Source organism: Blautia sp. Sow4_E7 (genome assembly GCF_052116245.1).
GTDB lineage: Bacteria > Bacillota > Clostridia > Lachnospirales > Lachnospiraceae > Blautia_A.
In genome coordinates this window covers 1-41,107 of sequence record NZ_JBQKLL010000031.1, presented here as the reverse complement: position 1 = coordinate 41,107, position 41,107 = coordinate 1, and the positions used below count along the sequence as shown (strand labels likewise).

General features: G+C 46.3%; 44 protein-coding genes. 15 read left to right on the top strand and 29 right to left on the bottom strand.

What is annotated here, in order from left to right; translation table 11 throughout:
• Positions 1-172 precede the first annotated feature (172 nt).
• The 12 genes from ACTQ50_RS14675 to ACTQ50_RS14620 all read right to left on the bottom strand — a co-directional run bounded on the left by ACTQ50_RS14675 (position 173) and on the right by ACTQ50_RS14620 (position 7,951).
• Positions 173-505 carry a Mor transcription activator family protein gene (locus tag ACTQ50_RS14675; protein WP_173770749.1) on the bottom strand — a complete coding sequence of 111 codons (333 nt, stop codon included), beginning with the start codon at positions 503-505 and terminating at the stop codon, positions 173-175.
• 3 nt (positions 506-508) lie between these two features.
• Entirely contained in the window at positions 509-2,017 is a 1,509-nt protein-coding gene (locus ACTQ50_RS14670; protein WP_441484812.1) for a glucosaminidase domain-containing protein, read from the bottom strand.
• Between the two features lie 92 nt (positions 2,018-2,109).
• Positions 2,110-2,772: a hypothetical protein gene (locus tag ACTQ50_RS14665; RefSeq protein ID WP_441484811.1), complete on the bottom strand. Its 663-nt coding sequence runs from the start codon at positions 2,770-2,772 to the stop codon at positions 2,110-2,112.
• Positions 2,762-3,013: an AbrB/MazE/SpoVT family DNA-binding domain-containing protein gene (locus ACTQ50_RS14660; protein ID WP_441484810.1), complete on the bottom strand. Its 252-nt coding sequence runs from the start codon at positions 3,011-3,013 to the stop codon at positions 2,762-2,764. Before ACTQ50_RS14660 ends, ACTQ50_RS14665 begins: the two co-directional genes overlap by 11 nt.
• A 21-nt stretch (positions 3,014-3,034) precedes the next feature.
• Positions 3,035-3,415, bottom strand: a complete 381-nt coding sequence (locus tag ACTQ50_RS14655; RefSeq protein ID WP_342982220.1) for an addiction module toxin RelE — start codon at positions 3,413-3,415, stop codon at positions 3,035-3,037.
• A gap of 29 nt (positions 3,416-3,444) precedes the next feature.
• On the bottom strand, positions 3,445-3,690 hold the full coding sequence (locus ACTQ50_RS14650; RefSeq protein ID WP_441484809.1) for a hypothetical protein: 246 nt from the start codon (positions 3,688-3,690) through the stop codon (positions 3,445-3,447).
• A complete protein-coding gene (locus ACTQ50_RS14645; RefSeq protein WP_441484808.1) occupies positions 3,683-4,123 on the bottom strand; it encodes a regulatory protein GemA in 441 nt (146 codons plus the stop codon). Before ACTQ50_RS14645 ends, ACTQ50_RS14650 begins: the two co-directional genes overlap by 8 nt.
• Position 4,124: 1 nt before the next feature.
• Positions 4,125-4,349, bottom strand: a complete 225-nt coding sequence (locus ACTQ50_RS14640) for a hypothetical protein (RefSeq protein ID WP_173770755.1) — start codon at positions 4,347-4,349, stop codon at positions 4,125-4,127.
• Between the two features lie 12 nt (positions 4,350-4,361).
• Entirely contained in the window at positions 4,362-5,402 is a 1,041-nt protein-coding gene (locus ACTQ50_RS14635; protein WP_441484807.1) for an AAA family ATPase, read from the bottom strand.
• A 46-nt stretch (positions 5,403-5,448) separates the two neighbouring features.
• A complete protein-coding gene (locus ACTQ50_RS14630; RefSeq protein WP_342982551.1) occupies positions 5,449-5,589 on the bottom strand; it encodes a hypothetical protein in 141 nt (46 codons plus the stop codon).
• The gene (locus tag ACTQ50_RS14625; protein ID WP_441484806.1) at positions 5,590-7,722 is read right to left on the bottom strand and encodes a Mu transposase C-terminal domain-containing protein; all 2,133 of its coding nucleotides are present in this window, start codon (positions 7,720-7,722) and stop codon (positions 5,590-5,592) included.
• Between the two features lie 10 nt (positions 7,723-7,732).
• On the bottom strand, positions 7,733-7,951 hold the full coding sequence (locus ACTQ50_RS14620; RefSeq protein WP_342982553.1) for a helix-turn-helix domain-containing protein: 219 nt from the start codon (positions 7,949-7,951) through the stop codon (positions 7,733-7,735).
• Between the two features lie 102 nt (positions 7,952-8,053).
• On the opposite strand from ACTQ50_RS14620, the gene ACTQ50_RS14615 reads away from it, so the two are divergent.
• Positions 8,054-8,665, top strand: coding sequence for a hypothetical protein (locus tag ACTQ50_RS14615; protein WP_441484805.1), 612 nt, complete (start codon positions 8,054-8,056; stop codon positions 8,663-8,665).
• Here the strand turns inward: ACTQ50_RS14615 and ACTQ50_RS14610 are convergent.
• The 3 genes from ACTQ50_RS14610 to ACTQ50_RS14600 are packed head-to-tail and all read right to left on the bottom strand — an operon-like array spanning position 8,649 to position 9,724.
• The gene (locus ACTQ50_RS14610; RefSeq protein ID WP_441484804.1) at positions 8,649-9,167 is read right to left on the bottom strand and encodes a hypothetical protein; all 519 of its coding nucleotides are present in this window, start codon (positions 9,165-9,167) and stop codon (positions 8,649-8,651) included. The genes ACTQ50_RS14615 and ACTQ50_RS14610 overlap by 17 nt on opposite strands.
• A complete protein-coding gene (locus ACTQ50_RS14605) occupies positions 9,148-9,540 on the bottom strand; it encodes a hypothetical protein (RefSeq protein ID WP_441484803.1) in 393 nt (130 codons plus the stop codon). Before ACTQ50_RS14605 ends, ACTQ50_RS14610 begins: the two co-directional genes overlap by 20 nt.
• A 1-nt stretch (position 9,541) precedes the next feature.
• Positions 9,542-9,724 carry a DUF6906 family protein gene (locus ACTQ50_RS14600; RefSeq protein WP_441484802.1) on the bottom strand — a complete coding sequence of 61 codons (183 nt, stop codon included), beginning with the start codon at positions 9,722-9,724 and terminating at the stop codon, positions 9,542-9,544.
• 260 nt (positions 9,725-9,984) lie between these two features.
• Here ACTQ50_RS14600 and ACTQ50_RS14595 point away from each other — a divergent pair, with 260 nt between their 5' ends.
• Positions 9,985-10,377 carry a helix-turn-helix domain-containing protein gene (locus tag ACTQ50_RS14595; protein ID WP_441484801.1) on the top strand — a complete coding sequence of 131 codons (393 nt, stop codon included), beginning with the start codon at positions 9,985-9,987 and terminating at the stop codon, positions 10,375-10,377.
• Between the two features lie 683 nt (positions 10,378-11,060).
• On the opposite strand, the gene ACTQ50_RS14590 is transcribed toward ACTQ50_RS14595, so the two are convergent.
• Together ACTQ50_RS14590 and ACTQ50_RS14585 are read right to left on the bottom strand one after the other, a co-directional pair.
• Positions 11,061-13,214 (bottom strand): response regulator, encoded by a 2,154-nt coding sequence (locus ACTQ50_RS14590; protein ID WP_441484800.1) that lies wholly within the window; start codon positions 13,212-13,214, stop codon positions 11,061-11,063.
• A 70-nt stretch (positions 13,215-13,284) separates the two neighbouring features.
• Complete coding sequence (locus ACTQ50_RS14585; RefSeq protein ID WP_441484799.1) at positions 13,285-13,428, bottom strand: hypothetical protein; 144 nt, start codon at positions 13,426-13,428, stop codon at positions 13,285-13,287.
• A 250-nt stretch (positions 13,429-13,678) separates the two neighbouring features.
• On the opposite strand from ACTQ50_RS14585, the gene ACTQ50_RS14580 reads away from it, so the two are divergent.
• Positions 13,679-14,107: an FKBP-type peptidyl-prolyl cis-trans isomerase gene (locus ACTQ50_RS14580; RefSeq protein WP_441484798.1), complete on the top strand. Its 429-nt coding sequence runs from the start codon at positions 13,679-13,681 to the stop codon at positions 14,105-14,107.
• Positions 14,108-14,171: 64 nt separating this feature from the next.
• On the opposite strand, the gene ACTQ50_RS14575 is transcribed toward ACTQ50_RS14580, so the two are convergent.
• Positions 14,172-16,235 carry an ATP-binding response regulator gene (locus tag ACTQ50_RS14575; protein WP_441484797.1) on the bottom strand — a complete coding sequence of 688 codons (2,064 nt, stop codon included), beginning with the start codon at positions 16,233-16,235 and terminating at the stop codon, positions 14,172-14,174.
• Between the two features lie 93 nt (positions 16,236-16,328).
• Positions 16,329-17,099, bottom strand: a complete 771-nt coding sequence (locus ACTQ50_RS14570) for an alpha-L-fucosidase (protein WP_441484796.1) — start codon at positions 17,097-17,099, stop codon at positions 16,329-16,331.
• A gap of 76 nt (positions 17,100-17,175) precedes the next feature.
• Here ACTQ50_RS14570 and ACTQ50_RS14565 point away from each other — a divergent pair, with 76 nt between their 5' ends.
• Complete coding sequence (locus tag ACTQ50_RS14565; protein ID WP_441484795.1) at positions 17,176-17,796, top strand: sensor histidine kinase; 621 nt, start codon at positions 17,176-17,178, stop codon at positions 17,794-17,796.
• Positions 17,797-18,064: 268 nt separating this feature from the next.
• A complete protein-coding gene (locus tag ACTQ50_RS14560) occupies positions 18,065-18,640 on the top strand; it encodes a helix-turn-helix domain-containing protein (RefSeq protein ID WP_441484794.1) in 576 nt (191 codons plus the stop codon).
• 154 nt (positions 18,641-18,794) lie between these two features.
• Here ACTQ50_RS14560 and gnpA read toward each other — a convergent pair whose 3' ends face one another.
• Positions 18,795-20,957 carry a 1,3-beta-galactosyl-N-acetylhexosamine phosphorylase gene (gene gnpA, locus ACTQ50_RS14555; RefSeq protein ID WP_441484793.1) on the bottom strand — a complete coding sequence of 721 codons (2,163 nt, stop codon included), beginning with the start codon at positions 20,955-20,957 and terminating at the stop codon, positions 18,795-18,797.
• 223 nt (positions 20,958-21,180) lie between these two features.
• On the opposite strand from gnpA, the gene ACTQ50_RS14550 reads away from it, so the two are divergent.
• Positions 21,181-22,005, top strand: coding sequence for an AraC family transcriptional regulator (locus ACTQ50_RS14550; protein WP_441484792.1), 825 nt, complete (start codon positions 21,181-21,183; stop codon positions 22,003-22,005).
• A gap of 36 nt (positions 22,006-22,041) precedes the next feature.
• Here the strand turns inward: ACTQ50_RS14550 and ACTQ50_RS14545 are convergent, their stop codons facing one another.
• The 5 genes from ACTQ50_RS14545 to ACTQ50_RS14525 form a co-directional block, all read right to left on the bottom strand.
• Complete coding sequence (locus ACTQ50_RS14545) at positions 22,042-22,212, bottom strand: hypothetical protein (RefSeq protein ID WP_441484791.1); 171 nt, start codon at positions 22,210-22,212, stop codon at positions 22,042-22,044.
• 63 nt (positions 22,213-22,275) lie between these two features.
• Positions 22,276-22,614 (bottom strand): hypothetical protein, encoded by a 339-nt coding sequence (locus tag ACTQ50_RS14540; RefSeq protein WP_441484790.1) that lies wholly within the window; start codon positions 22,612-22,614, stop codon positions 22,276-22,278.
• A 154-nt stretch (positions 22,615-22,768) separates the two neighbouring features.
• Positions 22,769-23,791 (bottom strand): hypothetical protein, encoded by a 1,023-nt coding sequence (locus ACTQ50_RS14535; RefSeq protein ID WP_441484789.1) that lies wholly within the window; start codon positions 23,789-23,791, stop codon positions 22,769-22,771.
• Between the two features lie 39 nt (positions 23,792-23,830).
• On the bottom strand, positions 23,831-24,850 hold the full coding sequence (locus ACTQ50_RS14530; protein ID WP_441484788.1) for a hypothetical protein: 1,020 nt from the start codon (positions 24,848-24,850) through the stop codon (positions 23,831-23,833).
• Positions 24,851-24,934: 84 nt separating this feature from the next.
• Complete coding sequence (locus ACTQ50_RS14525; protein WP_441484787.1) at positions 24,935-25,309, bottom strand: response regulator; 375 nt, start codon at positions 25,307-25,309, stop codon at positions 24,935-24,937.
• Between the two features lie 249 nt (positions 25,310-25,558).
• On the opposite strand from ACTQ50_RS14525, the gene ACTQ50_RS14520 reads away from it, so the two are divergent.
• Positions 25,559-26,281 carry a LytR/AlgR family response regulator transcription factor gene (locus tag ACTQ50_RS14520; protein WP_441484786.1) on the top strand — a complete coding sequence of 241 codons (723 nt, stop codon included), beginning with the start codon at positions 25,559-25,561 and terminating at the stop codon, positions 26,279-26,281.
• Entirely contained in the window at positions 26,278-27,630 is a 1,353-nt protein-coding gene (locus tag ACTQ50_RS14515) for a GHKL domain-containing protein (RefSeq protein ID WP_441484785.1), read from the top strand. Before ACTQ50_RS14520 ends, ACTQ50_RS14515 begins: the two co-directional genes overlap by 4 nt.
• 205 nt (positions 27,631-27,835) lie before the next feature.
• On the opposite strand, the gene ACTQ50_RS14510 is transcribed toward ACTQ50_RS14515, so the two are convergent.
• From ACTQ50_RS14510 to ACTQ50_RS14500, 3 genes are all read right to left on the bottom strand, one after another.
• Positions 27,836-29,164, bottom strand: a complete 1,329-nt coding sequence (locus ACTQ50_RS14510) for a uracil-xanthine permease family protein (protein ID WP_441484784.1) — start codon at positions 29,162-29,164, stop codon at positions 27,836-27,838.
• Positions 29,165-29,335: 171 nt separating this feature from the next.
• Positions 29,336-30,265, bottom strand: a complete 930-nt coding sequence (locus ACTQ50_RS14505; protein WP_441484783.1) for an AEC family transporter — start codon at positions 30,263-30,265, stop codon at positions 29,336-29,338.
• Positions 30,266-30,392: 127 nt separating this feature from the next.
• Positions 30,393-30,650, bottom strand: coding sequence for a hypothetical protein (locus ACTQ50_RS14500; RefSeq protein WP_226818224.1), 258 nt, complete (start codon positions 30,648-30,650; stop codon positions 30,393-30,395).
• A gap of 485 nt (positions 30,651-31,135) precedes the next feature.
• Between ACTQ50_RS14500 and ACTQ50_RS14495 the strand changes: the two genes are divergently transcribed.
• The 5 genes from ACTQ50_RS14495 (at position 31,136) to nrdG (ending at position 37,660) form a co-directional block, all read left to right on the top strand.
• Positions 31,136-32,365: an ABC transporter substrate-binding protein gene (locus ACTQ50_RS14495; RefSeq protein ID WP_295305289.1), complete on the top strand. Its 1,230-nt coding sequence runs from the start codon at positions 31,136-31,138 to the stop codon at positions 32,363-32,365.
• Between the two features lie 177 nt (positions 32,366-32,542).
• Positions 32,543-33,421 (top strand): carbohydrate ABC transporter permease, encoded by an 879-nt coding sequence (locus ACTQ50_RS14490; RefSeq protein ID WP_441484782.1) that lies wholly within the window; start codon positions 32,543-32,545, stop codon positions 33,419-33,421.
• A gap of 1 nt (position 33,422) precedes the next feature.
• A complete protein-coding gene (locus ACTQ50_RS14485; protein ID WP_441484781.1) occupies positions 33,423-34,286 on the top strand; it encodes a carbohydrate ABC transporter permease in 864 nt (287 codons plus the stop codon).
• 452 nt (positions 34,287-34,738) lie between these two features.
• Positions 34,739-36,928 carry an anaerobic ribonucleoside-triphosphate reductase gene (gene nrdD / locus ACTQ50_RS14480; protein WP_441484780.1) on the top strand — a complete coding sequence of 730 codons (2,190 nt, stop codon included), beginning with the start codon at positions 34,739-34,741 and terminating at the stop codon, positions 36,926-36,928.
• Positions 36,929-37,150: 222 nt separating this feature from the next.
• Positions 37,151-37,660 carry an anaerobic ribonucleoside-triphosphate reductase activating protein gene (gene nrdG / locus ACTQ50_RS14475; protein ID WP_441484779.1) on the top strand — a complete coding sequence of 170 codons (510 nt, stop codon included), beginning with the start codon at positions 37,151-37,153 and terminating at the stop codon, positions 37,658-37,660.
• Between the two features lie 187 nt (positions 37,661-37,847).
• On the opposite strand, the gene ACTQ50_RS14470 is transcribed toward nrdG, so the two are convergent.
• A complete protein-coding gene (locus ACTQ50_RS14470) occupies positions 37,848-38,900 on the bottom strand; it encodes a 5'-3' exonuclease (protein ID WP_441484778.1) in 1,053 nt (350 codons plus the stop codon).
• A 340-nt stretch (positions 38,901-39,240) separates the two neighbouring features.
• On the opposite strand from ACTQ50_RS14470, the gene ACTQ50_RS14465 reads away from it, so the two are divergent.
• Together ACTQ50_RS14465 and ACTQ50_RS14460 are read left to right on the top strand one after the other, a co-directional pair.
• Positions 39,241-39,642: a hypothetical protein gene (locus tag ACTQ50_RS14465; RefSeq protein WP_441484777.1), complete on the top strand. Its 402-nt coding sequence runs from the start codon at positions 39,241-39,243 to the stop codon at positions 39,640-39,642.
• Between the two features lie 13 nt (positions 39,643-39,655).
• The gene (locus ACTQ50_RS14460) at positions 39,656-40,915 is read left to right on the top strand and encodes a M56 family metallopeptidase (protein ID WP_441484776.1); all 1,260 of its coding nucleotides are present in this window, start codon (positions 39,656-39,658) and stop codon (positions 40,913-40,915) included.
• Positions 40,916-41,107: the final 192 nt, after the last annotated feature.

Genomic DNA, 41,107 nt, shown 5'->3' with positions numbered 1-41,107 from the left:
ATTTTTCGTCATCATAAAAAACACCGCCCTTCTGATATTTATTATATCAGAAAAGCGGTTCCAACAATAGCAAAACCCTGCAAAAGCAGGGCTTTGTCTACAATCTGAGAGCATAGCTGTAAGCTATGCTCTTATCCTATACTCTTATGAAATAACCTTTTAGGGTAAATATTTAAGTGCTTTTTTGCTCATTTTCCATGTCAAAAATGCTCATCTGTCCGATCATTGGCTCGTCCTTCAGGATGTTGCGGATCTGTACGGTGGTGAGGTTGTACTTCTCCGCAAGCTCCTTCAGATTGTAACCATTGTATTCCTTTTTGACCCGCCGGTTCCTGGCCGGTGCCACGATGTTCTCCGGCTTCGGGAAGTACAGCTCGTCACCGCAGGCGTAGATTGACAGTTCCACGAAGGCATCCACCCCGATGATGTCCACGATCGGGCGGTAGCGGTCGGCAATGTCTTCTTCTTTCGTCTCGTTGACAAGCTCCCTCATCAGTCGGTCCATCTGTCACACCTTCTTTACATAATCCAGGCAGATCCATCCGATTCCGGACTTCAGACGTCCCCATCCATTCTTTACTTCCACGATGGTATACTTCTTCTTTTCCCCGTCTTTTTCAGCAATGTGCCCGCTGGTGTCGTACTTCTTCGCCGGTCCCTTGCGGATCCATAACCAGTCACAGGTCGTATTGATCAGGAACGGAACTTTCCATTCATCTTCCGCCGCGGATGGATTCGGTGTGGATCCGGAGCCTGAGGCATTGTACCTGGTCAGATTCCATTTTTCGATGATGTTCACCAGTTTGGAGACGTACTTGGCGTCCGTCGCGTACCCGCCATCCTTGATGATCTGGACTGCTTTCCTGTAGTCCTTCTCGCCTGCCAGCCCTGCGTATCTCTGTTTCTTGCCGTTGGCTGCGTTCAGAAGGTACGCGGAGTGATCGGCAATGGATTCCTCGATACAGCCGTAGCGGCGGAAGTCTGACTTCTTCATGTACTGGTTGCCGTTTGCATCCTGTTCCGGCGACTCTTTGGTGTACTTGCTGGAGCCGTCCCAGGTGGTTCCCGGCCAGGTGTTGCCGGAGAGATTGGTCTTCATGCCGTGAAGGTTATTTCCTGCCTGCGCCAGGTCTGTCTGTCCGTAGCCGCTTTCCAGGATACCCTGTGCCAGGGATACACAGGCCAGGATACCGCTGGCTTTCTCATCTGCGGTGTACAGCGGTCCAACCTTCTCAATCCATTCTTTCTCACTCAGTCCCTTCAGCGCGGATGCCTGCAAGCCTTTCGCGTTGTTGGTGTAGATGCACTTCATGTCCGGATCAAAGACGCTGTATCCCGGTTTGGTCTTGCACACTGCCAGGGCTCCCGTCTTGGTTCCTGCGAAGAGCTGGTTCTTCTCATCGTCCTTGGTGAGGCGTACACGGTAATACTGTTCCGTCTTCGGCTGTGTGGCTATGCTCTTTACTCCCAAACCGTTCAGAATTCCCTGTGCAATTGCCCTTGCAAAGCTTTCCTTATTTGCGGTGTAGAACTTCATATCGTCCCCGTCGTCGATAAATGCAGTCTCCAGAAGGAAATACCTGGCTTCCTGCGCCTGTGCCCGGTTCAGATTCAAAAGACCGGTACTGGTATCCAAAAGCCACTCTTTAAATCCAAGATCCACAATCTGGGCAATGATCTCCCTTGCGATCGGACGTCCTGCATTGTTCGGATGGATGTATCCGCCCACGCCCGTGAACCCGCCATCTCCGTTCGGGTCTGCCTTGGCCTTCGCGTTGAAGTGAATCTCAACAGTCATGTCATAATCAGAGTAGACCGGAACATTCCCCTTCTTGCTCTGTGCATAACAGTTTTTGTTCGTGTCGTACAGGGTTACGTTCATGCGGCTGCCGATTGCGGTCTTTACCAGCTTCACCAGCTCCCTGGTGTAATCTGCTTCCTGTCCCCAGATGCTGCACGCTCCCGGGTCTCCCTCGCCGTGTCCGGCGATTAGAAATAACTTTTTCTTTGCTGCCATTTCAATCATCCTTTCTTTCCGCCCATCCATACCAGTGTCACAAGCGTGACGCATACGATCAGGATGTTTATTGTACTTGGTTCTATCATGTCCTAGTCCTCCGCCTTATAGTCCAGCCCGATGGCCAGGGAGCTGTCTACCGTGATGCACTTCTTCAGCTCTGTGATGGTGATGTCCAGCATATCGTCCGGCAGGTACTTCCGGATCAGCTCGCCTCTCTTAATCCGGTGGATGTAGTAGAGTTCTTCTTCCCAGGAATCCTCGGCCTTGAACACGGCGTTCAGGGTCTTCCGGTCTTTCTCGAACTCCCCGGTCAGCTTCTTCAGCAGAAGCTTCCGCTGCTTATCATCCGGGACAATGTGCAGCTGGTCCATCATATCCTCCAGGGACATCTCGAAGGTGTAGTCCCCGGTCGCAACCGACTTCAGCATGGTCTCAAACCCGGTGGTCAGCTTGTACTTGGTTTCCGTGGTCTCTGACACGTTCTTCTTGTATACGCCTTCCGGAAGCCACTTCTGCAAGCGGTCCGGGTTGGTGAGATCCAGCTTCTGCTTGTCTGTGATGGAAGCACTGCCTCCGTCACCGTAGAAACGGATGTACTGCTGGTTGCGGTCGTCCATGATACTCACGCCCCTGGCCTGAAGTTCCGCTTTGTACATATCAATGCTCCTGGCGGTCTGGAGGCGGAGCTTGTCCAGCTGTACCAGGGCATCCACCAGCTGTCCGCTGGTCTGTGTTTTCAGATCAATCTTCATTGCCTTCTCCTTTCTGCTCCTGTGCCTTTTCAAGGCAGGAGACGCAGATCCCCTTTCCTTTCAGCTTCAGGACATCCTCATCCGTTCCGCAGAACGCGCACCGGATCTCCCTGGGACGCAGGATCAACGCCCCATCTTTCTCCTCCAGTTCAATCACATCCTTGGGCTGGAGTCCCATGCTCCGGCGCATCTGTACCGGGATGTTGACTGCCCCGTTGGTAGACATTTTCTTCTGTACCATGTTTGTGCTCCTTTCTGCTGGCTACTCTTCCAGCGTTTCCTTCAGATACTCATACAGCTCGCCGGTGGTGTACCGGTCCCGCCCTTCTTCCTTGAGCTTCGCTGTGAACTCCTGCATCTTCATAGCTACTTGCAGCACCTTAGCCGCCCCGATTGCTTCCGGATGGACATTACCCTTATGGTCAACCCGTCCCATCACCCAGGAGACTGCCCTGGTAAGATAGATCCAGGAGTTTCCCTCTTCCGGCTCATTCCACTTGTTTTTGGTATTCTCTATGTAGTCCTTGCGGTTCAGGCGTTTCTTGACCGGCGGGATCACGCCTTTCTCTCTCAGTTCCTTCCGGATCTGTTTCATCTCTTCCTTTTCCCGCTTGGTCATTGGCTTGTATTTCTTCTTTGCCATTGCCTCTCCTTCCTTTTGTCCTCAGAAACCTATTCATCCCACAGTTCCCTCTCTGCCTGGTCGTCCATCAGCTTCTGCATAGCTGCCAGATGGATGTCCAGCATGGCGTCCTTCACGTCGTCCAGGCTTCTGCCCTGTTTCAGAGCCATCTCGCCCGCCAGGATCTGCATGGTCCCGCAGGTGGTAGCAAGGTCTTCCAGGACGATCACTTCGCCCTCGGCATCTATGCAGATCTTGCCGTTCTTCGCCCGAATCGTAACCCGAAAATCATTCACCGCCCGCCGCCTCCTGTCTCTCGATCATCTTCTTCAGTGCCTCGATCAGGTTGCTGCACTGTTCATAATTCAGCCACTCAACCCTCTCCACCTTGAACATCCGGCGGATAAACCCGGAGAGCCGCTTCGGGTTGTCGTCCCAGCCCAGTTCCTTGGTCAGCATGTAGATCTTGCGTCTCTGGTTGTCCGTGGCGTTTCCGGTCATGCCGACCGGTCTCTTCCTCTTCCCGGATGCTGACTCCTTCATCTGTCCCAGGACGTAAGCCACACGCCTCCGCTCCGGTTCGGTCAGCTCCTTCAGGGAATCCTTGCCGGTCTGTGCCTGTACGACCAGGTGGAGCTCTTCACTTCCCAGTTGAAGCTCCGGGGACTTCGCGATCCCCCACAGGGTCCGGATGGTCACTTTATGCTTCGGGATCCTCTTTCCTGCCATGTTATCTCCTTCCTGCGAACCGTCTTCTGCTTTCCTGTTCGGAAATGAAATCCGGAACGCTGATCTCGCCTGTGGTGGCGGCTCCTTCGTCAATGTGGCTGGTGGCAAGCTGCACATGGCAGCCGCCGTCCTCCATCCTCGCCATTGTCTTGTAGAATGCTCTCACGATCGCTGACGCCTGCACGCCTGCGTTCTTTCCTCTGATGCTGATTGTAATATTCTCCATGATTTTTCCTCCCTATAACATCATCATGCCAGATGCTTCCTGTACCATCTTCAGTGTGACTGTGTACTCCCCATGTGCTTTCATGACACGGAGCACGTTGTTGATGGTACGATCCAGGAGACGGAAGCACCCTGTCCTTGCAGAGAAGGCTCTGACTGCCAGCTCTTCCGCTGCGTCTTCCTCAATATCCCAGTCTTCCAGGTAGTCCTTCAGCTCTGCCTTGCTCAGTCCATGGAGTTTGTAGCAGAAGTCGATCCGGTTCGCAAAACGCTCCAGGACAGTCTTGATATCACTTTCCAGCTTTGGTTCCCCTGCGATCACGATGCCGACATTTGACTGGTCGAAGATACCGCGGAGAATTTCCATCTTTGCGGCTGTGTACTTGTTGATCAGCTTGTCCGCCTCGTCTACGATAATCAGGTAGCCCTCGTTTGCGTTCAAAAAGTCGCGGATCCGGTTCACGCGGCTCCAGATGGATCCGCTGGTAGATCTCGGCAGTCCCAGTCCCAGCTCCAGGGCCGTCACCAGATCCTTGGTGCTCATAGTGTCGTCGCATTCCATGTAAGCAACCCTCGGCATCTTGGAATATTCCTTCAAAGCGTATGTCTTGCCGTATCCACTGCGTCCGATGATGATTCCCAGTCCCCGGTCATCCTGACAGGACTGGCACACGGACAAAACACCAAGATAGTCACTGGATTCCAGGATCCGCTTCTTTTCCGGAAAGTGTTTCTCCGGAGTTTCTTCCGGTTCTTCCTCGTCGGATCCGTCCTGTGCTCTCATCTTCTCCAGCTTCTTCTTCGCTTTCGGATCGTTCTCCAGCGTTTCCTGGTACTTCTCTTCTGTCTCATCCAGGAACCGGTTCAGGATCTCTTCCACAGTGTCCGGGTTGCTTCTGTACTTACCGGACAGGTACTGGCTGATCATGGAACGGCTACAGTGATACTGTACCGCCAGCATCTGCTTGTTGATGCACAGCACTCTGAGGCGTTCGTTGACCTTTATAGCCAGAGGTGAGAGTGTCATAGCTTCGTTTTTAATAAGTTCGTTCATGGTGTTACCTTCCTTTCATTCATCCGTTTTGACATTTATCGTGAGATTATTCATTTCCTTTCATTGCATCCACCAGAAGCTCCAGGAGCATCATGGGGATGGCTATTGCGATCACCACCAGGAGGAGGATGCCCCAGGTGATTAGTCTGGCCAGCAGGCAGATACCTGTAAAAAGCTTTTCTTTCATCTATGCCTCCCTTGTCTTCCTCAGACGCTCCAGGGCTTTCTGTGCCTGGCTGTTCATGTATTCGCAGTTCGGACGCTCCTGGCGTTCCTGCATCTCCTGTCTCAGCTGGGATCCTGTCTGTCTCCAGGTTCTGTCCTGAGGCATCTGAGTGACCTTGCTGGACTTCTTGCCGCCCTCCATCTTCAGGCTGACAGCTCCGATCACCTTGTCAGCGTTCTGCTGCTGTTCGTTCAGCTCCTCAAATGGGATTCTGGCTTCCTCTGCGATCTTGCGGTCGCGTCTGAGCTGTGCGTTCTGCTGTTTCCTGTGCTGCTTCAGTGTCTCGTCTGATACCTTGCCGAACTGGAGCAGGTCGTAGCTCTCAGCAGAGCAGATCGGGCGTCCCTTCTTATCATAGACGTAGATCACGGATACATCATCCGGATCATACTTCACGTCCACCTTCTCACCGATGTGAGCCATCAGTTCCTGGTCGTTATAATAGAAACCATTTCTCTCAATGCCGGTGTTCCTTACCCTTGCGTCCTCCGACTTCATCATGAGGATGGTTGCCTGGGACTTCGGAGGCGGTGCCATCTCGTAGCGGTCGCCCTTCTCAAACAGGTCCCCCGGCCTTGTGTACTCCTCGCCAGCTTTCCGCAGTTCGGAGTGTACGCGGGTGGCATACTTTTCCAGTTTCCACTTCGTCCAGTGCTCATAAAGTTCTTCTATTGTCATCAGCTTGCCCTGCTTCGCCATCTCTTTGATGTCCTTATTCACCTTATTCGCCGTAAAGGAGCCTGTGAGGGTTCCGGTATAGCTTGTAACCCATTTGGTAAACTTCTGGCAAACCGTTCCGAAGAATCGCTCGATCTGTCCCTTCGTCCAAGGTTCATAAGGCATTGAGATGCGGATATCCTCGATACCAAGGGAGCGGTAGAAGCCCCTTGTCATGTCGTCAAAGGCCACTGCAAAGTGCTTGTCTTTCTCTGCCTGGTCGTGCCTGTACTTGCGGTCCACGCCCAGCATCTCCTTGGAGGTGTAGTCTTTTCCATTGTCAATGTACAGATACCGCGGGACGCTTCCTGCGTCGTGGTAGATCAGCTTCAAAAGGCTTGCCTTCAGTGTCTGGCTGTCTGCATCCTTGCACATCACATCCCCTAGGATCATGCGGCTTCTGGTGTCGATCCAGCATACCAGCTTCGGTCTGATCGGAACGATGTTCCCGTTTGGTGCCTTGTATGTAACCCAACAATCTAAGGTATGCTCGTCGCCCTGGATCATCTCCATCACCTGTAAGCTGGTCGTATCCCTGCGACGCTTGCACATGACTTTGTTCTTGTACTCCCTGGTACCGTTCGCCACCAGGAAGTGGGCGTTCTTCATTCCCTCGTCTTCCATCAGGAAGCTGATGTACCTTGCCACTGTCTGGTAGGACGGCATCTTCTTCCATCCCTTCAGTTCGCAGATGGCTTCCAGCTGCTCGTACAGCATCTGTTTTGTTCCTCGATTCCCGGCAAAGTCCTTGTCAAACCAGATGTTCTTGATAGTCTGCTGGACTTCTGCTGGCATGGAAGGGAACTTCCCGACATCCTTCGGCTTCCGGCAGAGGCAGAGGACGCGGAAATACTCGTAGGAGCATCCTTCTTCCTTCTCTTTCTTTCCCTGCCAGAAGAGTGCTTCGTTGTACGACTTGATCATCCGGTACAGGGTTCTGTACCCTTTCCCCAGGTGCTTCTGTGCGTACTCTTCGGCAAACTCTGTGATGTCTCCATATCTTCCAACAGTCTCCCGCAGGTACTGGCGTACCACGTTTCCAAGCTCTGCCGCCTGGTAGAACCGTTCCTTGTACTGCTCCATGTACCAGTCAATGTCTGTGTCCACGTACCAGGGCTGTTCTGTCTTCTGTTCTTCCTGGATGTCGCTTCCGTCAGCTGCAAGGGCTTTCAGTCTTTCCTGTTCCCGGTATGCGTTGCGGGCCTGCTTGGAAAGGGAATTGACTTTCACAAGCGTGATGTCCTTTCCGCCGCTTTCCCGTGTCTCGTTCCTGGTTTCCAGCTTTCCGCGTCTCGTCCTGGACTTTAATGTATTGTAGCTTACACCCTCCAGCCTTGCCGCTTCGTCCAGGGTGATATATGCTTCTGTTGCTCCCATGTTCACCCTCCTATGCTGACGCCCGGTATCTATCCGGGTTCAGATCCAGAACTGCGCAGATAGCAGTTAGATACTTTTCTCCACTCTTTCCTCCCCGCATGATGCGGCTGAGGTAGCTCTTCGATGTTCCAACTCTCTCTGCCAGATCCATCTGGCTCATGTCCTTGTCAGCTAGTTTCTTTTTTATATCTTTCCCCAGCGGCGTCAGTTTGTTCTTCTGTCCCGCCATATGATCACCCTCTTTTATCCAAAATATTTCATTTCTTTACTTCTTGTGTTAAAATCAAAATATGTTACTCATTGCCAACATTCATGAATAGGAGGTTTCCAAATGTACAAATTCAATGAAAACTACTCCCTAAACTGTGGTGTCCCTTTAAAACAGCCACTTCCCTGCCTTGAATACGACATTTCCCTTTATTGCAAATTCCTTCTTGAAATGATTTCAGTCCCATTTCCTGAATATTTAAGAGATTACAAGGAATGTCTACGTTATCACGCTGACCGGATAAATCAGGTCACTCCTTCCGAATTTTCTAATGAACTGCGGGTTTACATCATAGACTACCGTTTAAACATTTTGTTCGCTGCATTAGATTCTGATGGAAAGATTGCAACCGCATTTTCCAAATATCCTTACAATTCTACCATTCCAGAAGATTACTACTATGGAGATGGTGAATACATTGGTGGAGCTTTGTACCCTGGTCAACGCTATGATACACGTTCCATGCTGAATTTTTCTCTTAGATATGGCTTTCTGCCTATTGAAGAATTATCCATGGCTACTACTCTGGTCTTTTACGGAGACCGTTTAGATGACCGTCGCCCACTGTCACAATTTCAAACACAAGTTCTTATGCAGCGATACCGTACTAAGAATCTTGTTGACTGGAATGCAATAGTAAAAAGTATAAGTAAAGACTTCACTTGGCTGAAGTAGTGCCTTTCTTTTGTTTCGTCCAAGCCTCGTAGGGATTTCGGTCCTTACAGGGCTTGTAGTATTTATACTTCCCATTTGAATCTTCTCGAGCATTCTTATTGTAAAAAGTTGCATATATCCTTTGCATTACCACTATGGTTTTATCAAGGCATTCAAAGAAATAATTCGCCGGAACTTCTTCGCCGTGTAATCTATCAAATTCCTCTTTCAACATTTCACAGTAAACACTTTTTAACTGATCGAGCATAAAACTCAAATGCTGAATATCTTCTCCATTAAGTTCTATTTTAATTTTCGTCTTTTTCTCTTTTCTTTTACCGTCACTCATGTTACACTGACTGTGTAAAGAAATATTTGGTTTGTCAGTAGCTTGAATCATTTTGTTGAAGGTTTTTTCTATATCTTCCTTTTTCCATGGCTCATAAGGTACTGACGTATCAATGTTTGTTTCATTTTTGACCGCCTGGCTGGTATCCTGGCGGTCATTCTTTTTCTTTGTCATGTCTGATACTCCTTTCCACTGCATCTGTCCGGTCTGAATAATACCGATTCTGTGTTGCTTTCTCTGCTTTCCTTACATTCCCCAGCAGCTGCTCCAGTGATTTCAGCACTCTTGCGTTCTCTCGCGCCCATCCGCAAATCGGATCCAATTCACTGATTGCATCTTTCGCAGCCCTCCGGTCCTGTCTGGCTTCCTTCAGTGTCTTTGACAACCTCGCCATGTCGTGGTAGGAATCGTCGTGCAGCTCCAAGCGGTGCAGGATATCCTGTGTCTCACTGTCTGCTTCCGACTGTTTCATTCTTGCCACGTCGTACTCGATCTGTGCTTCTCTCACGAAGTCCAGGAACGCGGATATGTATTCACTTCGTTTCATTTCATTCACCTACTTTTGAGAGCCTGCGGATCTTCGGCTTGCCTCCGATCTTCTTCAAAGACATCCGGCTGACCACTTCCAGGTGCTCCGTGGTATTCTTGACCACCAGCCAGTTGTCCGGCTGTAATCCGTTCGACCTCATCAGCAGCTTCTGCTGAAGCGTTGGTTTCTTTCCGTTTTTCATGTCGTCCTCCTTTCTGACTTTCTGATACTAATATGTATTTTCGGTTCCGACTTAATAAAAAATGCAAGACTGTTCTCCCCTTCAGATTGGGGCTGGTTTCCACGAACGTGGCGAAGATTCCAGATGTTTTCTTGATGTGTTTGTGTTATAGTGTTTATTGGTAAATTTGTTTCCCTTGAAAGTATATTATCACCGTTTCTGAGAGATTGCAAGTACTTTTTCTCTCAATAGCGGAGATTTTTCAAGAGATTGGAGGTTATATGTTAGACATGTTAGGCATGAGAATAAAAGAACGTAGAAAACAAAAAGGGTTTACATTGAAACAAATTGAGCAACTAACCGGTATATCAAACGGCAATTTGAGTGAAATAGAAAGAGGAATCAAGACTCCTTCCCTTTCCTCGCTTGTTAAAATAGTGAATGTTCTTGAATGTTCCACGGATGATCTCATTTTTGGAGAAAACGAAAGTGGATTTATGGGAAGTAAAATCTCCGTTTCTGAGAGAGAGGCTACATTCCTGTCAGCGTTACGTGAACTGGATACAGATGACCAGGACGAGATCATGGATCTGATTGAAGTGAAAATCCGAAGGAAGAAACGCCTTGCAAAATCATCCGCTTCAGAGGTCACGGCAACAAGTGAAACCGCGTGATTTTTTTTGCCCTCTTAGGGTAAACTTGTTTCCCTTTTTTGCACCTTTGATTCAGTCCTGAAATACATCTATATAAACGCAGAAAAACCCTTGTTTTAAGCCAAAGGTGCAGGTTCCTTTTACAACGTACTTTTTGCACCTTTGTACTTGTGACGCTTTTGAGAATGTTTCTCTGCTCTCCCACGGTTTTTAGTTGATCCGTGACGCGACTCGTAACGCGAAGGAACGCCCATTTTACGCGGTTTTCTTGAACTATTTGCAGAAATAAAAATAACGCTATAACGCAGAGTTATAACGTCACAAGCGTTGCCCCGTAACGCGGGGCGTGTTAAAATGATCATGGTGATTGAATCACCTTCCTTTTATTCATTCCAATTCAAAAAAGAGCCAGGAACTCGCTGTTTATGCGGCTTTCCGGCTCTTTTTGTGGATAATGTGGATAACTTTCCTTTTTGTTCTGAAAAATGGGCTCTTTTCTCAAAAAACGTGTCAATCCTCGCCCCTCCTCTTTTCATTAACTCGCTGAATCCCTTGATTTTCCGGGGTTTCCCACCATTTCCCTGGTCCGTCCTCGTCGTCCCGTCGTTTCTGATACTATTGACAGTTATTCTGATAGAGTACAAAGTCACACAGTAAAAATAATTTTCTAACTGCATGACTCTTTTACTTGGCATAATATTTTATTATTTTCCCTCTCCCCAGATCTCTCCAAGAAGCTTTGCAATTGCTTTCATATCAATAGGCTTTACAATATATCCGTTCATGCCGCATTCAAATGCTTTTCGTCTGTCCTCATCAAAGGCATTTGCAGTCATGGCCACGATTGGAATATTGGCTTTTCGGTTATTTGGCAGTGTACGGATTTCTTTCGTCGCAGTATAACCATCCATTCTTGGCATCTGGATGTCCATCAGCACAAGGTCATATCTGTCCTCCGGAGCTTCATTGATGATATTGACCGTTTCAATTCCATCCTCCGCACTGTCGATCTGCATTCCGGTTTCCTCCAGAATTGCCAGTGCAAGTTCCCGGTTCAGCTCATTATCCTCTACCAGAAGAACCCTCTTGTCACTGTAATCATAGGAAATATCCAGGTCTTCCGGCTCCGTTTTCTCCATCTGGACAGGCCTTGTTAACACGCTTCTAAGTTCTGACATAACAATAGGCTTTGCCACAAAAGCAGTTGCTCCGGCTTCTCTTGCCTCTTTTTCAAAATCTGTCCAGTCGTATGCGGTCAGAACAATGATCGGAACATCCTCCCGGATCACCCGGCGGATCCTGCGGATGGTTTCAATTCCGTTCATATCCGGCATCAGATAATCCACAATATAAACCTTATACTCATCATTCAGCTCAGCTGCATCCTGCGCCCGAAGAACTGCTTCCCGGCCAGTTACCGTCCACTCAGGCTGCATCTCAATACTTCGGAGCATCTTGCAGACACTGCGGCAGGTATCCACATCATCATCCACCACAAGCGCTCTTGCACCCTTCAGTTCCCTGATAGGCTCATATTTGATCTGCTGCTTTGCAAGACGAAGGGTAAGGGTAACCGTAAACTTGGAACCTTTTCCCTCTTCGCTCTCCACTTCAATGGTACCGCCCATCATCTCCACAATGTTTTTGGTGATCGCCATCCCAAGGCCGGTTCCCTGAATCCCGCTTACGGTAGAAGACTGCTCTCTGGCAAAGGTGTCAAACACATGGCCCACGAATTCCGGTGACATTCCAATACCAGTGTCCTTGATCATAAATTCATAAGTGGTATATCCAATTGTCTGACATGGCTTTTCTACCAGATGGATGATAATATCGCCGCCAACAGGCGTGAACTTGATCGCATTTCCTACAATGTTGATCAGGATCTGATTCAAACGCAGCTTATCTGTTACCACATCTTCATTCTGCACATCCTGGGTGTCAATATAGAGATTCAGCTGCTTGGAATTAATCAGGCCCTGGATCATGGTACGCAGGTCGTGAAGCAGATCCGGCATATGTACCGGCTTCTCATCCAGCTTGACGCTGCCGCTTTCAATGCGGCTCATATCCAGAATATCATTGATCAGGCTCAGAAGATGGGTACTGGATGTGTTGATCTTTGCCAGATAATCCTGCACCCGTTCTGTATTGTCAATATGGGTCTGGGCAAGTGCTGTAAAACCGATGATCGCATTCATGGGAGTGCGGATATCATGGGACATGCTGTTCAGGAACATGGTCTTTGCCTTGTTTGCCTGCTGTGCTGCTGCCAGTGCAAGAGAAAGCTGATCCTGCTTTTCTCTTAGCTCCTCATCCTTTTCCAGCTCTGCTTCCAGCGCAGCTTCCACTTTTCTTTCTTCCTCTTTTAATTCCTCATTTTTCTGTTCCAGCTGTTTCTGGGTGAGCAGCAGATCCTGACGAAGCTCTATCTCCCCCACAAAAAATGCCACCAAAGCCGAAAACGTCTGGGCATAGGTCTGAAGGGACAGGCCAAAATTCATGTATTCATATGCAGTTGCTCCCGCCATCAGTGCAAAATAGGACCATCCAAGGAACTTCAAATTCTTACTAAATTTGTCATGATATTTCACCAGAAGCCAGAGTACCACGAACAAGGCTGCAATCGGTGCCACATGGGTAAGCTGATAATAAGTGCCCCTGCTGTAACCATTAGCGCTGTCAATGGAATAAAACCAGCCGAAATGTACATTCAAAGTCAATGCACCTATGGCAATCGCTTCCAGTGTCCAATAGACCTTTAATACGATTCCCGGCTTCTCATCCTCATTTCTGACCAGATTCCATATGAATATGGAAAAGAACACAGATACAAGGTCATTGGTAACAAACGTCACATAATTACTAACTCTTGTTACCGTTCCCCAAAAGAGACCTGGTACCCCGTCATATGCCCATGAAATCGCATCACTGACCAGTCTGGTAATACAGACGATCAGAAGGGATTTTTGTAACTTTTTTCTGCTTCAGTTCCCCCTTAAACAAATACATGATAACCCCAAATATCAGGGTAACCCATATTTCACTTGCTGCAAGCTGTACACTTTGCATTTCTCTTCCTCTCTTAAAAACCTACGCATTTCTTTTCCTGTAAAAATAGAGCTTCTTTATAATAATAAAATGAAATCCATAGTTCTATATATTATTTATTTTAACACTGCGTACTATAAACGCAGCGTATATATATTTGAATTTTATACCAAAATCATATTATTTTCAAGCAGTCCTCCCAAGTTTTCCCTTGTTATTTTTCCCATTATCAGATATACTCATTTCATATCAACCATAAAGGAGAAAAATAATGAGCAACTTAAATAAAACATGTCGTGTACACTACACTGGAACTTTTAATGATGGAACGAAATTTGATTCCTCTTATGACCGCGGGGAGCCACTGGAATTTGTGTGTGGTGCGGGCATGATGATCAAGGGATTTGATGAAGCTGTTAAGGATATGGAAGTGGGACAGATCGTGGATGTACATCTTATGCCAAAGGAAGCATATGGCATGTCCGATCCACAGAAGATCTTCACCATCCAGCTTACACAGCTCCCGGGAGCTGAGGAATTAGAAGAAGGCCAGCAGGTCTATCTCGCCAATTCCATGGGTCAGCCTTTCCCTGTAAAGGTAGTAAGCCGTGACGAAACCACCATCACCTTCGATGCCAACCATGAGATGGCTGGGAAAGAACTGAATTTTAAAATTGAGCTGATTGAAGTAACTGAATAATGCCATGTAAAAAGATCGTACAGAACAATCGCGACTGTACGATCTTTTCTTAATTTTCGTTTCTTCATACAAACACGCTCCGAAGGGTATCCATCAGTTTCTTCTCATCCAGTAGTTTCGCCAGGTGTCTGTTCATGCCAGAAGTACGGCTGTTGATAATATCCTCCGTAAAAGCATTGGCGCTCATAGCCACAATGGGAATCGTGGCTGCATCTGGGTGCTTCAGGGAACGTATTTTCCGGGTGGCATCCCAGCCGTTTAGCCTTGGCATCATAATATCCATAAGGATCATGTTATAATACCCAGGTGCAGATGCGGCAAATTTTTCAACACCTTCCACGCCATCCCTTGCACACTCTGCAAGGATACCATTTTCTTCCAGCATGAATTTGGCAATTTCCATATTCAACTCATTATCCTCTACGATCAGAGCCCGCATTCCCGTAAGCGTTACCTCATCCCTGCTCTTTAGCTTTTCCGTTCTTTTCTCTTCTCCTATTTTAAATGGAACCATCACCGTCACAGTTGTTCCCTGATTCTTCTGGCTTTCGATCTCAATGTTCCCGCCCAGTCTTTCTGCAAGCCTCTTCGCAATGGCAAGTCCCAGCCCGGTTCCCTGATACGTGGACCTGCTGGTCTCATTTTCCTGGGAAAATACATCGAAAGCATGTTCCAGAAAGCTCTCACTCATGCCGATCCCATTATCCGCACAGTAAAATTTATATTCCGCATGCGTATCATCTATGGCATTCTCCCTGCACCAGACACGTACACATCCACCTGGATTGGTGAATTTAACTGCATTATCTGCTATGGCATTTAAAAGCCGCTCCAGGTAAAGAGGATTTCCCGTCAGATAAACATGCCGGATATCTGACTTCTCCCAGTCCACAACATATTCAATATTCTTTTCCGCTGCCTGTGTCAGCTTTCCGGCATTTGCCCGGCTCAGCAATTCCGTCAGATTAAAAGCCATCTCCTGCTTCACCAGGTCCCCGGATTCCAGTTTATACATATCCAGAATATCATTTACAAGGGAAACAAGGTATTTCGAAGACTCCATGATCTTGTCCCTGCAATTCTTCTGGATCTCCGGATCATTTGGATAACAGTTGGCCAGATTCACCATCCCGATGATTCCATTCATAGGGGTTCGGATATCATGACTCATATTGGATAAAAATCTGGTTTTTAAAGCAGCGTCTTTCCTTGCCTCTGCAACCTGATACAAAAGCTCCTGCTCCTTTTTCTTGGCAGCACTGATACTGCGGATGGCACAAAGTACATGGGTCAGACGACCATTTTCATCCCGCTTCTTTTCAATAAAACGAAGCTTATGCCAGTTTCCATCCTTCATCCGGTATTCCATGACAATGGTCTGTTCATTTTTCATTCGCTCCGGCAGTGTAGAAAGATCTGTAAACTTGAAAAAAGCCTCCTGATATTCCTCCGCGATCTGCTTCTCACAAACCTTCTTATTTCCCTCCGACATCACACCAGAATTTGCGAACTTCAGCTTCTCTTTATCCCTGTTTGTAATTTCTTCGAACCAGTCTTCTTCAATATCAATCCGGGAAATATACTGATAGGTTTTGGCAATGGCAGAGATGATCTCATTCTGCAGCCTGGTTTCCTCCAGGGCCTTTCTCAGTTTCTCCTGAATGGCTCTTTCTTTATAAAGAATGCTGTCTATATTCCGATAGCCCAGAAGAATGACAAAACGGTCCTCTGTAACCACTTCCTTTACAGCATACGCCTCATAATAACTGTCCTTCCCCTCTTTGGAAGCACTGTGGTAATGATAAGTGATCTTATCTGCCTTACCCAACTGTTTTTTCATATTTTTACATAAGTGCCAGTCCAGGAATTCATTTTTGTCTTCCTCCAGGATAAAGGAATCTGCATACTGCCCTGTATATTCATCAAAGCTCTTAAGATCAGAACTTTTTTCTGCAATATATCTGGCATTTGTATTGGAAGCAAGACGCAAAATATCGTATTCGCCGGAATTAAGTTCGATCCGGTAAAGAGAAACATATTCTGGCAGCAATTTCTTCAAAACATGGCTTTCTTTTGACCTTGAATGGTTTTCTTCAAAAGTTAACTGCGCTTTATCTGAAGACATCATATTTTCTCCTCCATTTATTTCCCCGTTATTTTACCATAGAAGAAATAAGAATACCAGAAAAAAGCGCACAATACTTTACAATTTCTATACGTCTCAAATCTCTTTTTGATCGTCCGCCATCTCCGGATAAATCCCCACTAAAGAAATAAGCGGCAGCACTCTGAAATCCCGGAATGCAATTTTAATTTTCCTGATCTTTTCTGAAAAAACAGGAACAATCTTTTTATAGCCGATCACCGTTCCTGTATATACGGTCTCCCAGTCACCATCACCTTTTACAGACACCTCAAAAGCTTCCACTCTCTGGCTGTGCTGTATGGCCTCTTTTAATACCAGATATCCCACCTTTTCCGGCTTTTCCAATGTAAAAACAAGCTCCACCGGCATTCTGGATGTTTCTGGCTGATACCAGCAGTCTAAGCTGTCCACAGTCAGATTCCTAACTGGATGGTCCGCAGCTTCACTTGAAGCAAGGATAACCGTATTTTCGCTTAAGTTGTGGGAAAATGCTCTTTTCTGCCATTGTCCAAATTCTGCCAGGCGCTCCACATCCTTTTCGCAGAGCAGACCATTTGGCATAGGTGGGATATTTAAAAGAAAAGTTCCGTTTCCTCCCACAGATCCAACATAAATGTGGATCAATTCTTCCAGGCTTTTCACCTGGTCATCTTCGGCAGAGTGGTAGAACCAGCCTGGTCTGATAGAGGTATTGACTTCTGCCGGATACCAGATCAGATCTGTCTCCCCCTCAAGAGCCTTCCGGCTTCCCAGATCCTCCATATCACTGGTGATCTTCCTCTGGCGAAACTCCGCATCATCAGACTGCTGGCTTTTCTCCTGCACACTTCTGGAAGCATGAATCATATGGCAGATACCATCCAGCATCTCATCTGGCAGCAAAAGGACCAGGAAAAGAAAAAAAAGGGAATTGGAGCTGCAGATGCTGCAATACCAGCTGAACCCCCATTTTCTTTTTAATACCCTGAACAGTCTGCGCTTTGTGGCAGCCATGCATAAGGATCAGATCGTAAGCGATGGAATCCAGGCGCTTAGCAGTCTTTTACAGAACACCCTTACCAATAAGAACGAATACATTACCATCAAAGAAGAGCTGGAAAACCTGGAGAATTATTTTTTCATTTTAAGGATCCGGTACGCAGGAAGCTTCGAATATTCCTTCCATGTGGAGGATGACGAGCTTCTCTCCTGCCTGGTTCCCAAGCTGATCCTCCAGCCTCTGGCAGAGAATTCGGTGATGCATGGTTCTTCTGATGACGGTTCTGTGATGGAGATCCTGATCACAGTGTGGGAAGAAGATGGGCATATCGTAATGGAGCTTAAGGATGATGGAAAAGGATTTGAAGTTACACCGGAAGCCCTGGAGCCTCACAAAGAACGTAAAAAGATCGGCGTTTCAAACGTAAATGACCGGATCCAGCTGAATTTCGGCAAGGAATACGGTCTGCAGATCAACAGCCATCCAGGAGAGGGAACGACCTGCACACTGACTTTGCCAATGCTCTTTGCAGAAACCCTGACAGAAAGGACAACAAATGTATAGCATATTTATCATAGACGACGAACCCATTGTAAAAATTGCCCTACGCTCCATTCTTCCCTGGGAAGGACACGCTTCTGGCCTGCCTCAATAAAACTACTGAGAAATTACAGAAAAAAGCAGGCGAAAAAAGTGCGCTCCCGGAAGAAACGGTTTTCGAAAACCGGAACCGGCTTCTGCTTTCCTTTTTCCAGGGGGACAGCTCTCTTGCTGCATTTCGCCAGGAACATCCGGGAACGGATCTTGGCTTTATGGAAATCTTCTGCGGGATATGATCCTGGATGCCGTACAGGGTGCCTTACAGCCTTACATTCTTGTGCTGAACGATTACAGCGCGCTGGTAGTATTTTCCCAGAAGGAGCTGACGGTAAGCCAGATCAAAGTAGAACAGCAGGTAAAGAAATTGTACAACCGCTTTACCATGTACCAGTCCTTTGCACCGGATATGCCTTACCAGGAGGACCTTGGAAATTACGAAGAAGCAAGAGACATCTATCTGAGCTTTCACCAGAATGAAGGGCATTACAAAAATGACGTGGCAAAAACCATTTCCTACATAGAGGAAAACTATATGCACCGCCTAACACTGGCTTCTATTTCCGCAAATGTGAATCTTAGTTCCAGTTACCTGTGCCGGGTTTTCAAGTCCGAGGTGGGGACCAGCATTACCAGCTACCTGAATAATCTGCGGATCCGGAAGGCCGCCACACTGATCAAGGAAAAGGATCTTTCCCTGAAAGAAATTTCAGTTCTGGTCGGAATTGATGACCAGCTTTATTTCAGCCGGTTGTTTAAGAAGTGTATGGGGATTTCTCCGTCGGAATATGGGAAACGGTTTCATCAATGAAATGGGCGAAAAATGTCAACGCTTTATGAAAAAAGAAACAGCAAGTTTTTCAGCTTATAGCAACAGGGATGAGACAGCAGATCACACGGTCTCATCCCTGTATTTATTACCATTCACAACAACAAACCCTGGCTTTATGGGTTAATCACTTCATTCAGATCTGATACCACTTGATCTCATTTGCTTCCATATGTAATGCAAAGCTGCTGCCATCACCCTTGTATACCACCGTATCCTGTGGCTCATAGGTATTATTGACTACGCAGTATTTGCCGTTTTTCACATAAGCATGAACTTCTACATTGTAATTTGTAGAATACCAGCGGTTCAGTTCCTCCTCCGCAGATGCAGACCAGAGAACTGCGCGGTAGAGCACACGGCTGTTCTTGAAGCTGTATGGAAGTCCGCTGATATACACACCACGGCCTTTTCCAAAGGTCTTCACCGCCATCTGTACTTCCTGGTCCTTCTGGATCAGGATCTTGGTTTCTGGAAGGGCGAAAATATTCTTCTTGCCTTCCCCAAAGTCCACATCTCCTTCTGTATCCGCCAGAATAAAATGATCCTTATGCTCTTCCCAGTTGTATTTATCTGTATTTAAGTTAAAGCCTCTCTCTTCTTCCACACCCAGTACATCATCCAGCTGGAAGAATTTGCCCTGCCACTGATGGGCTGCCGGCTCGCCAACTCCGATGAAACCGCCGCCGTTATAGACGAATTCTTTCACAGCAGTGATAATGGTCTCATTTACCCAGTACTCGCCGCCGCTCTGTGCAGTATCCGCATCTCCAACATTGATCACGACGTCAAATTTCTTCAGCAGCTCTGGATCTGCCAGAATATCATCAAAGCTGATAAAGGAGACATCAAAAGGAGCTCCGCTTAACGCCTCGATAATTCCAAAATAGGAATAATTCTGTTTATAATAGATTGCGTGATGTACCATATGGTTGCCCCAGGAACGCATGCGGCCCCAGCAGTTTAATACGGCAACGCGCTTCACACAGTATGGAGTCACACCCTGGATATTGTCATAGAGAGTACGGAATTCCTGGCAGACCTCTTTGATATACTGGACAAAATCCGGGAACTGAAGAGCCAGCTTCAGATATCCGCCATAACCGATCCTCTGGATGGGGCTTCTAAGGATGGCACGTCTTGCAGTCACCCAGTTTACCTTCGCCTCTTTCACCGGGTCGCCGCCCTCGTGGAAGGTATCCGGGAAAAAGTATGGGAGAAAACGGCCCTCTGTGTATTTTACATTCTTAATATCACTGAACAGACGCAGGGTTGCACCATTGCCAACACTTCCGACCACTGCATCCAGTCCAATAGAAGCAAACTCATCCATAAAGGGCTCCATGCCAATCCAGTGATCGCCCATAAACATCATGGCTTCTTTGCCATATTCATGGACAATGTCAACCATCTCCCTGGCAAGTGCGGCAACCTCACGGCGCTGGAATGCCTGGAAGTCCTTGAATTCCCTGGATGGAATGCGGTAGGTATTGTTCATGTATCCCTGGTCGATAATATACTCCGGGCGGAATGGATAGCCCACCTCTTTTTCAAACTGCTCCAGCACATAGGGGCTGACAGAAGCGGAATAGCCAAACCAGTCTACATATTTCTCCCTTGCCAGCTCATCAAAGATCAGGGTAAACTGATGGAAAAAGGTGGTAAAACGTACTACATCTACATACTGGTGAGTGTCAAGGAATCTGCGAAGGCGCTCCAGGGAATGGGCTCTTGTCTTTGGCTGACGCACATCAAAGGTGATCTGTGGCTCCACATCTTTCCAGTCGTTTACCACTGCATTGTACATATGTACCGGATCCCACATGATATATGCCAGAAAGCTGACCGTATACTCATGGAAAAGCTTCGCTGGTGTAATTACCACATTTCCGCTTTCTTCCTCATAATGCCACTGGCTTACCGGAACTACTTCTCCTGTAGTACGGTCGATTACTTCCCACCACCTGGTAATATCATCCCGGGTGTTCACCTTCAGCATATCCGGATACAGGTGATCCATCAGGTGGATCTCCAGTTTGTCTGATGTTGCGGTGTGGAAAGAACTCATAATGTACATCTGCTGGATCTCATCCGGATTGGCCTTCGCCCATGCATTGTCCTTTCTGGTGGTATAATAGGTGGCATAGATCTTCGCGCCGGTATCCTTTAATTCCTGGGGAAATTCAGTTCCATCACAATCGCGGATGGCATCTGCCCCCCACTCGTCCATAATATCTAATGTTTCCTTTACCACATCCAGGTTCGTAGGAATGGTAACTCTGCCTTTTTTCTGCTCCATTTTGCAACCTCGCTTTATCTTTTTGATTTGTGATCTTTGTCTTTTGGTTTTTCCTGATTCTTCTTACGGATAGTATAAGAATACGTTTTTGGAGTCTGTTTTTCAACAGGGTTGTTGCTATGGTTTTTAGAAATCTTGCGGTATTTTCTTTTTTATGATATCTTTAGTATGTAAGTTCTTTAAATAATTCACAACAATTTACTTTGAAACACAAGGAGGAACTATGAGCACTCGTTCTTTTTCTTTTTCCAATGAAAATCCACTCTCCACAGAAGCAGTTCTGGTCAATGCCTCTTCCTCCAGATACGAAGAGGACTGGCCCAGCATTCCACACACTCATGCTTTTACAGAGCTTTTTTATGTTTCCAGAGGAAGCGGCGAATTTCTCATTGAAGATCAACGGTTTTCCATTGAAAAAGATGATCTGATCATTGTAAATCCTCACATTCAGCACACGGAAACCTCCCAAAGCTCCATGCCTCTTACTTATTATACGGTCGGGGTGGACGGGATCAGCTTTTCCTTCCGTGACCAGAGGGAATTTCAGATCTTTAACTGTCGGAAAATAGGTACTGATCTGTTGTTTTATTTCCACTCTCTTTTTCAGGAATTAGATGAAAAAAAAGAGGGCTATGAAGAGATTTGCAGGCATACCCTGTCCATCCTCATCGCCCAGCTCCGGCGGATCACAGATTCCGGCTTTCAGCTGGTGCCGTCCTTTCATCCCAGCAAAGAGTGCGCTCTGATCAAGCGCTATCTGGATTACAATTACGGGGAAGATATCAATCTGGATCAGCTGGCCGCCTTAAGCCATCTGAACAAATATTATTTAAGTCATGAATTTACACGATATTACGGGATTTCTCCTATTAACTATCTGAACCGCCGCAGGATTGAAGTCTGCAAGAATCTTCTGGAAAATACAGACCACGATATTTCCGATATCGCCCATCTGGCAGGATTCTCTTCCCAGAGCTATCTGGCACAGAGTTTTCGGAAATATTGCGGTATGACAGCCATGGAGTACCGACGCAGTAAGCATCAATAAACACTCTGCGAGAAATGTTAGCTTCTTTTTTATTCTTTACAACTTGTTTTTGGAAAATGGAAGCACTTTTCCGGTCTTAATGTAATACTCAATGCTTCCTTTCAATTCCAGCTGAAGGTCTGTAATAATAAAATGCTCCTTCCTCTCATTCCCAGCTCCCGCTTTGAACGGAATAACAGGCTGGGTAAGCTGTTTTTTAATAAACATATCCAGATTCGAATATCCCAGGTAACCAATCTTACCATTTCTCGTCAGCCAGAAATAGAGATATTATCCCTGGGCGTTTGGTCCGAATACCATGGCCTTTGCCCTCATGGTACGGAATTTGCCAAGCCAGGCAGAGCCAAGAGGGGTTTCCACATTTTTGTAGGCTTCATAAATATCCTCGATCTTTTTTGGCTGGCCCATGCCGATCATCATCACCATATCTGAGGATCCGGCGTTGTAACTCTCCGGGGTAGCAGCCATCCAGAACGAAACGCCTACAATGATCAGGATCGTGGCAACCGTGATCAGGATCATGGATTCATAGCCTTTCAGCAGCACCAATCCTCCAAGCAGTGCTACAATTACTCCCACAATGCGAAATGTCCATTTTCTCACATCCATGTTCTTTCCCTCCTTGCGGCTTTTGCCGTCTCTGAATTTTTATTACTGTCCACGACAAACGGCAACAAATTTTTCTCTATTTTACCATATTTCCTGCTATATTGGTGATTTTTCCTGCAAAAATATAACAAAATATGTGCAACGCTGCAAATTCTTAATTTCCAAGAACCGCTGATATCTGGATCTCTTTTTCCGTCTCACTAAGATCAAAGCTGCCGCCATCTTCCACTGTCATATGTACTTCATACAAAGTGTCCCCAGAGAGCGCATCCGGCATCTCACCGCTCTCCGTCTGAATATGCCACAGCTTGGCCGGAACTTCTGTCAGTTTTCCATTCGTGCCATATGCATAAAGCTTAAATGCCGCCGTCTCTCCAGAAAGCCCCTTCATGCGAAGTGCCACTGTAGTATTGGGATGGACATTTTCAACAGTTACCGTATTTAACCATCCTGCCACCTTTCCCTGGCCGCCCTCTGCCTCGAAGGTTTCCTGGCTAAGTACATTTCGCCACGCCTGATCCAGATCCACTTTCCGATAAGGCATTTCCGGCAGGTAAACAAATCTGTCCTGCAGCCTCAGAAGCTCCAGATAGCCAGTCGGACAATAAAGGGCATTTCCGCTGTTTCCCGCATACATGCCAATAGCCATATTGTTATATCCCGGCTTATTGGCCACGTCCATGGCAAATGCAGTCTCGCCGGTTTCAAAATCCAGCATGATATACTGCCACATTCCAGTTTCCAGATTCTGCACATAACCATAAATGTATCCGGTGGCTGTGGAAAGCTTCAGCATAGAAGTATCCGACAGGTCACTTCTGCACCAGATGCTCTTCATCTCGTAGCCGTTATCCGTTTTAATGGTGTCTACACGTTCCACGCCTGGTGTAATCATCTTGTTGCCCTGTCTCAGCCAGTTTTCATCGTAAATATTGGCGTAGCTCTGGATAGAAGAATCGCTGTCTGCATTTCCAAGGTTGGCACTTCCTGCACCAAACCAGTTGCATACAATAGTGCTTACCGTTCCCTCTCCATTGTCGTAGACGATTGCAGAGTTCTCAACAGAAACCTGGGTATCCTCTGAAAGCGCCTCCATTACCGGTGCACTTGCAACCACTTCGCCAGTTTTCATATCTACTGCAAGAAGGTTGACCGGGCTCTGGTTGTCTGTAAACATCACCAGATCCGGAGTCAGGGACGGGGAACAGCCGCTGCCTCATGCAAGACCGCCGCCTGTGGTGACATCGCCTTCCTCACTTTCCTTGGCGCCAACACTCTCATAAGGTGTTTCCCACACTTTTTTCACTCCATTGTCTGCCTGAAGCAGATAACAGTTCAGGTTGGTCAGGATCACAGCTCCGTCCTTTGACGCTGCAATGCCGTTTTCTGCTCCTTCCCCTGGAGTCAGTTCATATACAAATACAGAGTCCGAAAGGGTTACTTCCTTCCCATTCAGGATTCCCTCGATCGCTTCCCGGGAAATATAGCCCATTGCGCCCTGCTGCTGACGGTCCGGATAGATACGGAAGCCGCCGGTTGCAAACCAGAGATTTCCCTCATAATCGAAGACTACAGACAAAAGATTCTGGTCCAGTGTTTTTCCAAGCGCCTCCTCTGCCGCTGCCTTCACATCAATATCCAGTACTTTTTCGAAATGCGGAAGTACGTTTCCTGCCTCATCGACTGTCTTTAGCATAAGCACATGATTGTTGCTAGTAGGGCAGACCAGGCGGTTGCTCTCGTCCACAAAGGAGTAGGAACTCTGGATCATATAGCCGCCTCCGTCCTGCTCTTTCGGTGAAAAATAGCCTTCCGTCTGTGTTTCCTCTGCATTAATATCACGAATGGCAAGCCCTCCTAAAAAGGGAACCACCGCATGTCCATAGGTATCAAAAAAGATAGCGGGGGATGCATTTGCATTTGTTTTTTCATAAGAGACATTGATCTCGGAATAAATTCCCACTGGCAAAACTTCATCTGTGGAGTCTGTGTTGTAACAGTCGTGATGGATGTTGGAATCGCTCTTTGCCATATATGGATTCTCATCCACGGATTTTGCCGCAAGGGGCTTTATGGGAATCTCCGTGGTTCCGGCTGCCTGCTCAGTCCCTTTGGTATCTGCAGACGCGCTTTCCTCTGTTTGAACTGCTTCCCCATAAACCATATTTACACTGCTCCCAGTTGTTGCTGTAACCATACATGCCAGCATGGCAAGAATAAACGCTCTCTTCTTCATTTTGTTTTCCTCCTGAGTGTTTGTATGATATCCATAAAAAATGCCAGGCAGAATCATCCCTTATTTTGTTACTGCTGACCCTGCTCAAATAATTTTGCCGCGCTCCATCCACGCCCGAAGACCTTCCTGGATTTTTTCCTCTTCTACAGGTTCCAGGAAAAAGTATTCTACGCGGAGTCTGAATGCGTGAAGTGAAAAATCAAGATCACTGCACCAGATGATCCCGCACCCTGGATGCAGGGAGCGCAGATGTTCCGCGGCATTTAGTCCGGATACGCCGGGCAGCACAAGAAAGACCAGATCTGGTACCGTATCCTGTATTTTCCGGAAAAATAACTCCACATCCTTGTATATTTCAACCAAAGGAAATATGCCTGCGCTGGTGCAGTAATCCTTCATACACTCTGCATAGCTTTTTCCGTCATGTTCCTTGTCCGTTAATACAGCGATACCGTACACAGAAGTCCCTCCCATTGGTTCTAGATTTCTTACTGCTTTGTTGAGCATATTATAAAAAAGCGGGGAAATATTTCAATCCTTTTGTCACGAAGTGTCGCAAAATAGCACGAATGGTAAAGTTCTGACGTGGCTTGCATGGTACTTTTGTGGTATACTATTTCCAGAAAAAGCAATTCCTGACAGATGCTGCCAGATATAAACAAGTCTGGCTCGCTGTTTACGTAAATTACATAGCAGAGGAAAATGGTTATGAGAATCGCAATTGTTGACGATATTGCCAAAGAACGAAAGCTGCTGGCAGACCGGTTACAGCAGCAGCTTTCCAGACGCGGGGTCCACGAAGATTTATCTGAATTTGAAAATGGTGAGACCTTCCTTGCAGCCGCCAGGGAACGTCCCTTTACCGTGGTATTTCTGGACATTTATATGGACGGGGCAAATGGAATTGAGACGGCCAGGGAGCTGCGTAAATTTGATTCCGACGCACTGCTTATTTTTACTACTACTTCCACGGATCACGCCCTGGAGGGCTTCCAGGTCCGGGCTATGCACTACCTGGTAAAACCTTACCACGAAAAAGAGATTTCCGCCCTAATAGACGAGATTCTTTCCCGGATCCCGGACTCAGGAAAATACATCGATGTAAAAGTAAACGGAAGCAATGTGCAGATTCCTTTCCGGAACATCATCTATGCGGAACATTTTTCCCATATGATCCACATTCACACCACAGGAGGAAAGGAGCTGGTCACCCGCCAGTCTTTTGAGGCGTTTACCACTTCCCTGAAAATGGATTCCCGGTTCTATTCCTGCTCAAGAGGAGTTGTGATCAACCTGCAGCACGCTGTGGATTTCGACGGAACTATGTTTGTTCTGGACCAGGGAACCCAGATTTCCGTCAGCAGAAAACTGGTCAAAAACGCAAGACAGACATTTATGGATTTTCTATTTCAAAGGGGACACCTGTCATGAATACAATGTTACGACCGATTCTGGAGCTTACGGTAATGATTTCCGGCATATTGCTTGCCTATCTGCCGGTACAGACCTATCTGAAACAGGAACCCTGGAAGCTGGCGGCATGGCTGGCTCCGCTCCTTACGGGGACCTGCATTTTGGAGGGTGCACTTTGTTATTTTCTAAACATTTCCACCGGCCTGGTCCTTTTTCTCACCCTGCCGGTCCTTATGGTGATCTACCACAAAACCTTACGGATCTCCATCTGGAAATCCGCCAGCATCTTCCTGGCCGTATGTGCAGTCTTTGCCTGTGTAAACAGCCTTTCCAGGGCAGTCAATGCCATTGTGGCTGCCCAGCTGGGACTCCCGGAAACGGAGCTCTGGTTTCACACCAGTGCGGGGATCTTTTACAACGGAATCTGCCTGCTGTTTGTGATCGCAGCCTGGTATCCGGCTTCCCATGCAGCCCGTACTATGATCGAGGACGAAAACTTCGCCCAGACCTGGTACATTTTCTGGATTCTGCCGCTGATCTTTATCGGGCTGAACCTGTTTATGATTCCCAGATATAAGGGGACTCTGTACACAGGACGTATTTTACAGGGTTACATTGTGATCAGCCTGGTGCTCCTTGTGATCCTTGTGCTTTTTTACGCCATGTTTCTTCTCATGGCAAACAGCCTGAACAAAAACGCAAGGCTGCAGCAGGAAAACCACCTCCTTTCCCTTCAGCAGACACGGTATGAGAATCTTTGTACAGCCATTGAAGCAGCAAGGCAGGCCAGACATGACATCCGGCACCATTTTTTGCAGCTTTCCTCACTGGCGGAAAAGGGAGATCTGGAAAAAATAAAGGAATACCTTTCCATAGCCAGCAGCAAAATACCAGACCAGAACCTGCATTTCTGTGAAAATCAGGCAGCCGACAGCGTGATCAGTCATTACGCTGCCCTTGCCAGAAGGACCGAAATTCCTTTCCACGTAAAAGCAGATCTGCCTGCCCGTGTTCCGGTTGATGAGATCGACATGTGCCTGGTACTTTCCAATCTTCTGGAAAATGCCATTGAAGCAAGCCTGAAGACAGCTCCTTCCAGGCGAAAGATCAATGCAGAGATCTATCTTCACCATGAACGCCTTCTTCTGATCCAGGTGGAGAATACCTTCGACGGTAAAATCCAGAAGAAGAATCACATTTTTCAGTCCTCCAAACGTGCGGGGAACGGCGTAGGCATTCAGTCCATCCGGCATATTGCAGAAAAAAATGGCGGAGACTGTAATTTCACATATGAAAATGGAATTTTCACGGCGAAGATCATGCTGCGTGTTTCCCCCAAACCTTCAGCTGCTTCATCGCCCAGGTAAGCTAACCAAAACGCCACGGCTGCTTTCTCATTCTGGAAAACAACCTAAAGCCCAGCGGCTGCTTCCAATAATTCAAATAGAATCTGCCAGAGGGCCACACTGATGTAACCTATAACTGTTGAATACGAAAAAAATCTCTCCTGGAAACCCTGTTTACAAGTTTCCAAGGAGAGATTTTTTCATTTATGCTCATTTTTATCTTTTTTTATTCGCCCAGTTTCTTGATCTCCATATCTTTTGGTAGCACAAAGCTTAAAATAATGGAAACCACGAACACAACGGCTACCACATTCTCAGCAAATACAGACTGCACCAGAGACGGGAAGATTGCCCAGATCCCGCTCTCGCTTGCAGTGGTAAATCCGATTCCAACTGCCAGGGACAGGGACACAATGGTAATGTTTCTCTGGGAGAATCCGCACTCTGCGATCATCTGCACACCGGAAGTAAGGATTGTTCCAAACATCATAATGGTACAGCCTCCAAGAACAGATTCCGGAAGGGATGCGAAAAAGTTGCCCACTGGCGGCAGCAGTCCTGCAATGATCATGCAGACAGCGCCAGTCATAATGGTAAAGCGGTTTACAACTTTTGTCATCGCCACCAGACCAACGTTCTGGGAAAAAGAGGTCACTGGCGGACAGCCAAACAAACCGGAAATAGCGGAAGCATATCCATCACAGGCTAAGGAGCCGGAAATCTCGCTGCCCTTGATCTCCCGGTTCAGGCCGGAGGACACCAGCGCTGTGGTATCACCAATGGTCTCAGCAGCGGAAACCAGAAAGATGATACAGGTTGAAAGAATAGCTCCTGCATGGAACTCCGGCTTCACAGGAAGCAGATGCGGCAGAGAAAAAGCGCCGCCGGACATGATCATGCTCAGGTCTACCTTTCCCATAAAAATAGCGATCACATAGCCAACGATCAGACCTGCCAGTACAGAAAGCTGTTTCAGATAGCCTTTCATCAGGATGTTCCAGCCAAGACACACTGCCAGCGTGATGGTTCCAAGAAGAAGATTCTGTGCAGAACCAAAATCTTCATTATATCCGCCGCCAAAGGATCTGGCACCTACTGTAAACAAGGAAAAACCAATGGCGGTTACAACGGAAGCAGCTACAACCGGTGTGATGATCTTACGCCAATATTTTGCCAGAAGGCCTAAGGTACCCTCCATAACACCACCGATCAGAACTGCTCCTACTACAGCTGAATAGCCATAATTTGCAGAAACCGTACAAAGAACTGTGACGAACGTAAAGCTGACACCCATTACCACCGGCAATCTGGAACCGATCTTCCAGATGGGGTAAAGCTGGATCAGGGTTGCAATTCCGGCTACGAACATGGCATTCTGAAGAAGAATGGCAATCTGTGCCTGGCTCATAGACGGCTGGGCAGACGCCGCGATCAGTGTGATTGGCGTTAAGTTGGACACGAACATGGCAAGAATATGCTGAAGACCAAATGGAATCGCTTTGGTAACCGGCACTCTGCCATCCAGCTGGTAAATATTGTTGATATCACCTTGCATTTTTTGTTCCCCCTTTTCTTTTGTTTTTGTAAATTCATCATAACATATCTCTCTTCTATCTACCACACAATTTTTTTGTTTATCTTAAATTTTTTAAATTTTCTATAAAAAAATAAAAGTTCCTGGTCAGTATTTCAAAACACTGTCAGGAACTTTCTTTCAACCTTTTATTTAATATACCACAATTGCCATAATTACATAAACCAGTATGGATACCAGGCAATACAGGGAATTGGTGGTGGAAACGTAAGCGCTTCCATCCTCGCTCTTTAGGAAGGTCTGCATACTGAAGGTAGCTGGCGAGGACATGTAGCTGATGATCGCCAGGTTCAAAAGCAGGTGGTCTCCCACTATGTAATGGACTGCAAGCAGCACTCCTGCGATCATGGCAGCCTGCAGAAGGATACGGAGCACAATGGTCTTGATACAAGGTCCAAACAGCTTTCTCTCAAACTCAATACTGAATCCTACCACCAGAAGGATAATAGAAGTTATGGAGGTGGTCAGAATGTTTTCTACACTTGTATAAGAACCAGCGAAAGGCCCAGCCAGGATTTTCTGCACCACACCGGTAAGTCCGGCTATGATTCCAAGCACACTTGCAATAAAGGCAGGTGTATGCAGGGCACTGATAAACAGCTTCTTACCATCGATCTTATCCCCATTCTCCACCTGGCCCAGCATTCCCATGTAAACGCTGAAGCCAAAGAGAAGACCTGCAATATCCAGCACTGCGATCTGGGAAAGATTCTCTGCTCCGCAAAGGCTGGTATAAAGGGGATATGCCATAGAGCCGCCCTCGTATACACTGACCATGAAGGGCAGATATTTCCGATAGCGCTCTGTCATAAGTGGACGGAGCAAAAATCCAATGCCAAAGGAAATCACCAGCATAACAAACATGATCCCTACCAGAATTCCGGTTTCTTTATTATACTCGGCAGTGGCAAGGGCATGGAAGATTGCCACAGGAAGCATGATCTGGGTTACCAGCACCTTCATGTTGTTAATTCCATGCTGATCCAGCAGCTTCAGCCTTCTGCATGCCATTCCCAGAAGGATCATCACCAATACAGGCAGAATAATTTCCAATACTTTCATTTTTTACACACTTTCTATAATAGAATGGTAACGGTTCAGCAGCTTCACCGTTACACCCTTCGCGGCATACTCTCTTCTGAATCGTTACATAAAAGCTTCTTATTAAATGTATTTTCTATACTTTTTCTTATTTATCAAAGTCTGTCTCAAATACACCCTCCGGTGTCCGCATAGTGAGCACACCAAGATTAAAGTCATCCTCCATCACAGTAATATGATATTCGAAGATCACATCATCCTCAAACTTGGAAAGCAGAATATAGCTTCCGTTCTCTTTTCCCTCAATCTGGTCGCAGATATCGTCGTACACATCTGCGCCGGAAATTTCACGGGGATAGCCGGACTCTTTGATTTTTTTCTCAATTGCAGCGTATAATTCTTCCATTTTATGATCTGCAGCAGTTTCGGCACCAGTATGGCACTTCCCTTTGCTGCACGCTCCCTTCTTTTATTATCTTTTGAAAACTTTACTTTCTAAATCTGAATGCTCATAAAGTTACCCATTTAAATCACATTGTATAATATTGTTCTATAGAATGTCAAACCACATTTTAGCCAAATAATTGTCCAAATTTGTCCTCATTTGCAAATCCCGGACTCCTGCTTTTCTTATGCTATTTTTATAACTTATCTGAAATATTTTCAAAAAACAACACTATTTCTTGTGGTTTTTGTAGTCTTTCGTTTTTTTCTTTGTGCATTTCGTTAGGTTTTCTATTGTTTTTAACTACATTTCTTGTTTTTATGACTAATTATTGTTGACATTCTGTTGTTTTTATTGTATGCTATTTTTTACAGAGAGGCACTCCATTTGGTACAAGGATGTATCTATGGAATGCCTCAATCCGTATCTAAAGGGAGGTAATACTTATGAAAATGAAACAGGTTTTAGCAACAGGCGCAGCTTTATCAATGGCTCTTTCCATGACCCCGGTCACCGCATCAGCCGCTGACAAAGTGGACGTAAACGTCATTGCTGCACAGTATGGCCAGCAGACCGCTGACTGGTGGGCTAACTTCGTAACAGAGTTTAACGAAGCAAACCCGGACATTAACCTGAACGTAGAAGTGGTTTCCTGGAACGACATCTACACCGTAGTAAACACCCGTATCGCTAACGGCGAGGCACCAGATGTACTGAATATCGACGTGTTCGCTGATTATCAGGCAGACGATCTCCTTCTTCCGATCCAGGATGTTGTTTCTGAGGAAACCTACAGCAAGATGTATGATGCATTCCTTGCACAGTCTGAGGTAGACGGAACTGTATGGGCTATCCCGGATCTTGCATCCGCACGTGCTATGTACTATAACAAAGACATCCTTGATGCAGCAGGTGTAGAAGTTCCTACTACATGGGATGAGCTGAAAGCTGCATGCGAAGCTCTGAAAGCTTATGACGACAGCATTTATCCATGGGGTATCGATATGACAACTGACGAAGGTCAGGCTGCATTTGCATACTACACCTGGAACAACGGCGGCGGATTTGTTGACGACGACGGAAACTGGACCCTGAACAGTGCCGAGAACGTAGAAGCAATCCAGTACGCAATCGATCTTGTAAATTCCGGTTACACCAACACCGATCCTGCTAACGATACCCGTTACGATCTGCAGGATATGTTCGGCGCAGGCAAAGTTGCTATGCTCATCGCACCGAACAGCTTACCTACCTACATCGCTACAGGCGGAAATGAAGTAAACTACGGCGTTGCTTCTATTCCATCTAATACTGGCGAATCTGTTTCCGCAGGTGTTATGGACCGTTTCATGTGCTTCGATAACGACTACTCAGATGATGAGAAGGCTGCTATCTCCACATTCTTCGATTATTTCTATGATGATGCACGCTACACCGAGTGGGTTGATATGGAGGGATTCCTTCCGGCAACCAAGACCGGCGGCGAGGCTCTTGCAGCAGCAAACGAAGATATGGCAAGCTGGATTGACATCTTAGACAGCTGTAAATTCTATCCAACAGCAAAAGCTGAGTGGGCAGATGTAAAACAGGGTGTTATCAATGTTGAGCAGAACGCGCTTCTTGGCGGAGACGTTCAGGAATTACTGGATGACCTTCAGGCAGAAATCGCTGGCTGATCCGAATCCGCAGTATTCCCATTACGAGGAAGATAATGGGCCGGACTTACAGGTCCGGTCCATTTTTAAGTTTGCGAAGCAAACGCTACTTCTTGTGCCTGCCACAAGAAGGTTCTCCTTTTCCGTTTTTGCGCAGCAAACGGTAACGCTATTTTTACAAAAAGAGAGGTATCCCCTGTGAAGAAAAAATTCAAAAAAGTGGAACCTTATATCTGGATCTTGCCAAGTGTGCTCCTCATGGCAATTTTCATTCTGGTTCCCATTGTCTTTGTATTCCGTATGGCCTTAAGTGATGTCAGCAAAGCTGGTCTGATCAAGGGCTTTGCCGGATTAGAAAACTTCCGCAAGGTAACAAGCAGCCCTGTCTTTGGCATGGTCCTCAAAAACACCCTGGTATGGACCGTCGCCGTTGTAGGTATTTCCACATTGCTGGGCTTTATCCTTGCGATCCTTCTCAACAACGAATTTAAAGGCCGTAAACTGGCTCGTGCCATTGTTGTTTTTCCATGGGCTACAACCCTGATCGTTCAGGCCAGCATCTGGAAATTCATTATCGACACAGATTACGGTACTTTAAATACGCTGTTGATGAAACTTGGCATTATCGACCATGCCATCAACTGGACTCCTACTGCCGGGGCTTATTTTGCCTGGGAGATCGCCTGCGGTATTTTCGTTACCATTCCATTTGTAACCTTTACCGTACTTTCCGGTCTGCAGAGTATTGATGCCACCTATTATGAGGCAGCAGCCGTGGACGGTGCCAGCTACTGGCAGAAAATGTTCAAGATCACCATTCCGCTGGTGCGCCCGAACCTGACCATCAGTACCATCCTGAACATTATCTATGTATTTAACTCTTTTCCGATCATATGGACCATCACCAAGGGTGACCCGGCCAACCGTACCGACACTCTGGTTACCTATCTGTACAAACTGGCCTTTTACAACGGCAAACAGGGACAGGCAGCAGCCGTATCTGTTATCGGTTTCCTGATCCTTCTTTTCTGTGCCAGCCTGTACATGGTTTCCGTACTGAAGAAAGGAGACGAATAATATGGCAAGCACCAATGCTTCAGTTAAGAAAAAGAATACCAAGAACACAGTTTTGCGTGTTTTACTGTATGTAGTGATCATCGCGATCTGTCTCTTTACGTTATATCCTTATTTTGTAACTATCTGTACTGCCCTTAAGAGCCGCGCAGAGATCTTCTCCATGAATGGAACCATTTTCCCCATCAAGGCCATCTGGTCCAACTTCACAGATGTGTGGAAACTGGCACCAATGAGCAATTACATGCTGAACTCCATTGTAATTGCAGGCGGCTCCACTCTTCTGGCTATGCTCTGCGGCATTCCGGCTGCTTATGCCCTGTCCAGAATGAAATTCAAAGGTCAGACCGCTTTTCTGGGATTTGTTATCGTTTCCCAGATGTTTGCACCGGTTGTACTTCTGATCGGTATTTACAAGGTCATGATGGCTTTCCATCTTACCAACAGCATTATCGGACTCATTTTTATCAATGCTGCATTTAACCAGGCATTTGCCATCTGGTTGCTCCGCGGTACCTTCCTGAGCATCTCCCCGGAGATGGAGCAGGCAGCCACCATTGACGGCTGTAACCGCGTACACGCCCTTTTAAGGATCCTTCTGCCGGTTGCTACACCTGGTATCGTAACAGCGCTTATTTTCGTCTTTATCAACGCCTGGAACGAATATACCGTAGCACTGACACTGATTTCTACTGACACCTTCAAACCTCTGACGGTTGGTATCAACATTTTCAACGGCTACAATATGATCGAGTGGCAGTATCTGTTTGCTGCTTCCCTCTATGCAATTGTTCCAGTTGTGATCCTGTTCGTTGGAATCGAAAAAAATCTTGTTGGAGGACTCACTTCTGGTGGTGTCAAGGGTTGATTTTTATTTTTTTCCAAGTATAATAGAAAAAGATGCGGACGCGAGAAAGGGTTGCCCATGGCAGCCCTTTGTTCATGCCACTGCGGGTTAGAATCCATAAGCCATGGCAAGACAATTCTCCCTTTGGACACCACGCTGCAAATGGAGAATTCTGCAAGGCAGCATTCTTTCCTGTGTTACTGAGAACATTGTTCACAGTAACTATTTTATTGTACACTGTAAAATTTCACATAGTGAATAATCGTGATTATTTCACACATTTCGGGAACTCTATACAGGGTATGACCGGATTATTTCCCTGTTCTGCCGATGAAATTTCAGCACATTTCACAGATTTTTAAAATCAATGGTTTTCACCTTGACTTTTCTGTAGAATACTGTAATATTGATAGTGCACAACATCTAGTATGTAATTAAGATTTTGAACACAATATATGGAGGGATTTAACAACATGAGCACTGAGGTCAATGCAAACGTCATTAAACGAAATGGCGTGGAAGTTATTTTTGATAAGGCGAAGATCATCAACGCCGTAGAAAAAGCGAATGAGGAGGTTCCCAAGCTTCATCGGCTGAGCCATTACCAGATTACGGCACTTGCTGACATGATCGCCACTCGTGCTCTGGAATCCTCCCACGCAGTAAATGTAGAAGACATCCAGGATATGGTTGAGACCGGCATCATGGAGATGCGCGGCTACGAGGTAGCTCAGAAATATGTGCGCTACCGCTACAAGAGAGAGCTTACCCGCAAGTCTAATACCACAGACGACAGCATCCTTGCTCTTCTTGACCAGATCAATGAGAATGCCAAGCAGGAGAACTCCAATAAGAACCCTACCATTAACTCCACCCAGCGTGATTACATGGCAGGCGAGGTCAGCAAGGACCTGACCATGCGTGTTCTTCTTCCGGAGGAGATCGTGAAGGCGCATGATGAGGGAATCATCCATTTCCACGATTCCGATTACTATGCACAGCGTGAGCATAACTGTGACCTGATCAATCTTCAGGATATGCTCCAGAACGGCACTGTGATCAGCCAGACACTGATCGAGAAGCCGCACAGCTTCTTTACCGCATGCAACGTTACCACACAGATCGTTGCACAGGTAGCAAGTAACCAGTACGGCGGACAGTCCTTCTCCCTCTCCCACCTGGCTCCATTTGTAGACATCAGCCGCCAGAAGATCCGCAACAAAGTGATCGAGGAGCGCAAGGCCTGCGGCGAGCCCCTTGATGAAGAGATCATCCAGAAGGTATCCGAGCGCAGACTGAAGGACGAGATCCAGAGCGGTATCCAGACCATCCAGTATCAGCTGATCACTCTTATGACCTGTAATGGACAGGCTCCGTTTGTAACCATGTTCATGTATCTTGACGAGGTTCCGGAGGGACGTACCCGTGACGACCTGGCAATGATCATCGAGGAAGTGATGAAACAGCGTATGCAGGGTGTTAAGAACGAGCGCGGCGCATGGATCACACCTGCTTTCCCGAAGCTGATCTATGTACTGGACGAGGATAACATCCATGAGGATTCCAAATACTGGTATCTTACCGAGCTTGCTGCCCAATGTACAGCTAAGCGTATGGTTCCGGATTACATCTCCGCCAAGATCATGCGCCAGTTAAAGAATGGCAATGTTTACACCTGCATGGGATGCCGTTCCTTCCTTACCGTTGAGGAGAAACAGAAGAATCCGGACGGTTCTTACAAGTTCTATGGCCGTTTCAACCAGGGTGTTGTTACCATCAACCTTGTGGATGTAGCCTGCTCCTCAGAGGGCAATTTTGATAAATTCTGGGAGATCTTAGAAGAGCGTCTGGAGCTTTGCCACAGAGCACTCCGCTGCAGACATGAGCGTCTTCTTGGTACGGTTTCCGACGTTGCCCCGATCCTGTGGCAGTACGGTGCTCTTGCCCGTCTTAAAAAGGGTGAGACCATTGATAAGCTCCTTTATGATGGATATTCCACCATCTCCCTTGGATATGCAGGACTTCACGAAATGTGCATGAGAATGTACGGCAAGCCTCATACCGATCCGGAGGTTCGTCCATTCGCCATGAAGGTAATGCAGCGTCTCAATGACAAATGTGCCCAGTGGAAGGAAGCTGAGAACATCAGCTACTCTGTATATGGAACTCCAATGGAGTCCACTACCTACCGTTTTGCAAAATGCCTGCAGAAGCGTTTTGGCATCATTCCAGGGGTTACCGATAAGAACTATATTACAAACAGCTACCACGTTCACGTTACCGAAGAGATCGATGCTTTCTCCAAGCTGAAATTCGAATCCGAGTTCCAGAAGCTTTCCCCAGGAGGCGCCATCAGTTACGTAGAGGTTCCGAATATGAAGCAGAACATCCCGGCAGTTCTCTCTGTTATGAAGTTTATCTATGATAACATCATGTATGCAGAGCTGAATACCAAGAGTGATTTCTGTGATGTCTGCGGATATGACGGAGAGATCCAGATCAAAGAGGATGAGAACGGCAAGCTGATCTGGGAGTGCCCGAACTGCGGCAACCGCAATCAGGATAAGATGAGTGTTGCCAGAAGAACCTGCGGATACATTGGCACCCAGTTCTGGAACCAGGGACGTACCCAGGAGATCAAGGACCGCGTATTACACCTGTAAAATGAATTCTGCAATGTATAGCGAAGCATTCTCCTTACATTGCTAACATAAAAATCCGGACAGTCTTCTAATTTTCATGATTTTGATTTCTGTCCGGATTTCTTATATCTGAATAAACTGCCCAAAGCACATATTTATTCATTACAAAGTATATCCTATGCTCAAAAAGTGTCCGATAAGAATAATTAACTTTTTGTATGGGATGAAAAGAGGAATTTAACTATGAACTACGGAAACATCAAATCCTACGATATTGCAGACGGCACTGGCGTACGTGTCAGCCTGTTCGTGTCAGGCTGCAGGCACCACTGTAAAGGCTGTTTTAACGCCCCTACATGGGATTTTAACTATGGTGAGCCATTTACCAAGGAGACACAGAATAAGATCCTGGAACTGCTCGCTCCGTCTTATATAGAGGGATTTTCCCTTCTTGGCGGCGAACCCTTCGAGCCGGAGAACCAGCCGGTACTTGCGGAACTTTTGGAAGAGATCAAGCGCACTTATCCCGATAAATCCATCTGGTGCTATTCAGGCTATCTTTTCGATAAAGATATGATCCCCGGCGGCAGGATCTACACGCCGTACACAGACCGCATGCTCTCCTGCATTGATATTCTGGTGGATGGGGAGTTTATTCAAGAATTGAAGGACATTTCCCTTCAGTTTCGAGGAAGCAGTAATCAGAGGATCCTGCAGCTAGAGAATGGAAAATTGGTAAAGGAAGGGTTATAACCCTATAACCTTGATAAGCACCACAAAACAAGATTGCAAACCAAACTTGTTATCACGGCGAACGCCAGATTCTCATGCAGGATTCGCGTAAAATAAAAGAGAACCCAATAATTACTTGTGTATTTTATTTTGTTTTAATAAACAGCCACACCACTTGTAATTCATTCGGTTCTCTTTTTTATTTTTCTTAACTTTCCGTCTTCAGTTTCTCAACTTCTGCCAGAATACTGTTCATTTCATATGCTTTTAGCTGTTTCACTAATTCATCCATATTGATATTCAGCCGCATGTCATCCAGACTTTCCTGGATTTCAATATCGCGTTTCATAGTGGCAAGCTGTTCGCTTAAGTAGACCATCTCTTTATTAGTTTTCAGCGCTTTTAGCGGGCTTCTGCTGATTCCCAGATTTTCTTTCCAGAAAGTATTTAATTCTTTTTCTTTCTTAGCTACGCCTTCGCATTCCTCAATTACCTGGTAAATTGCATCCAATGTCTTGTACTCTTCCACTAGTGGTGCGGCAGCTGAGGAAACACCCTTACAGCCAGGAATACCATCTCCCGGGTCGCCTGTGATTGCAAGAAGCACCGGGATCTGCTCCGGGTATACGCCCTCCTCAGAATGTACAGTTTCCGGGGTATATTCAAACACGTTGGACGGAAGGGCCTCGTAAGCATCTTTTCCATAAAGGCCATAGGCATCTTTTAAGGTTTCCAGCTTATCCTTGGTTACCACTCTCCACATACGGGTATAGGGGCTTACCAGCTGGAAATAATCGTGATCCTTGGTCAGTACATAAGTCTGAAGCTCTGGTCCCTGGAATTTCTCCACCAGGGAGGCTGCATAGTCATCTGCCTCATACTCCGGGCTCATAAATACCGGGCAGCCAATGACCTTCAGGAATTCTTCCATCTGGACGAATTGCTCCTTTAAAGGCTGCGCCGTCTCCTTACGGTTAGATTTGTAAAAATCTGCGCCAAGCTGGGTACGGCGGAAGGTGTCCCGTGTCATATCGAAGGTAAATGCTACGTATTCTGGCTTCACCTTCTTATAGACTGCCAGAAGGGTGCGGAGCATGGTAAACATGGCGTTGGTATATTTTCCATCGGAGGTGTGTAAAATCTCCTGGTAGTGTCTCTCCTTCTCTTCGTCTGTCTTTGCGAAAAGGATGGATTTGGGCAGGTTTCCATAGTAGGAGGTAGACAGCATGGAGGAACCGTCGATAATAAGAAATTTAGGCATTGCAATTCTCCTTTGTTCATTATTAATAATGCTGCTATTGCTTGCAGCAATCAGCTTTTCGTCTTTTTATGGCTGAAATGTCCCGTTCTGTGATGCTGCTTTTTTACACGACTATTAGTCAAGCAGCCACTATACAATCTTTTTCTGATATTAATTGTATACGCCTAATTCAGCCTTTCGAAGCCCATTATAGCATAAATTTTACCCTACCCGAAAATTTTTACAAAAAAATTTCAAATTTCGTGTTATTTCTTCTCCCGGTTTTCGTATATATAGTGAAGGGAGCAAGAAATAAAATTATTTCCGAATCCCGCTTCTACGTAGAATGAGGAGGTCCTTAATGAAAAAAATAATTTTAACACTGTCCGGTATTTTCTTTGTGATTTTTACCGGATGCTCGCTGCTGATCTGTATGATTAGTGGAATTCCAACTTTTGAGCAGCCAGCTGCAACCTTTTATCTGGTGAAGGCCATTGTCTTATCCTTTGGTTTTCCGTTGATCGCCTTTGGTTTTTTCGCACATAATTTGTACTTGCACCGCAAATTAGAAATGAAAAACCAGCTGATCCGGAATTTCAGGGAAAGCATTCTGGCATACCAGAAATCCAGCTGCGGGGGCTCTTTGGAAGCCGCCAAGGAGTTCAAAGATTCTCTTACCTGTCTGTTTTGTGCTTTTGCTGAGGACGGAAAACTCAGCGAGGATGAGCAGAGGGACTTACTAGAATTTATAGACAAATTTTAAAAGAGGGACTTGCATGCTTTTAATCTGTATGGGTATAGCAGGCACTTTGCCATTAGTGCTCTGTGTCCTGCTGATGATGATCAAACGGAAAAACTTTTCCTACCGGCTTGGCCGGGACCTGGTGTTTCTGAGTCTGACGGGGTATTTGATACCATTTCAACTGATAAAATATCTTATGCCTTTGGATGTGCTGGAGAGTACCGACTCTCTGGATGTGATTGTGGACTATGTAAATTTTGACAATAAAGAAGCACTTTCTTACCACGGAATCTCTATTTGGATGTCTGACTGGGCTCTTATGATCGTATTATGCTGGCTGTTTCTTTTAACCGGTTTCAGCATTTATCAGTTCGTAAAGTACCATCAGCTCACGCGAAAGCTGAAAAGAATTACCGAAAAGAGAACCTGCTTCCTGCCTGGAACCGGAGATGTGGAATACTGCATTTCTCCACAAATCGGCTCACCGTATACGATTGGTTTCGTGAGACCTTTTATCGTAGTTCCGGAAAGCCTTGAAGATTCCAGGCTGTCAGAAATGATCATACGCCATGAATATTCACACCTGCGCAGCCATGACTCGTTGGTAAAACTGCTCTGCTTGTTAGCCATTTGCCTTCATTTTTATAACCCGTTAACTTTGCTTACGCTTTTACTCTACACCAGATTTTCCGAATACATTGCAGATGAAGCAGCCACAGAAGGTTTTACCTTGCAAGACTGCAAAGCTTATGCAGCCGCCCTCGTCACGCATTCTGGCAAAACCAGACAGGTTCCTGTAGTCTGGAGAAGCAACTTCGGGGGAAAGAAACAAACTATAAAAAGGAGAGTGGAATTGATTATGGCAAGAAATAGAAAAGTATCTAAGATTGGGACTGTTGCAGCGATTTTGGGTTCTGTGATCTTGAGTGGTAGTACGGTGTTTGCGTATGCACCGATGCAGACAACTGCTGCTCAGAATCAAGCAGACATTGAATCCATTGATTCATTAGGTTTTAATGCCAACAGCGCTAAGAATACTTTATGGAGTGATTCTCAAATTTATTTTAACTATCCAGATGGTACAACTCTATTAATCGATAATGCCACTATCGACACCAGAGCAATTATCTGCACACATGTATATGAGAGTGGTTATGCTGATACTCACACTTCCAAAAGTAATGGAGGTTGTGTTGTAAAAACATACAAAGCAAAACGATGCAAAAAATGCAATCACATTGTACTCGGTGACTTAGTAAGCACAACAACTTACGTAACATGCCCACACAAATAATCCTTACACCACTTTAATGGGAGGAAGCCGGTGTCCAGGAGGAGAGACAGAATCATATATCAAACTCAATTATATCGTATCTTCGTAAATGGTGAATAACCAGTCAACTTCCTTGCGTCTCCAAAAGATGAGATAATGGTGTGAAAAGTGTAAAAAGTGTGTTTCACACTTTTCACGAAAAACACCACAGGA

Excerpts from the sequence above, each read along its gene's own strand:
- ACTQ50_RS14575 (WP_441484797.1), bottom strand. The coding sequence starts at position 16,235 with ATGATGTCTTCAGATAAAGCGCAGTTAACTTTTGAAGAAAACCATTCA.
- ACTQ50_RS14535 (WP_441484789.1), bottom strand. The coding sequence starts at position 23,791 with ATGTTTACAGACAACCAGAGCCCGGTCAACCTTCTTGCAGTAGATATG.
- ACTQ50_RS14620 (WP_342982553.1), bottom strand. The coding sequence starts at position 7,951 with ATGGCGGGACAGAAGAACAAACTGACGCCGCTGGGGAAAGATATAAAA.
- ACTQ50_RS14660 (WP_441484810.1), bottom strand. The coding sequence starts at position 3,013 with ATGGTACAGAAGAAAATGTCTACCAACGGGGCAGTCAACATCCCGGTA.
- ACTQ50_RS14585 (WP_441484799.1), bottom strand. The coding sequence starts at position 13,428 with ATGCAAAGTGTACAGCTTGCAGCAAGTGAAATATGGGTTACCCTGATA.
- ACTQ50_RS14655 (WP_342982220.1), bottom strand. The coding sequence starts at position 3,415 with ATGGCAAAGAAGAAATACAAGCCAATGACCAAGCGGGAAAAGGAAGAG.
- ACTQ50_RS14550 (WP_441484792.1), top strand. The coding sequence starts at position 21,181 with ATGAGCACTCGTTCTTTTTCTTTTTCCAATGAAAATCCACTCTCCACA.
- ACTQ50_RS14465 (WP_441484777.1), top strand. The coding sequence starts at position 39,241 with ATGAAAAAAATAATTTTAACACTGTCCGGTATTTTCTTTGTGATTTTT.
- ACTQ50_RS14635 (WP_441484807.1), bottom strand. The coding sequence starts at position 5,402 with ATGAACGAACTTATTAAAAACGAAGCTATGACACTCTCACCTCTGGCT.
- nrdD (WP_441484780.1), top strand. The coding sequence starts at position 34,739 with ATGAGCACTGAGGTCAATGCAAACGTCATTAAACGAAATGGCGTGGAA.
- ACTQ50_RS14645 (WP_441484808.1), bottom strand. The coding sequence starts at position 4,123 with ATGGCAGGAAAGAGGATCCCGAAGCATAAAGTGACCATCCGGACCCTG.
- nrdG (WP_441484779.1), top strand. The coding sequence starts at position 37,151 with ATGAACTACGGAAACATCAAATCCTACGATATTGCAGACGGCACTGGC.
- ACTQ50_RS14530 (WP_441484788.1), bottom strand. The coding sequence starts at position 24,850 with ATGAAGAAGAGAGCGTTTATTCTTGCCATGCTGGCATGTATGGTTACA.
- ACTQ50_RS14675 (WP_173770749.1), bottom strand. The coding sequence starts at position 505 with ATGGACCGACTGATGAGGGAGCTTGTCAACGAGACGAAAGAAGAAGAC.
- ACTQ50_RS14540 (WP_441484790.1), bottom strand. The coding sequence starts at position 22,614 with ATGGATGTGAGAAAATGGACATTTCGCATTGTGGGAGTAATTGTAGCA.
- ACTQ50_RS14610 (WP_441484804.1), bottom strand. The coding sequence starts at position 9,167 with ATGACAAAGAAAAAGAATGACCGCCAGGATACCAGCCAGGCGGTCAAA.
- ACTQ50_RS14640 (WP_173770755.1), bottom strand. The coding sequence starts at position 4,349 with ATGGAGAATATTACAATCAGCATCAGAGGAAAGAACGCAGGCGTGCAG.
- ACTQ50_RS14600 (WP_441484802.1), bottom strand. The coding sequence starts at position 9,724 with ATGAAAAACGGAAAGAAACCAACGCTTCAGCAGAAGCTGCTGATGAGG.
- ACTQ50_RS14570 (WP_441484796.1), bottom strand. The coding sequence starts at position 17,099 with ATGATTCATGCTTCCAGAAGTGTGCAGGAGAAAAGCCAGCAGTCTGAT.
- ACTQ50_RS14515 (WP_441484785.1), top strand. The coding sequence starts at position 26,278 with ATGAATACAATGTTACGACCGATTCTGGAGCTTACGGTAATGATTTCC.
- ACTQ50_RS14520 (WP_441484786.1), top strand. The coding sequence starts at position 25,559 with ATGAGAATCGCAATTGTTGACGATATTGCCAAAGAACGAAAGCTGCTG.
- ACTQ50_RS14460 (WP_441484776.1), top strand. The coding sequence starts at position 39,656 with ATGCTTTTAATCTGTATGGGTATAGCAGGCACTTTGCCATTAGTGCTC.
- gnpA (WP_441484793.1), bottom strand. The coding sequence starts at position 20,957 with ATGGAGCAGAAAAAAGGCAGAGTTACCATTCCTACGAACCTGGATGTG.
- ACTQ50_RS14580 (WP_441484798.1), top strand. The coding sequence starts at position 13,679 with ATGAGCAACTTAAATAAAACATGTCGTGTACACTACACTGGAACTTTT.
- ACTQ50_RS14470 (WP_441484778.1), bottom strand. The coding sequence starts at position 38,900 with ATGCCTAAATTTCTTATTATCGACGGTTCCTCCATGCTGTCTACCTCC.
- ACTQ50_RS14500 (WP_226818224.1), bottom strand. The coding sequence starts at position 30,650 with ATGGAAGAATTATACGCTGCAATTGAGAAAAAAATCAAAGAGTCCGGC.
- ACTQ50_RS14510 (WP_441484784.1), bottom strand. The coding sequence starts at position 29,164 with ATGCAAGGTGATATCAACAATATTTACCAGCTGGATGGCAGAGTGCCG.
- ACTQ50_RS14665 (WP_441484811.1), bottom strand. The coding sequence starts at position 2,772 with ATGAAGATTGATCTGAAAACACAGACCAGCGGACAGCTGGTGGATGCC.
- ACTQ50_RS14565 (WP_441484795.1), top strand. The coding sequence starts at position 17,176 with ATGCTGCAATACCAGCTGAACCCCCATTTTCTTTTTAATACCCTGAAC.
- ACTQ50_RS14615 (WP_441484805.1), top strand. The coding sequence starts at position 8,054 with ATGTACAAATTCAATGAAAACTACTCCCTAAACTGTGGTGTCCCTTTA.
- ACTQ50_RS14605 (WP_441484803.1), bottom strand. The coding sequence starts at position 9,540 with ATGAAACGAAGTGAATACATATCCGCGTTCCTGGACTTCGTGAGAGAA.
- ACTQ50_RS14625 (WP_441484806.1), bottom strand. The coding sequence starts at position 7,722 with ATGGGAGCAACAGAAGCATATATCACCCTGGACGAAGCGGCAAGGCTG.
- ACTQ50_RS14505 (WP_441484783.1), bottom strand. The coding sequence starts at position 30,265 with ATGAAAGTATTGGAAATTATTCTGCCTGTATTGGTGATGATCCTTCTG.
- ACTQ50_RS14495 (WP_295305289.1), top strand. The coding sequence starts at position 31,136 with ATGAAAATGAAACAGGTTTTAGCAACAGGCGCAGCTTTATCAATGGCT.
- ACTQ50_RS14595 (WP_441484801.1), top strand. The coding sequence starts at position 9,985 with ATGTTAGACATGTTAGGCATGAGAATAAAAGAACGTAGAAAACAAAAA.
- ACTQ50_RS14545 (WP_441484791.1), bottom strand. The coding sequence starts at position 22,212 with ATGTTTATTAAAAAACAGCTTACCCAGCCTGTTATTCCGTTCAAAGCG.
- ACTQ50_RS14670 (WP_441484812.1), bottom strand. The coding sequence starts at position 2,017 with ATGGCAGCAAAGAAAAAGTTATTTCTAATCGCCGGACACGGCGAGGGA.
- ACTQ50_RS14560 (WP_441484794.1), top strand. The coding sequence starts at position 18,065 with ATGATCCTGGATGCCGTACAGGGTGCCTTACAGCCTTACATTCTTGTG.
- ACTQ50_RS14630 (WP_342982551.1), bottom strand. The coding sequence starts at position 5,589 with ATGAAAGAAAAGCTTTTTACAGGTATCTGCCTGCTGGCCAGACTAATC.
- ACTQ50_RS14485 (WP_441484781.1), top strand. The coding sequence starts at position 33,423 with ATGGCAAGCACCAATGCTTCAGTTAAGAAAAAGAATACCAAGAACACA.